This window comes from Gemmatirosa kalamazoonensis (genome assembly GCF_000522985.1).
GTDB classification, from domain to species: domain Bacteria; phylum Gemmatimonadota; class Gemmatimonadetes; order Gemmatimonadales; family Gemmatimonadaceae; genus Gemmatirosa; species Gemmatirosa kalamazoonensis.
This window is the reverse complement of the sequence record NZ_CP007128.1, coordinates 1,315,607-1,373,277: the sequence shown is the minus strand read 5'-3', so window position 1 is coordinate 1,373,277 and position 57,671 is coordinate 1,315,607. Positions and strand designations below refer to the sequence as shown.

The 57,671-nt window shown below is 72.8% G+C and carries 50 protein-coding genes and 1 pseudogene (2 of these 51 running past the window's edge); 7 read left to right on the top strand and 44 right to left on the bottom strand.

The window, feature by feature from the left end:
- Positions 1-1,086, bottom strand: a pseudogene (locus tag J421_RS34750) (CHAT domain-containing protein) (it extends 488 nt beyond the left edge of the window).
- A 1,522-nt stretch (positions 1,087-2,608) separates the two neighbouring features.
- Between J421_RS34750 and J421_RS06040 the strand changes: the two are divergent.
- The 4 genes from J421_RS06040 (at position 2,609) to J421_RS06030 (ending at position 7,235) form a co-directional block, all read left to right on the top strand.
- Positions 2,609-4,666, top strand: a complete 2,058-nt coding sequence (locus J421_RS06040; protein WP_025410273.1) for a hypothetical protein — start codon at positions 2,609-2,611, stop codon at positions 4,664-4,666.
- Between the two features lie 117 nt (positions 4,667-4,783).
- Positions 4,784-6,109, top strand: a complete 1,326-nt coding sequence (locus J421_RS32000; RefSeq protein ID WP_025410272.1) for a hypothetical protein — start codon at positions 4,784-4,786, stop codon at positions 6,107-6,109.
- Positions 6,109-6,663 carry a hypothetical protein gene (locus J421_RS06035; RefSeq protein ID WP_148306175.1) on the top strand — a complete coding sequence of 185 codons (555 nt, stop codon included), beginning with the start codon at positions 6,109-6,111 and terminating at the stop codon, positions 6,661-6,663. Before J421_RS32000 ends, J421_RS06035 begins: the two co-directional genes overlap by 1 nt.
- Positions 6,664-6,674: 11 nt before the next feature.
- Positions 6,675-7,235, top strand: a complete 561-nt coding sequence (locus J421_RS06030) for a hypothetical protein (RefSeq protein ID WP_104022320.1) — start codon at positions 6,675-6,677, stop codon at positions 7,233-7,235.
- 24 nt (positions 7,236-7,259) lie between these two features.
- On the opposite strand, the gene J421_RS06025 is transcribed toward J421_RS06030, so the two are convergent.
- From J421_RS06025 to J421_RS32615, 7 genes are all read right to left on the bottom strand, one after another.
- Complete coding sequence (locus J421_RS06025) at positions 7,260-7,835, bottom strand: hypothetical protein (protein ID WP_025410269.1); 576 nt, start codon at positions 7,833-7,835, stop codon at positions 7,260-7,262.
- A gap of 269 nt (positions 7,836-8,104) precedes the next feature.
- A complete protein-coding gene (locus tag J421_RS06020) occupies positions 8,105-8,503 on the bottom strand; it encodes a hypothetical protein (RefSeq protein WP_025410268.1) in 399 nt (132 codons plus the stop codon).
- Entirely contained in the window at positions 8,500-9,912 is a 1,413-nt protein-coding gene (locus J421_RS06015; protein WP_025410267.1) for a TldD/PmbA family protein, read from the bottom strand. The genes J421_RS06020 and J421_RS06015 overlap by 4 nt, the downstream gene beginning before the upstream one ends.
- Entirely contained in the window at positions 9,909-11,489 is a 1,581-nt protein-coding gene (locus J421_RS06010) for a TldD/PmbA family protein (RefSeq protein ID WP_025410266.1), read from the bottom strand. Before J421_RS06010 ends, J421_RS06015 begins: the two co-directional genes overlap by 4 nt.
- A 68-nt stretch (positions 11,490-11,557) precedes the next feature.
- Complete coding sequence (locus tag J421_RS06005) at positions 11,558-12,760, bottom strand: hypothetical protein (RefSeq protein WP_025410265.1); 1,203 nt, start codon at positions 12,758-12,760, stop codon at positions 11,558-11,560.
- Between the two features lie 81 nt (positions 12,761-12,841).
- Positions 12,842-13,375: a class I SAM-dependent methyltransferase gene (locus J421_RS06000; RefSeq protein WP_025410264.1), complete on the bottom strand. Its 534-nt coding sequence runs from the start codon at positions 13,373-13,375 to the stop codon at positions 12,842-12,844.
- A gap of 169 nt (positions 13,376-13,544) precedes the next feature.
- Positions 13,545-14,168, bottom strand: coding sequence for a TetR/AcrR family transcriptional regulator (locus tag J421_RS32615; RefSeq protein WP_025410263.1), 624 nt, complete (start codon positions 14,166-14,168; stop codon positions 13,545-13,547).
- Positions 14,169-14,295: 127 nt separating this feature from the next.
- Between J421_RS32615 and J421_RS05990 the strand changes: the two genes are divergently transcribed.
- Positions 14,296-15,927: a DHA2 family efflux MFS transporter permease subunit gene (locus tag J421_RS05990; RefSeq protein WP_025410262.1), complete on the top strand. Its 1,632-nt coding sequence runs from the start codon at positions 14,296-14,298 to the stop codon at positions 15,925-15,927.
- 167 nt (positions 15,928-16,094) lie between these two features.
- Here the strand turns inward: J421_RS05990 and J421_RS05985 are convergent, their stop codons facing one another.
- The 16 genes from J421_RS05985 to J421_RS05910 all read right to left on the bottom strand — a co-directional run bounded on the left by J421_RS05985 (position 16,095) and on the right by J421_RS05910 (position 35,929).
- Complete coding sequence (locus tag J421_RS05985; RefSeq protein WP_025410261.1) at positions 16,095-17,249, bottom strand: glycoside hydrolase family 88 protein; 1,155 nt, start codon at positions 17,247-17,249, stop codon at positions 16,095-16,097.
- A gap of 86 nt (positions 17,250-17,335) precedes the next feature.
- The gene (locus J421_RS05980) at positions 17,336-18,580 is read right to left on the bottom strand and encodes an alginate lyase family protein (protein WP_025410260.1); all 1,245 of its coding nucleotides are present in this window, start codon (positions 18,578-18,580) and stop codon (positions 17,336-17,338) included.
- Positions 18,581-18,678: 98 nt separating this feature from the next.
- The gene (uxuA, locus tag J421_RS05975; protein WP_025410259.1) at positions 18,679-19,716 is read right to left on the bottom strand and encodes a mannonate dehydratase; all 1,038 of its coding nucleotides are present in this window, start codon (positions 19,714-19,716) and stop codon (positions 18,679-18,681) included.
- Between the two features lie 148 nt (positions 19,717-19,864).
- Positions 19,865-21,223: an MFS transporter gene (locus J421_RS05970; protein WP_025410258.1), complete on the bottom strand. Its 1,359-nt coding sequence runs from the start codon at positions 21,221-21,223 to the stop codon at positions 19,865-19,867.
- Positions 21,220-21,567: a cupin domain-containing protein gene (locus J421_RS05965; RefSeq protein WP_025410257.1), complete on the bottom strand. Its 348-nt coding sequence runs from the start codon at positions 21,565-21,567 to the stop codon at positions 21,220-21,222. Before J421_RS05965 ends, J421_RS05970 begins: the two co-directional genes overlap by 4 nt.
- Entirely contained in the window at positions 21,564-22,322 is a 759-nt protein-coding gene (locus J421_RS05960) for an SDR family NAD(P)-dependent oxidoreductase (protein WP_025410256.1), read from the bottom strand. Before J421_RS05960 ends, J421_RS05965 begins: the two co-directional genes overlap by 4 nt.
- 43 nt (positions 22,323-22,365) lie before the next feature.
- Positions 22,366-24,558: a heparinase II/III domain-containing protein gene (locus J421_RS05955; RefSeq protein ID WP_104022315.1), complete on the bottom strand. Its 2,193-nt coding sequence runs from the start codon at positions 24,556-24,558 to the stop codon at positions 22,366-22,368.
- A 116-nt stretch (positions 24,559-24,674) separates the two neighbouring features.
- Positions 24,675-25,907: an alginate lyase family protein gene (locus J421_RS05950; protein ID WP_025410254.1), complete on the bottom strand. Its 1,233-nt coding sequence runs from the start codon at positions 25,905-25,907 to the stop codon at positions 24,675-24,677.
- A gap of 100 nt (positions 25,908-26,007) precedes the next feature.
- A complete protein-coding gene (locus J421_RS05945) occupies positions 26,008-27,624 on the bottom strand; it encodes a RagB/SusD family nutrient uptake outer membrane protein (RefSeq protein ID WP_025410253.1) in 1,617 nt (538 codons plus the stop codon).
- 8 nt (positions 27,625-27,632) lie between these two features.
- Positions 27,633-30,857 carry a SusC/RagA family TonB-linked outer membrane protein gene (locus J421_RS05940; RefSeq protein ID WP_025410252.1) on the bottom strand — a complete coding sequence of 1,075 codons (3,225 nt, stop codon included), beginning with the start codon at positions 30,855-30,857 and terminating at the stop codon, positions 27,633-27,635.
- A 65-nt stretch (positions 30,858-30,922) separates the two neighbouring features.
- The gene (locus tag J421_RS05935; RefSeq protein WP_025410251.1) at positions 30,923-32,134 is read right to left on the bottom strand and encodes a GntR family transcriptional regulator; all 1,212 of its coding nucleotides are present in this window, start codon (positions 32,132-32,134) and stop codon (positions 30,923-30,925) included.
- 209 nt (positions 32,135-32,343) lie between these two features.
- A complete protein-coding gene (locus tag J421_RS05930) occupies positions 32,344-33,696 on the bottom strand; it encodes a cytochrome P450 (protein ID WP_025410250.1) in 1,353 nt (450 codons plus the stop codon).
- 272 nt (positions 33,697-33,968) lie between these two features.
- Positions 33,969-34,331 (bottom strand): hypothetical protein, encoded by a 363-nt coding sequence (locus J421_RS05925; protein ID WP_025410249.1) that lies wholly within the window; start codon positions 34,329-34,331, stop codon positions 33,969-33,971.
- Positions 34,332-34,368: 37 nt separating this feature from the next.
- Positions 34,369-34,953, bottom strand: coding sequence for a TetR/AcrR family transcriptional regulator (locus J421_RS05920; protein WP_025410248.1), 585 nt, complete (start codon positions 34,951-34,953; stop codon positions 34,369-34,371).
- Between the two features lie 114 nt (positions 34,954-35,067).
- Positions 35,068-35,352 carry a hypothetical protein gene (locus tag J421_RS05915; RefSeq protein ID WP_148306174.1) on the bottom strand — a complete coding sequence of 95 codons (285 nt, stop codon included), beginning with the start codon at positions 35,350-35,352 and terminating at the stop codon, positions 35,068-35,070.
- 235 nt (positions 35,353-35,587) lie between these two features.
- On the bottom strand, positions 35,588-35,929 hold the full coding sequence (locus tag J421_RS05910; RefSeq protein ID WP_148306173.1) for a hypothetical protein: 342 nt from the start codon (positions 35,927-35,929) through the stop codon (positions 35,588-35,590).
- A gap of 19 nt (positions 35,930-35,948) precedes the next feature.
- On the opposite strand from J421_RS05910, the gene J421_RS05905 reads away from it, so the two are divergent.
- A complete protein-coding gene (locus J421_RS05905; protein ID WP_025410245.1) occupies positions 35,949-36,932 on the top strand; it encodes a YheT family hydrolase in 984 nt (327 codons plus the stop codon).
- Between the two features lie 340 nt (positions 36,933-37,272).
- On the opposite strand, the gene J421_RS05900 is transcribed toward J421_RS05905, so the two are convergent.
- The 20 genes from J421_RS05900 to mnmG all read right to left on the bottom strand — a co-directional run bounded on the left by J421_RS05900 (position 37,273) and on the right by mnmG (position 56,699).
- Complete coding sequence (locus J421_RS05900; RefSeq protein WP_025410244.1) at positions 37,273-37,995, bottom strand: alpha/beta fold hydrolase; 723 nt, start codon at positions 37,993-37,995, stop codon at positions 37,273-37,275.
- Positions 37,980-38,216 (bottom strand): hypothetical protein, encoded by a 237-nt coding sequence (locus J421_RS05895; protein ID WP_025410243.1) that lies wholly within the window; start codon positions 38,214-38,216, stop codon positions 37,980-37,982. The genes J421_RS05900 and J421_RS05895 overlap by 16 nt, the downstream gene beginning before the upstream one ends.
- On the bottom strand, positions 38,213-39,454 hold the full coding sequence (locus tag J421_RS05890; RefSeq protein ID WP_025410242.1) for a carboxypeptidase-like regulatory domain-containing protein: 1,242 nt from the start codon (positions 39,452-39,454) through the stop codon (positions 38,213-38,215). Before J421_RS05890 ends, J421_RS05895 begins: the two co-directional genes overlap by 4 nt.
- Before the next feature lie 327 nt (positions 39,455-39,781).
- Entirely contained in the window at positions 39,782-40,711 is a 930-nt protein-coding gene (locus J421_RS05885) for an ABC transporter permease (RefSeq protein WP_025410241.1), read from the bottom strand.
- A 4-nt stretch (positions 40,712-40,715) separates the two neighbouring features.
- The gene (locus J421_RS05880) at positions 40,716-41,741 is read right to left on the bottom strand and encodes an ABC transporter permease (RefSeq protein WP_025410240.1); all 1,026 of its coding nucleotides are present in this window, start codon (positions 41,739-41,741) and stop codon (positions 40,716-40,718) included.
- Positions 41,742-41,794: 53 nt separating this feature from the next.
- Positions 41,795-42,295, bottom strand: a complete 501-nt coding sequence (locus J421_RS05875; RefSeq protein WP_025410239.1) for a hypothetical protein — start codon at positions 42,293-42,295, stop codon at positions 41,795-41,797.
- A gap of 32 nt (positions 42,296-42,327) precedes the next feature.
- The gene (locus J421_RS05870; RefSeq protein WP_025410238.1) at positions 42,328-44,784 is read right to left on the bottom strand and encodes a hypothetical protein; all 2,457 of its coding nucleotides are present in this window, start codon (positions 44,782-44,784) and stop codon (positions 42,328-42,330) included.
- Between the two features lie 42 nt (positions 44,785-44,826).
- Positions 44,827-46,311: an ABC transporter ATP-binding protein gene (locus tag J421_RS05865; protein WP_025410237.1), complete on the bottom strand. Its 1,485-nt coding sequence runs from the start codon at positions 46,309-46,311 to the stop codon at positions 44,827-44,829.
- Positions 46,308-46,664, bottom strand: a complete 357-nt coding sequence (locus tag J421_RS32610; RefSeq protein WP_025410236.1) for a hypothetical protein — start codon at positions 46,662-46,664, stop codon at positions 46,308-46,310. Before J421_RS32610 ends, J421_RS05865 begins: the two co-directional genes overlap by 4 nt.
- A 35-nt stretch (positions 46,665-46,699) precedes the next feature.
- Positions 46,700-47,923 (bottom strand): hypothetical protein, encoded by a 1,224-nt coding sequence (locus tag J421_RS05855; RefSeq protein WP_025410235.1) that lies wholly within the window; start codon positions 47,921-47,923, stop codon positions 46,700-46,702.
- Positions 47,924-47,931: 8 nt separating this feature from the next.
- A complete protein-coding gene (locus J421_RS05850; RefSeq protein WP_025410234.1) occupies positions 47,932-48,489 on the bottom strand; it encodes an RNA polymerase sigma factor in 558 nt (185 codons plus the stop codon).
- A 77-nt stretch (positions 48,490-48,566) separates the two neighbouring features.
- Positions 48,567-49,169 (bottom strand): hypothetical protein, encoded by a 603-nt coding sequence (locus J421_RS05845; RefSeq protein ID WP_025410233.1) that lies wholly within the window; start codon positions 49,167-49,169, stop codon positions 48,567-48,569.
- Positions 49,170-49,189: 20 nt separating this feature from the next.
- On the bottom strand, positions 49,190-49,693 hold the full coding sequence (locus J421_RS05840; protein ID WP_025410232.1) for a hypothetical protein: 504 nt from the start codon (positions 49,691-49,693) through the stop codon (positions 49,190-49,192).
- On the bottom strand, positions 49,690-50,475 hold the full coding sequence (locus tag J421_RS05835) for a Nif3-like dinuclear metal center hexameric protein (protein ID WP_025410231.1): 786 nt from the start codon (positions 50,473-50,475) through the stop codon (positions 49,690-49,692). The genes J421_RS05840 and J421_RS05835 overlap by 4 nt, the downstream gene beginning before the upstream one ends.
- Positions 50,472-51,458, bottom strand: a complete 987-nt coding sequence (locus J421_RS05830; protein WP_025410230.1) for a BMP family lipoprotein — start codon at positions 51,456-51,458, stop codon at positions 50,472-50,474. The genes J421_RS05835 and J421_RS05830 overlap by 4 nt, the downstream gene beginning before the upstream one ends.
- Before the next feature lie 97 nt (positions 51,459-51,555).
- Complete coding sequence (locus J421_RS05825; RefSeq protein WP_025410229.1) at positions 51,556-52,476, bottom strand: ParB/RepB/Spo0J family partition protein; 921 nt, start codon at positions 52,474-52,476, stop codon at positions 51,556-51,558.
- Positions 52,466-52,894, bottom strand: a complete 429-nt coding sequence (locus J421_RS05820) for a hypothetical protein (RefSeq protein ID WP_148306172.1) — start codon at positions 52,892-52,894, stop codon at positions 52,466-52,468. The genes J421_RS05825 and J421_RS05820 overlap by 11 nt, the downstream gene beginning before the upstream one ends.
- Positions 52,891-53,694, bottom strand: coding sequence for a ParA family protein (locus tag J421_RS05815; RefSeq protein WP_025410227.1), 804 nt, complete (start codon positions 53,692-53,694; stop codon positions 52,891-52,893). The genes J421_RS05820 and J421_RS05815 overlap by 4 nt, the downstream gene beginning before the upstream one ends.
- 243 nt (positions 53,695-53,937) lie before the next feature.
- The gene (locus J421_RS05810; protein WP_158508665.1) at positions 53,938-54,660 is read right to left on the bottom strand and encodes an SIMPL domain-containing protein; all 723 of its coding nucleotides are present in this window, start codon (positions 54,658-54,660) and stop codon (positions 53,938-53,940) included.
- A 116-nt stretch (positions 54,661-54,776) separates the two neighbouring features.
- Positions 54,777-56,699, bottom strand: coding sequence for a tRNA uridine-5-carboxymethylaminomethyl(34) synthesis enzyme MnmG (gene mnmG, locus J421_RS05805; protein ID WP_104022307.1), 1,923 nt, complete (start codon positions 56,697-56,699; stop codon positions 54,777-54,779).
- A gap of 141 nt (positions 56,700-56,840) precedes the next feature.
- Between mnmG and J421_RS05800 the strand changes: the two genes are divergently transcribed.
- Positions 56,841-57,671, top strand: partial view of an alpha/beta hydrolase gene (locus J421_RS05800; protein WP_158508664.1) — the 5' portion only. Its footprint extends 693 nt past the window's final position; the window shows 831 of its 1,524 coding nt (coding positions 1-831); its start codon is at positions 56,841-56,843; its stop codon lies off the right edge, out of view.

Here is a 57,671-nt window from a genome sequence, read left to right as displayed (position 1 = left end):
CGGCGCGAGCAGCAGCGCGCTCCGCAGCAGCGACCACTCGTCCATCTGCGCGTGCGTCGCGAAGTGCAGCACGCCGACGTCGGCGAGCGCGGTGTGCCGCAGCCGCGCCTCGCTTGCCTCCGCGCCGACGAGCACCTCCGCCGACGGCGCGAAGCGCCCGATGCGCCGCGCCTCCTCCGCCGCCGCCGGCAGCCGCGGGGGCGTCGAGTCGGCCGCCGCGGCGACGCCGGTGGCGCGGTCGAGCCGCACGCCCACCGGATCGCCGAACGCGACGAGCCGCGGCAGCGGCGTGCGCGGTGCGTGCGTCCACCACGTCGCCGCCACCGACGCCGACGGCGCGAGCGTGACGTCGTACCGGTCGACGAGCGCGCGGCCGTCGCGCCCGCGCAGGAGGTCGAACGGCGCGCGGTGCAGCGGCCCGTCGGGCACGAGCACGAGGTGCCTAACGTCGTTGGGCACCCGCGCCAGCGCGCGGTCGAGGAACGCCGCGCCGAGCCGCCGCCCGAGCTCCGTGGGGTCGTCCCCCGCCGCGACAAGCCCCGCGAAGCGGTCCAGCTCCGCGAGATGGTCGTCGACCGCGTCCGCGTCGGCCGCCACGACGCCGTCGCGCGCGAGCACGAACACCGTCGTCGGCTCGTTGCCGCTCCCGGTGAGGAACACGAGCACCGCCGTCGATTCGGGGAGCACGCGCCGCACCTCCGCCTCCGTGCGCACCGCGGGCGCGTCGACGCCGCCGTCGCCGCGCGACGACAGCGACGCGCGCCGCGCGAGCTCCTCGAGCAGCACGCGCGCGCGCCGCCACTCCGACACGCGGAACGCCGCCTCCACGCGACCACCGCGCGCGATCGCGTTCACCGCCGTCGCGAAACCGAGGTCGCGGTCCCAGTCGAGCTTGTGCACCTGCACCACCGCGGCGCGCAGATCGCGCGCGGGAAGCGACGCGCGCCACCGCTCGAGCACCGACTCCGACGAGACGAGCGCGGTGACCGCGCCGTCGATGTCGCCCGCCTTCGCGCGCACCTCGGCGAGGCGCGTGAGCACGTCGGAGCGCTCGGGGAGCGCGGCCGGCGGCAGGATCGTGTCCATCGCGCGGAGCCGCGCCTGCGCTTCCACGAGCCGCCCCGCCTGCAGCGCGAGCAACGCGCGGCCGTACGTGTCCTCCTCCCGCCACGCCGTCATGCCGAGCGCGCCCGCCAGCCGCCGCGCCTCGTCGAGCTGCCGTCCCGCCTCCGCCGTGTCCCCCTCGAACAGCCCGACGTACGCGAGCCGCCCGTGCGCGTGCACGGCGAGCGATGCCGACACCGCGGGCGCGTCGCGCGCGACCTGCTCGTACGCCGCGCGCGCCGCCGTCGTCGCCCGGGCGAGCAGCGCGAGGTCTCCCTGGTGCATGCGCGCCTGCACGGCGCCCCAGCGGTCGCCCGTGCGCGCGAAGAGGTCCGACGCGGTGCGCGCGTAGACCCCCGCCGCGCCGAGGTCGCCGAGCGTCGTCGCCAGCTCGGCGAGCCCCATGGACGCCCACGACGCGGCCGCCGCCGTCCCCGCGCGCGCGCCTAACGCGAGCGCCTCGGTGAGCGCCGCGCGCCCTGCGCCGAGGTCCCCCTTCAACGAGTACAGCACGTACCCCTGCCACTGCCGCGCGATGGCGAGCCCGCCGAGGTTGCGCGACGCGCGCTGCAGCGCCGCCACCTCGTCGAACGTCGCGAGCGCGGAGTCGATCAGCGTGCGCCGCTCGTAGTCCTGCGCCAGCGCCGTCAGGCACGCCGCGGCGGCGCGCGGGTTCGCGCCGCGTCGCGCGGCGTCGGCGGTCGGGCGCGCGAGCCGCGCCACCGCGGGATCGGCCTTCCGCACGCGCGCCACGAGCACGTTGCACTCGGCGAGCGCGCGCAGCCACGCGTCCCCCGCCGGCACGGCGCGCAGCGCGGCGTCGTACACGCGGAGCGCGGAGTCCACGCCCGCCGTGCGGCTCGTCACCGCGCCTAACGCGACGAGCGCCTGCGCCTCGCCCGCCCGCGCGCCCGCCCCCTTCAGCGCGGCCGCCGCGCGCCGCAGCAGCGGCTCGGCGTCGGTGAGCCGCGCCTGCTGCGCGCGCAGCGTGCCGAGGCCGAGCAGCGCGTACGCGCCGGCGGTGGCGCCCGCGCCGGCGTCGCGCGCGAGCGCCTCGTACGCGCGCTCGGCGTCGGCGTCGCGGTACGTGAGGCGGTCCATCGTCGCGAGCGCGAGCCGCGGGGCGACGTCGCCCGCGTCGGCCTGCCGGCGCCGCGTCCACGCCGCGCGCTCCGAAGAGTCGCGCCGCCCCCCCGACTCCACCGCCGCCTGCGCGCGCCGCACGAGCGCTTCCGCGGCCTCGGCCGAGAGCGCGACTCGGGGCGGCTGTCCCGCCCACGCGTGCAGTGCGACGAGCAGTGCGACGATCATCGGGGCTCCGTCGTCGGGGCTCCGCGCTGGACGTCGGAATCTGTGGTCGAATGTACGCCCCAGCCGCGGACTGCCAAGCGTGGCGGGCCGAGTGAGAACCGGGCCCGCCGCCATGCGTTCTGACGCGGTGACGCGACGCCACCCTTCCCCGCGCCTCCCGCGTGCGCTCGCGAGTGCGTGCGCGTGCGCGACCATGCTCGGCATCCGCGTGCTCGGCGCGCAGACGGGCGCCGACGGCGCCGACTCCGCGCCGGCGCTCACCGCGGGATGGGACGTCGCTCGCTTCCAGCCGCGCGACGCGACGCTCGCGCTCGCCCTGAGCCGCCCGCTCCGCGCCGACGACGGCCGCCTCGTCGTCGTCGTCGGACGCGCCGATCTCTCGGCGCTGCTCGAGACGGTCGGCACGCGGGTGCGACTGCCGCTGCGCGGCGAGCGGCTCCCGGCCGGCGACGTCGAGGTGCGCGCGTACCTCGCGCCGCGCGACGCCCGCGCCGCGTGGGTGGAGCTCGGGCGCTTCCCTCTCAAGCTGCTGGACCGCGCCGGGTTCGAGACGCTCGCCGTGCGTCCGAAGCTCGACGTCCAGAGCGACGGGCAGCTCGACGCGCATCTCCCGCCCGACACGCCACCGACGACCCGCGCCGGCATGTACCAGGACGTGTCCCTGAACGGCGGCGTCGAGGGGACGCTGCGCCGCGGCGGCGCGGAAGCGGGGATCCAGGCGCTGCTCGTCGGCGCGTCGCGCGACCAGTCGCGGCTGCGGGCCGCGCAGCTCGGCCCGCGCGCGCCGATGCTCGACCTCGCGTCGTACGACGTGCGGCTCGCCCGCGGCGGTACGACGTTCCACGCCGGGCACCTCGCCGTCGGCTCGGCGCGGCAGCTCGTGAACCAGTTCCGCAGTCGCGGCCTGTCGCTCGACCTGTCGCGCGGCCGCGTGCAGCTCGGCCTCGCCGGCGTGGCCGGCTCGGAGCTCGTGGGGTGGGACGATCCGTTAGGCATGGCGCGGCCGTCGCACCGCGTCGTCACCGCGTCGGTCGGCGTCGAGGCGCTGAAGCGACCCGGCCTGCTGCGCCTGGAGCTCGCCGCGCTCGACGGCTCGCTGCAGCCGAAGCCGGGCTTCCTGCAGGGGAGCGTGACCGACCGCGAGCAGAGCCGCGGGGCGAGCGCGCAGATCTCCGCCGCCGACCCCACGGGACGCGTGCACCTCGCGGCGGGGCTCACGCGCAGCCGCTTCGCGAACCCGCACGACCCGACGCTCGGCGCCGACTCGATCGCGCTCGTGCCGGTGCGGCCGGAGACGCGCGACGCGCGCTTCGGCGAGCTGCGCGTCGAGGCGCTGCGCGGCGGCAAGCTGTTAGGCATCCCCACCACGCTGTCGCTCGCCGCGCGGCACGAGCGCGTGGACCCGCAGTACCGGAGCGTCGCCGCGCAGCTCCACGCCGACCGCGCGATCGACGCGCTGGAGCTCACGGGCGCCGTCGACGCGCTGCAGATCCAGGCGACCGCCGACCGCGCGCGCGACAACCTCGATCGCGTGCCGTCGCTGCTCACGACGCGCACGCGGACGCGCAACGTGAACGCGTCGCTTCCCGTCGCGCGGCTCGTGCGCGCGGCGAACGGCTGGTGGTGGCCGACGCTCACCGCGGCGGTGCAGTCGCTGCGGCAGGCGGGCGACGGCATCCCGCCGGACGGCGGCTTCCGCGGCGCGTTCCAGGTGCCCGACCAGCGCACGCGCGCCGTGACGGTCGCCGCGGCGTGGCAGCGCGGCGCCGGCACGCTCACGCTCCGCGCCGACCGCTCGTCGATCGACAACCGCCAGCCGGACCGCGAGCGCGCCGACGTCGTGACGACGGTGCGCGGGGCGACGGTGGGCCTCACCGCGTCGCCGCGTCTCACGCTCGGCCTCGACCTCGCGACGAACCTCGTGCGCGACGCCTCGACGGGCCGCCGCGCGCGCGATCGGCGCGTCGCGCTGCAGGGCGACTGGCGGCCGTTAGGCCACACGTCGCTCAACGGCACGTTCGGCCTCGCGTCGAGCGACGATCCGACCGCCTCGCGGCGCGGCCGCAACACGGACGCGCGCCTCGAGCTGTCCCAGGGCTTCGACGTGTACGCGCGGCGCGACGGCGCGTCGCAGGTGCGCGCGTTCGTGCGCTACGCGCGGAGCGGCGCCGCGCTCCGCCTCGCCGAGTCGCTGCAGCCGTCGGTGCGACAGTGGACGGTGAGCGGCGGGCTGTCGCTGCGGGTGTTCTGACAGGATGACACGGGAGAGATGACCATGCGACGCGATGGACAGGAGCTGTCGCTCTTCGGTTTGGACAGGATGGACAGGATGGACAGGATGAGACCAACACCGAGGAAAGCGCCGTTGGTGTTGTTCTCATCCTGTTCATCCTGTCCATCCTGTCGAACCACCGAGCAGAAGATCCTGTCCATCGCGTTCCTCCTGTCGCTGCTGTGCGTCCTGTCCCCGGCGCACGCGCAGATCGCCGTCAGCCCCACCGGCGTGAACGTCGCGAGCCAGGGGGCGACGACGGTGTTCCTCACGTTCGGTGGGCTGTCCGCGGACCAGGTGCCGGCGGAGGCGTTCTGGTGCGGGGAGCTGATCGACGCGCGTCCGGACGTCGGGCTGCGCTGCGATCCGTCGACGCTGTTCGGCCAGCTGCCGCTGCGGTTCGATCTCGCGCGCACGAGCGGCACCGGTGCCCTGACGGACGTGATGACGATCCCGCCGTCGGTGGCGCGGCGCGCGTGGCAGGCCGCACAGGCGGGGCGGCCGGCGGCGTTCTTCTACGTGCGCCGCTTCGTGGATCGCCGCGGCGGCCCCGACGTATTCGTCGCCGTGACGTGCCGTCTCACCGCCGGCGGCGCCGGCGTGCCGCTCGCGCTCACCGACGTGCGCCTCGCGTTCGACAGCGACGCGCCCGTCGTCGCGGTGGCGGGTGGGCCCGACGGCAGCGCGCCGCCGCTCTTCGCCGACGTGCTGTACACCGGCACCGGACGGCTGCAGGGACGGTGGGAGGTCGTGCGGCCGGGCGACGACCCGCCGTCGGAGTCGGACCTGCTGCCGGAGGCGTCGCTTCCGCTCGAGCAGCGCGGCACGCAGCGGCGGTGGGCGCCGCTCGCGCGGTTCGACGTGTTCCTGCCGCCTAACGGTCGCGTGCGCGTGCCCGGTCCCGACCCCGCATCGCTGCCGCGCGATGCCGACGGCACGTACCTCGTGCTGTTCCGCGTCGAGGCGTCCGCCGACCCGGATGCGCGCTCGGATCTCGCCGCGGTACGCGCCGGCAGCGGCGTCGTGACGAGCGGCGCCGTCGCGGGGTTCGCGCTGCCGACGCTGCGCTACGTCGTGGGCAGCGGCGCCGTGGCGGCGAGCGATGCGGGCGGCCGTGCGCTCCTGCTGCTCCAACCCGCGCTCGGCGCGGCGGCGCAGGCGGGCACGCTGCCGGCGTTCGCGTGGACGCCCGTGCCGCTCGCGCGCCGCTACCGCCTGGAGGTCGAGCGCGCCGACGGCACGGCGGTGTTCGAGGCGCTCGTCGCCGGCGACGTCGCCGCGTACCGCGCGCCGCCGGTGCTCGTCGAGCGCGCGGGCACGGGCGCGCTCCGCTGGCGGGTGCGCGCCGAGGATGCGTTAGGCCGCGAGGTGGCGCGCAGCGGGTGGCGCGCCCTCACTCTCACCACACCGGAGTCACACTGATGCGTACCCTCGCCGCGCGATTTGCTCCCCTTGTTCTGCTCGTCGCGATGCGCGCCGCCGACCTGCCGCCGCAGAATCTGCCGGTGATGGGCGGCACCGGTGGCAGCTCGTTCAGCCGCGACTGCGGCGCCGGACGTGTGCTCACCGGGTTCCGCTACCGCTCGGGGCTCGTCATCGACGCCATCGGCATCTCGTGCCGCCCCGTGCTCGCGAACGGCACGCTCGGTCCCGAGACCACCGTCGGGACGATCACCGGCGGCAGCGGGGGCACGACGGAGTTCAAGAGCTGCCGCCAGGGAACGGTGATCGTGGGGCTGCACATGTACTGGGGCTCGTACGCCATCCAGCTGCGCGGCTACTGCAACCCGTGGGACGCGACGACGCGGAAGTTCACGAACGCGGATCAGCAGGGCTTCGACATGGGAACGCTCAGCATCCCCTACTCGCGCGCCGACATGGAGTTCTGCGAGGCGAAGAGCCAGCCCGCCTCCGGCATCCGTGGGCGCTCCGGCGCGTTCGTCGACGCGCTCGGCGTCGTGTGCGACGAGCCGTGAGGACCGCGACCATGCGCGCCACATTCCACGCCCTGACGCTCGCCGTGCTGCCGCTCGCGCTGCTGCGGGCCGACGACCCGCCGCAGCTCCTGCCCGTGTACGGCGGCGCGGGCGGCACCAGCTTCTCGCACGACTGCGGCGCGCGGCACGTGCTCACGGGGCTGCGCTACCGCACCGGCCTCGTGGTCGACGCCGTCGGCATCCTGTGCCGCCCGGTGAACGCGGACGGGTCGTTAGGCCCGGAGTCGACGGTGGGCACCATCAGCGGCGGCACCGGCGGCACGACGGGGACCGTCTCGTGCCCGGCCGGCAAGGTCATCGTCCTGGCAGACCTGTCCTACGGCTCGTACGTCAGCTACATGGCGCTGGAGTGCGCGCCGTGGAGCGCGAGCCTCCGCAAGTTCACGCTGACGGCCAGCACGGGCACGGGCCTCTACGTCGGCGCGGTGCTCACCCCGCACACCGGGGAAGGGCGCGAGCAATGCGAGTCGAGCCGCCAGCCCGCGAGCGGCATCCGCGGCCGCGCCGCCGCGTTCGTCGACGCGTTGGGCCTGGTGTGCGACGAGCCGTGAGGGAGGCGCCTAACGGCGCGTCGCTCACGGCTTGCCGCAGATGACGCCCACGGCGTCGATGAACGATCCGTGGCGTCCGTAGAGGCCCACGGCCGGCTTGTCGCCGTCGTGGCACTGCGACTCGGACGCGGAGATGAGCAGGCCGATGCGCACGTTGATCGTGTAGTTGACGGCGCCGGTGTAGGCGCGTGCGGCGGGGCTCCACTGGAAGCAGCGGAAGAACAGCGAGCCGAGGCTCACGCCCGCCGTGGCGCCGTTCTGTCCGGCGACGACTCCGCCGTGGCAGTCGTCTCTCCCCGCGGTGCCGCCGTTCCCTCCCGCCATCGAGCCGACGTCGGTCCGCGGCCCCAGCGTGCCGTCGCTGCGCACCGTCGAGCACTGGATGCCGATGCCGTCGACGACCGCGCCGGTGCGCCACCGCACGCCGGTGAGCACCGAGCCCGCAGGGCAGTTCCGCGTGAACGAGTGCCCGCCGCCCGTGCCGATGAGCGGCAGGTTCTCCGCGAACGACAGGGCGCGTGCGGCGAGCGGGGTGGGCGCGAGCAGCGCGCCACCGGCGACGACGGCGGCGCCCAACGACAGAGCGACGAGCGAACGCATGAACCGGTCTCCTGAGCGGGATGCTCAGGAACGCACGATGCGGTCGGTTCGTCTCACGCCTGAACCGCTTTGCGGTGTGAATGAACCGCAGAGGACGCGGAGGGCCGCGGAGAACATCGATGGGGCGAGGGAATAGACGAGTGCCCTGGGGATCCAAGTGCGATTGAAGAGATCTCGAGATCCTCTTCATCGCCGTTGGATCCCCAGAGCACTCGCCTGTCATCTCGAACCTGTCGATTGTTCTCCGGTTCGGTTCGAAGCGCACCGGCCTAACGTCGCTCTTCCCGCGCCCGCTCGCGCCGCGCCGCCTCGTACCCGGCGAGCGGGTCGCCGGCGCCGAGCTCCCCGGGCCGCGCCTGCCCGGGACGTGGACGCATCACGAGCCACGCGATGAAGATCAGCAGCGGCGGCACGACGAGCCACAGGAGCACCGTCGTCCCCGATGCGCGCCAGTCGATGAGCGTGCGCCCCTGCGACACGATGTGCGCGACGAACCCCTGGTCGCCGAGCGACACCTGCGCCTTCGAGCTCCCCTCTGGCAGGTCGCGGATGCGGTACATGACGAGCGCCGGCCGTGCGAACGCGACCGCGGCGAGCAGCACCCAGTACGCCACCCACGCGGCGAGCAGCTGCGGCGCGCCCCAGCGCCGCGGCGACCACCACGTCACACGGCCTCCGAGATCGACGCGAAGTTGAAGTCCGCGACCTTGAGCGACGGCATCACCTGCCCCGGGCCGATCCGCTCCGCGCGCCCGATCTCCAGCACGCGGTTGAGCATCAGCAGCGGGCTCTCGTTCCAGCGGAAGTTCTTGATGCTGCGCGTGATCTTGCCGTTCTCCACGAGGAACGTGCCGTCGCGGGTGATGCCCGTGTAGCTCGCCGTGCGCGCGTCGAGCGGGCGGATGTAGAAGTTGTGCGTCACGAGCACCGCACGGTCGGTGCCGGCGATGATCTCGTCGAGCGACTTCGTGCCGCCGAGCATCTTGAGCCCCGCGCCGCCCCCACCGCCCCCACCGCCTCCGCCGCCGAAGCCGCCTCCGCCGCCGCCCGCGGCGCTCTCCGGCAGCCCGCGCTTCTGCGCCCAGAAGCGCGAGTAGGCGAGCGTCGCGAGCTTGCCGTTCTCGATCCACACGCGGCGGCCTAACGGCAGCCCCTCGGCGTCGAACGGGGCGCCCAGCAGCTCGGGATCCGTGGGGTCGGAGAAGAGCGTCACGCGCGGGTCCGCGATCTGCTCGCCGAGTCGGGTCGCGCCCGGCTCGGCACCGCGCCTGGAGAACGGGCTCCGTCCCTCCTCGGCGGTGCGCGCGTTGAACAGGCCTAACAGCAGCGGCACGAGGTCGCCCACCGCCTGCGGCTCGAGGATCACCGTGTACCGCCCCGGCTCGATGGCCACCGGGTTGCGCGACGCGACCGCCTTCTGCGCGGCGCGCGCGCCTAACGCCGCGGGATCCACGTCGGCCCACCCGCGGCCGCCACCCGACGCCCAGCCGGAGCCGGTGCCGTCGGGCGTGCGCACGGTGTTCGACAGGTTGACGTCGGTGCTCTGGTGGAACGCGAACAGCCCGCGGGACGTCGCGATCGCGCTCGCGCGCATCGCGTTCGCCTCGAGGTAGCCGGCGACGAACAGGTCCGGGCCCGACCGGCGGGCCGCGTTCACCGCGGCCGCCACCGCGTCGGCGCGCGCCGCGGCGTCGAGCGACGCGGTGCGCGCATCGAACGCCTGGATCGCGCGGTACTGCTGCGGGCCGAGCTCCGGCATCAGCTCCGGATCCTCGGGCGACAGCTTCGCGAGCCGCTCCGCGAGCTCCACGGTGCGCTTGAGGCTCGCGTCGTCGAGCACGTTCGTGGTGGACGACGCGCGGCGTTTGCCGAACGTGCTCACCACCGTCACGGTGCGGTCGTCGCCGCTCCCCGAGGTCGTGATCTCGCCGGCGGCGAACCGCGTCTGCCCGGTCCAGCCATGTCGCAGCACGACGCGCGTCTCGTCCGCGGTCGCGAAGCCGAGCACCTTCTTGGTCAGCGCCTCGGCGTCATCGCGCGGATCCGCGGCGAGCAGGCGGTAGGGCCGCATGCTCATGCCGCACCTCCCGTGGCGATGACGTTGATGTTCTTGAAGCGGGCCGCCGGGCAGCCGTGGCTCACCTGGTTCGACTGTCCCGGCTCGCCCTTCCCGTCGTTGAACGTGCCGCCGAGGAAGTACGTCGACCGGCCGCCGAGCATGTCGAGCGCGTTCCAGAACGTCGTCGTCGTGGCCTGGTAGGCGCAGTCCTTCACCATGCCCACCACCTTGCCGCCGCGGATCTCCCACGCCGCCTGGCCGCCGAACTGGAAGTTGTAGCGCTGGTGGTCGATGGAGTACGTCGCGCGGTTCGTGAACATCACGCCGCGGTCGGTCGCCGACACGATGTCGTCGAGCGAGACGTCCTTCGTGTTGGGCAGCAGCGACACGTTCGGCATGCGCTGGAACGGCACGTCGCTCCACGACTGCGCGAACGCGCACCCGTGCGACCGCTTCACGCCGGTGAGCGCGGAGATCCACGCCGCCTGCTCGCGCGTCGTCTGGTAATCCTTCACGATCCCCTTGTCGATCAGCGTCCACTCCTCGGCGGGCACGCCCTCGTCGTCCCACATCACGCGGGCGAGCGCGCCCTCCTGGGTGCGGTCGGCGCGGATGGTCATGAGCTCCGACCCGAAGCGCAGCTTGCCTAACACCTTCTCCGGCGGCGCGACGAAGCTCGTGCCCGCGTAGTTCGCCTCGTAGCCGAGCGCGCGGTCCAGCTCGAGCGCGTGGCCGACGCTCTCGTGGATCGTGAGCCACAGGTTGCGCGGGTCGAGCACGACGTCGTAGCGCCCCGGCTCGAGCGACCGCGCGGTGAGCTTCTCCGCCGCGCGCGCCGCCCACCGCTCCGCCGCGTTCGCCATGTCGAGCGACGTCACGTACTCCCAGCCGCTGCCGCGCGGCGCGAGCTCCTCGTTGTACGTCTCGAAGCCGCCGCTGCCGATCGCCGTCGCCGTGAACGTCGGCGCGACGCGGTAGAACGTCTGCGTGACGAGCGTGCCGTCGGTGGTGGCGAGCGTCTTCTCCTCGCGCAGCGCGCTCACGCTGGTGCTCGCGAAGCGGACGCCCTTCACCTTCAGCGCCGCCTCGTTCGCGGCGAGCAGCAGCGCGACCTTGTCCTCGATCGGCACGTCGATCGGGTCCACCTTCACCGGCGTCTTCCACGCGCCCTTCGCCGGCGTCACCGGCGCGAGCACGACGGGGCGCCGCTGCACGCGCTTCGCCGCGCGCGCCGTCGTCACCGATTCGGCGGCGGTCTTCCGCAGGCTCTCCTTCGACACGTCCGCGGTGGAGGCGAACCCCCACGCGCCGTCGACGAGCGTGCGGATGCCGCAGCCGAACGACTCGGAGTCGCTCACGCCGGTGACCTGTCGCTCGCGCGTGCTCACCGACTGACGGCGGTAGCGGCCGAAGCGCACGTCGGCGTAGCTCGCGCCGGCGTCCTTCGCCGCCTGCAGCGCGTACAGCGCGAGCTCCTCGACGGCGGGGTCGGTGTACGGCGCGGTGCGCGGCGGCTCGGCGAGCAGGCGCGGCGCGACGCCGGCCGTGAGCGCGGCGGCGCCGAGGGTCTTCAGGAAGTCGCGACGGTCGGTCATCGGGGCGTTGGTGGTGGTGTTCGGCTACGCGGGCGGTCACCCCAGCGTTGCGCGACGACCGACGACCGTCACGCGAGCCGCAGCTGCCACCCCGTGCGCGGCACGTCGGCCTGCGTCGCCTGACAGAGCGCGTCCCACACGGTGACGCAGTGACACGGCAGGAACCGGCTGCCGCAGGACATCACGCTGTCGTTCGCCCGCCCGAACGGCGGCACCGGTACGTTCGCCTGGCCGCACAGCTGCACGAACGCCTGCTGGTTGCGCTCGATCGCATCCGACTTCGCGGCCTCCTTCGCGGAGACGCTCATGTCGTCGAGGCGGATCATCGGCTCGACGCCGTGCCCCATGCGCCCCAGGCCGACGAGCTCCGCGGCGGAGCTGGAGCAGAGCGCGTTGTACTCGTCGGGGAGGCCGAGCATGTGCCCGAACTCGTGCACGATGGTCGCCTGGCTCATCTTCGGGTCGGCCAGCGCGCCGACGCTCGCGTACTTGTCGACGTCCTTCTCGTTGAACGCGACGATGACGCCCATCAGCGCGGCGACGCCGGTCGGCGCCTTCGACTTCGAGTGGAGCGACCAGTCGCACTTGAGGCCGAACCGCTCGAGCGTGTCGCGCACGCGTTCGGCGTTCTTCTTCGCGTCGTCCGAGCCGAAGCCCGTGACGTCCACGCGCACGTTCTTCGCCTTCGCGCCGAACGCGGTGATCGCGTTCTCGGCCAGCCGCTTGAGGATCTCCAGCGACGTCATCGTGAACTGCGCCCCCTGACCGGGGCCGGTGCTCGGCACGCCGCCGGGGATGATGGTCGGCACCTTGAGGTCGCGCTTGACGCTGTTGCGCTGCATGTCCGCGTTCGCGGTGAGGCTCGTCGCCTCCATGCCGAACTTCGCGGTGCCGTCGGGCCGGACGGCGGTGTTCGACGCGCCGCGCGTCGGCATGCACTTGATCCGGAAGTGCGGATGCCCGGCGTCCTCGGTGAACGCGAAGACGGGGGTCACGCTCACGTTGTCCCACCCCGGCACTGTGCACGCGATCGCGAACTGGCCGTTCCAGAAATCCGCCACGCGCTGGCTGAACTCGGACTTGAAGGAGGTCTTCGCGCCGGCCGCCCAGGTGTAGTTCGCCGTGTCGATGAACTCGAGCGCGTACCGCACCGTCGTCGTCAACCGTCCGGTCGCCGGATTGAAGTCGAGGTCGAACGCGCCGAGCCCGGTCGGCGGGTGGTGATCGCGGAGCTGGAAGCGCTTCTGCATGAACTGGAGAGGCGCGGGCATGGTCGTGACCTCCGAGACAGGCACGTGTGGAGCGGTGGCGCATTCGTGAGCGCCCCATTTAGTCACCGCGCCGCGGCCGCGTCAACCGCCCTCGCGCGGCACCGGCTCGGCCCACGCGGCGTACATCGAGCCGCCGTACGCCGAGCGTCGGGCGCCGACGCGCACGGGAGCCGTCAGCGCGCCCGACACGAGCTCCCCGAGGCGCTCCATCCCCACCGGATACGGCACCCACCGGCTCGGCGCGCGCCCCTCGTACTCCACGACGACGAGCCGACCGTTAGGCGCGAGGGCGGCGGCGACGCGCGCGAGCAGCGCGCGCTGGTCGCGCACGAAGTGCAGCGCGTTCGCGAGCAGGATCCCGTCGAGCGGCGGCAGTGCGAGCGCGCGCCACGCCTCCTCGTCGGCGAAGTCGGCGACGTGCGTGGAGATTCCGGGCACGCGGAGCGCGGCCATCGCGCCCGCGTCGCGATCGACCGCGTGCACGGTCGTGCCGGGGCCGAGCAGTCGCACGAGCGCGCGGGTGAACGTGCCGCCGCCGGCGCCGAGGTCCGCCCACGTGCCGCCCGGCATGTGAATCGCCGGGGCGATGAGCGCGACCGCGTCGTGGACGTTCACGTAGGCGATGTAAGGGCCGAGGTGTGTAACGACCACTGGGGATCCGACGGCGATGGAAAGGATCTTCGGGTAGGCAGAAGGCGGTCGGCTCGAGACGCCTTTCCCGATCGACGGAGGAGATCGCGTCGATCGCCGTCGGATCCCCATGGCCGTGCTCTCGCCTTGTCCCTCAGATCGCCTCGTACGAGCCGAGGTACCCCACGATCGCCCGTTTCAGCTCGCGCATCATGGTCGACGCGGGCGGGCTGGCGACGCGCTCGGTGCGCGTGAGCACGCCGTCGACCACGGCGAGCATCGTTGCGGCGCGCGCGGCGCGGGCCGCGGGCGACGCCTCGGGGGTGCGCGCGCGCACGATGCGCTCGGCCGTCTGCAGCAGGAGTGCCTCGAGCTCGGGATGGCGCCGCGCGCCGCGGCCGGGGCGGCGCAGCACGTGGAGCACGTCGGGGTGCCGCTCGATGTACGTGAGCAGCGGATCGAGGAAGCCGTCCACCGCGACGTCGAGCGGCAGCGCGGCCCAGTCGACCGGCGCGGCGCTCAGCGCCTCGAGCTCGCCGCGCAGCGTGCGCGCGTGCCGGTCGGCGAGCGCGCCGAGCACGGCCTCGAGGTCGGGGAAGAAGTGGTACATGGACCCGATCGCCGTGCGGGCGCGCCGCGCGACGCCGTGCACGGTGAGGCCGGCGACGCCGCGCTCGGCCACGATCGTGGCGGCGGCATCGAGGATGGCGTCGACGCGGCGCTGACCGCGCTCCTGGAGCGGCGGCCGCGCGGGCCGTTGGCGGGGAACGGGAGTCACGTTGACAACTAGAATACAACGTCTAGTTTCAGGATCGCAACTAGACGATTCCGTCTAGTTCGAGATCCGCGTCCCATGGCCCCGATCCATCCCAGCATCATCACCCGCGGGCTCGCGGCGGCGCCGCGTGGCTGAGGCGGTCCGCGTTCAGGAGCTGCCGGCGGAGGAAGACGTCACCGCGGTCGTCGCGCCCATCGCGGCGGCGCCGCACGCCCGCCGCGGCGAGGAGCACAAGTACCTCATCGCGTTCGCCGTCGTGCTCGCGGCGCTCATGCAGGTCATCGACAGCTCCATCGTGAACGTCGCGCTCCCCGACATGATGGGGAACCTCGGCGCCTCGCTCGACGAGATCGCGTGGGTGTCGACGGGCTACATCCTGGCGAGCGTGATCGTCATCCCGCTCACCGGCTTCCTCGGCGACCTGCTCGGGCGCAAGCGCTACTTCGTCGGGTCGATCGTCACGTTCACGATCGCGAGCTTCCTGTGCGGCGCGTCGGGCTCGTTGGGCGCGCTCATCTTCTGGCGCATCGTGCAGGGGATCGGCGGCGGCGCGCTCATGACGGTGTCGCAGGCCGTGCTGTTCGAGGCGTTCCCGCCCGAGGAAGCGGGGATGGCGATGGCGCTGTTCGGCCTCGGCGTCATGGTGGGCCCGACGATCGGCCCCACGCTCGGTGGCTGGCTCACCGACAACTACGGCTGGCCGTGGATCTTCTACATCAACATTCCGGTCGGCGCGCTCGCCGCGATCATGATCGCGACGTACGTGCACGACCCGGCGCACCAGCAGCGGCCGAAAGCGATCGACTACATCGGCATCGCGCTCCTCATCGCGAGCGTCGGCTCGCTGCAGTACGTGCTGGAGCACGGCGAGCGGGAGGACTGGTTCGCGTCGCGGCTCATCACGTCGCTCGCCGTGATCGGCGTGGTCGGCGGCGCGGCGCTGCTGTGGCGCGAGCTCACGACCGACCATCCGGCGATCGACTTCCGCGTGCTCCGGCACCGCCAGATGTGGGTCGGCACGGTGCTCGGCGTGGTGATGGGGATCGGGCTCTACGCGATGGCGTTCACGCTGCCGGTCTTCCTGCAGGGGAACCTGCGCATGACGGCGGAGCAGACGGGGATCGTGCTGCTCCCCGGCGCGCTCGCGACCGCGCTGTCGATGGCGATCGTGGGACGCCTCACGAACCGCGTCGACCCGCGCATCCTCATCACGGCGGGGGCGCTCATCTTCGCGCTCGCGGCGTGGAAGCTCTCGAAGATCACCGGCGAGAGCGGCGCGCACGACTTCTTCTGGCCGCTCATCCTCCGCGGCGTGGGGCTCGGCCTCATGTTCGTGCCGCTGACGACGATCACGCTGGCCGAGCTGTCGCCGCAGGAGCTGCCACAGGGCGCGGGGCTCTACAACTTCTTCCGCCAGCTCGGCGGCTCGTTCGGCATCGCGGGCATCTCGACGCTCGTCATCCGCTTCACCGCCCAGAACCGCGCCACGCTCGCCGAGCACGTGTCGCTCTACGATCCCGCGACGGCCGCGCGGGTGGAGATGCTGACGCGTGGCATGATGGCCCGCGGCGCCGATCTCTGGACGGCGCAGAAGCGCGCCCTGGCCCTGCTCGACCGCCAGGTCACGGGCCAGGCGAGCGTGATCGCGTACGGCGAGATCTACGTCCTGAGCGCGCTCATCATCCTCGTGCTCATTCCGCTGCTGCTGCTCGTGCGGCAGACGCGGGGCGCCGGCGGCGGGCACGCGATCATGGAGTGAGTCGCGGCCTGCACGACTCCACGTACGAGTTTCCATAGGACTGAAGAAGGACTGAAGGAGGACTGAAGAAGGACCAACACTTCTTGTTGGTGTTCTCCTTCTTCAGTCCTCCTTCAGTCCTTCTTCAGTCCAACGCACACTCGTACGTGGAGGCCAGAGCGGCGCGATCATCGCCCGCCCGTGCGCGATCGCTCGTACCTGACGAGCGCCTCGAGGAAGTAGTAGTCCGCGTAGATCATCCCCACGTCCACCTCGCTCTTCCCCGGCTTCGACCCCACCGAGTGCGCGAGGATCGCCGCGTTCCCCGTCCCCGCGGTGAGGTAGCGCGTGGCGAGCGAGCCTAACGTCTTCTCGGCCGCCGCGCGGTAGCGGGGCTCGTGCGCGAGGTCGGCGAGCTCGAACAGCGCCGAGCACGCGACCGCCGCGGCGGAGGCGTCGCGCTCCTCGTTCGGCAGCCCCGGCGCGCGGAAGTCCCAGTACGGCACGTAGTCGTCGGGCAGCCGCGCGAGGTACCAGTCCGCGACCCGGCGCGCGGTGGCGAGGAACTCGGGCTTCCTCGTCGCGCGGTACGAGGCGGTGAAGCCGTAGATCGCCCACGCCTGGCCGCGCGCCCACGCCGACGTGTCGGCGTCGCCCTGCCACGTCACGCGGCCGAGGAACTTCCCCGTCCGCGGATCGAACAGCGTGACGTGCGCGGTGCTGGCGTCGTCGCGCACGTGCGCGCGCATCGACGTCTCGGCGTGGCGCGTCGCGATGTCCGCCCAGCGCGGATCGCCGCCCGGCTGCTTCCCGGCCCAGAACAGCATCTCCAGGTTCATCAGGTTGTCGATGATGACCGGATAGCGGCCGGGCCACGCGCTGCGCGGGTCGCTCGGGTTGTCGACGTCCCAGCTCTTGATCGCGCCGACGGTGGGATTGAACCGCGTCGTGACGTTGCGCGTGCCCTCGAGGATGACGTCGCGGTAGTGCGGGTTGCCGGTGAGGCGGTAGCCGTTGCCGAAGCTCGGGAAGAGCAGGAAGCCGATGTCGTGCGTGTTGGTGCGGGTCTTCGCCGACTCCACGCCGGCCGTCCACCGCTCGGCCCGCGCGCGGAACGCCGGATCACCGGAGAGCTCGTACGCGTACCAGAGCGCGCCCGGAAAGAACCCGCTCGTCCACTGCGTCACCGGCATCTGCACCCACGCCCCGTCGCGGCCGACCGTGTGGCGTGGGAACCCCTTGCTCATGTCGAGCGAGTCCGCCGCCGCCGCGAGCTTCGTCTCCGCGTACCGGATCGCCCGCGACGCCACCGAGTCGAGCGCGGTGGACGACGCGATCGGCACGGGGACCGATGCTGCGTTAGGCGCGTGATGGCAGGCAGCACCGAGGATCGTCACGCAGCACGCAGCCACGCATCCACGCAGCCGCCTCACGGCACATCGGGATACAGGAGCCTCGACCGGTCCGTCTCCACCACGTCCTTCGGCAGCTTGCCGATCGCCGCGGCGATGACCGGGTCGCCGAACACCTGCACGGCGCGGCGCAGCGGGAGCAGGAACTCGCTCGGATCCACCGGGGTGACGTCGGCCTTCGGCATCTTCACCGCCGTGTCCGCGAACTGCGCGACCCACCGCGTCGACTGCAGCAGCGACGCGCCGCTCGGCGCCTGCCACCGCCACAGGTCCACGCCCACGTGGCGCCCCGCTTCCGCCAGCCGCTCGAACGGCTCGAGGTTGAACAGCGTGTAGTGCAGCGGCCGCGTGCGCGCGCTCTCCTGCGGGTGCTCGCCGCTCGGCAGCACCTGCTCGGCGAAGCGCTGCGCGGCGCTCTTCGCGATCGTGCGCTGCGCGAGCGCCGTGTCGCCCACGAACAGCGCGACCGCGGTGAGCTGCGCGTCGTACCACGTGCCGTGGTTGTTCTTCGCGTCGCGCTCGTCGGTGCCGTTCTTGCTCGTCTGCAGCCACTGCAGGAACTCGCGGCTCCACGCCACCATGCCGCGCTGGTCCTGCTCCGTCCACGAGTTCGTCGTCGTCTCGATCAGACCGATCGCGTCGAGCACGCGCGGCAGGTCGTGCGTGTCGATGATGCCGATGCCGCGTCCCTCCACGATGCCCGGGATGCCCTGCGCGTAGTTCAGGTTCGGGTTCATCCGCGTGCGCCGGTCGAGGAACCACGTGCGCAGCAGCACGGCGGCGCGGTCGGCGTATCCGGCGTTGCCGGTGAACCACGACGCGAGGGCGAGCGTCTCCACCGCGTCGACCATCTTGCCGAACGCGTCGTGATCGGTGTCCGCGCGGCTCTCCGGGTTCACGAGGCCGTCGCGCTGCACGTACGGCAGGCCGTTCGGCTTCGTCGAGTCGGGCCACCAGTACGGCGCGAGGCTCACGTAGTCGTGCTTGTCGCCGCTCGGCGCCGTGCGCTTCTTGTCCATCACCGACCACGGGCCGGCACGCAGCAGCCCGCGCGCCTGCAGCTCGAGCGCATTGTACGCCGCCTTGAGCCGCTTGTCGCCGTTCCGCGCCCGCGATCGCGCGTCGACGAGGTTCTCGCCGCGCAGCAGGAACACCCGCGGGTCGTCGCTGTCGCGCAGCCGCGGCGCGAGCCCGACGAACTGCGCGCGCGCCGCCGCGGGAAGCGCCGGCACGGCCGCCGCGCCGAGCAGCAGCAGCGCCACGGCGAATCGAACCGCGGAGGACGCAGAGAGCGCAGAGGACTGCACTTCTCGCGCGATCCGGGTTTGCTCTGCGTTCCTCTGCGTCCTCTGCGGTTCACTCATTGTTGTAGCCCTTCCCATAGGCCCTGGAGGTACATCGCGCCGAGCGCGCGGTCGTGGAGTCCGTACCCCGGACGCCCCACTTCGCCCCAGATCATGCGGCCGTGGTCGGGACGCATCGGGCCCGTGTAGCCGGTCTCGCGCAGCGCCTGCAGCACGCCGCGCATGTCCACCGAGCCGAACTCGGTGGGGTGCGGGCTCTCGTGGAACTGGCGCGTCCCCGTCACGAGCACGTTGCGGCAGTGCATGAAGTTGATCTTCCCTCGGCTGCCTAACGATCGCACCATCGTCGGCAGGTCGTTCGCCGGGTCGGCGCCGAGCGATCCGGTGCAGAACGTGACGCCGTTCGCCGGCGAGTCGACGATCGACACGAGGCGGTCGAGCGCCGCCGCGTTCTTCACGATGCGCGGCAGGCCGAAGATCGACCACGGTGGATCGTCGGGATGGATCGCCATCTTCACGTTCGACTCCGCCGCCACCGGCACCACGCGCTCCAGGAAGTACGCGAGGTGCTCCCACAGCCGCTCGGCGTCCACGCGCTTGTACGCGTCGAGCAGCGCCGCGAGCTGCTCGGCGGAGTACGCGGTGGCCCAGCCCGGGAGGTCGCCGGTGCCGCGGCTCAGATCGATGCGCGACAGCTCGGCGTCGTCGTACGACAGGCACGTCGAGCCGTCGGGGAGGCGCATCGCGAGGTCGGTGCGCGTCCAGTCGAAGATCGGCATGAAGTTGTAGCACAGCACGGGGACGCCGATCTCGCCCATGTGCCGCACGCTCGCGCAGTAGTTGTCGATCAGCCGGTCGCGCGTCGGCCGCCCGAGCTTGATGTCTTCGTGCACCGGGATGCTCTCCACGACGGCGAGCCGCATCCCCGCGGCGTCGATCGTGTCGGCGAGATGCGCGAGCGACTCCGCCGGCCACGTCTCCCCCACCGGCACGTCGTACAGCGCGCTCACGATCCCGCGCACCCCCGGGATCTGCCGCACGTAGTCGAGTCGGACGGGGTCGGTGGGGCCGTACCACCGGAAGGTCATCTGCATGCGAGCGATCCTGGTGCGGTGTGGTGTGGCATCCCGGGACTCCTGACCGGAGATGACTCCCGGTGGGTGTGGACGCGCGATCCGCGTCCAAAGCTAGAGGAGGGCCGTTCCTCGCGGAGCCCAGAACCGGCGCGCCGCGCCGAGACCGTCAGATCGCGTGTTCCCGCACCCGCTCGATCCGCCGCATGATGAGAAGAAACAGCACCGCCGCCAGCGGCGCCATCGCCCCGACCATCACGTACACCGGCCCGTACGAGAACCGATCCACCACCCAGCCGACGAGCAGCGTGAAGAGCATGCTCGCGATCCCCGCCGCCGTGCCGCCGATGCCGAACACGGAGCCGACGTCCTGCTTCGGGAACGTGTCCGACGGGATCGTGTGGATGTTCACGATCCAGCTCTGGAACGCGAACGCCACGAGGCTGATCCCGGCGATCGCCATCGCGTCGGTGTGCGTGTAGAGGATCGTCACCACGCCTAACGGGATCAGCAGCGCGCTCGGGAGCAGCACCGCCTTCCGCGCCGCGTCCACGCTCCACCCGCGGCGGATCAGCAGGCTCGACGCCGCGCCCCCCGACAGGTTGCCGACGTCGGCGAACAGGAACGGGATCCATGCCAGGAGCCCGATCTGCGCCAGCCCGAACCCGCGCTCCGACTTCAGGTAGTTCGGCAGCCACGAGATCAGGAACCACCAGATCGGGTCGGTGAAGAAGCGCGCCGCGATGACCGCCCACACCTGCCGGTGGCGGAACAGCGACAGCCACGGCCGCCGCGCGCCCGTCGGCGCGTCGCCGCTCTCCACCTGGCCGGCGGCGATGTACGCGCGCTCCTGCGCCGACAGCCGCGGGTGCTCGCTCGGCGTGCGGAAGAAGAAGAACCACAGCGTCATCAGCACGAGCGACAGCGACCCGCCGATGAAGAACGCGTAGCGCCACCCGTAGTGCAGCGCGACGTACGCGATCACCGGCGGCGCCACCACGGCGCCGATCGTCGAGCCGCCGTTGAAGATCGACATCGCGAACGCGCGCTCGCGGATCGGGAACCACTCCGCCACCGCCTTCGCCGCGCCCGGCCAGTTCCCGGCCTCGCCGATGCCGAGCACGAAGCGGAACGCCGAGAGCTGCGCCACGTTCCGCGCCGCCGCGTGCAGCATCGACGCGACCGTCCACACGCTGACGAACAGCAGGAACCCCGCGCGCGTGCCGATCCGGTCGAGCACCTTGCCCGAGAGCGCCTGCGAGATCGTGTAGCCGAGGAGGAACGTCGTCACGACGCGCGAGTACGACGCGTTCGACATCCCGAACTGCTCGCGGATGGTCGGCGCGAGCACGCTCAGCGTCTGCCGATCGATGTAGTTGATGATGGTCACCAGGCAGATCATGCCGATGATCCACCATCGCAGGCCGCGAATCGGGACTCGGGACTCGGGACTCGGGACTCGGGGGGGGAGCAGTTCCCGAGTCCCGAGTCCCGAGTCCCGAGTCCCGACTCGATCCCGCTTACTCATGCGAGGAAGTCCGCGCGCGCCGGCGTGAACACGTCCACGAGCGTCCCCGCCTCGAGCGCGCGCACGCCGTGCGGCACGTCCGCCCGCGCGAAGAAGCAGTCGCCCGCGCCCAACGTCTCGGACTCGTCGCCCACCGTCACCTCGAACGCGCCGGCGGCGACGTACGTCACCTGCCGGTGCGGGTGATGGTGCACCGCGCCGATCGCGCCGGCCTCGAACTCCACGCGCACCATCATGAGATCCGGCCCGTAGCCGAGGATCTGCCGCTGCACGCCCGGCGCCATCTGCTGCCACGCCGTCTCCGCGCTCCGCACGAAGGCGCCCGTCTCCGTGGTCCGCGTCATACGAAGTACAGCCCGCCGTTGATCTCGACCGACTCGCCGCTGAGGTACGCCGACATGTCGGAGGCGAGGAACAGCACCGCGTTCGCGACGTCCTCCGGCGTGCCCTGCCGGCCGACGAGCGTCTTCGCCGCCGTCGCCTCGCGCGCCGCCTGCGGCGTGTGCAGGTCGTGGAACGTCGTGTCGATCATCCCCGGCGATACGCAGTTGACGCGGATCTTCTTCGGCGCGAGCTCCTTCGCGAGGCCGCGCGTCATCGTCAGCACGGCGCCCTTCGACGACGAGTACGCGAGCGCGCCGCCGCCGCCGCCGTCGCGCGCCGCGAGCGACGCCATGTTCACGATCGCGCCGCCCTCGCGCATGTGCGGCACCACGGCCTGCGTCACGAGGAACGTGCTCTTCGTGTTCAGCGCGAACACCGCGTCCCAGAACGCGCCGGTCATGTCCTCGAGCTTCGTGCGCTTCACGATGCCGCCGGCGTTGTTCACGAGGATGTCGATGCGGCCGCCGAACGCCGCCGTCGTCTCCTCGACGAGCCGGCGCACGTCCGCCTCCTTCGTGACGTCCGCCTGCACCGCCACGGCCTTGCCGCCCGCCGCCGTCACCTCGGCCACGAGCGCCGTCGCGCGGTCGCCGCTCGCCTGGTAGTTCACCACCACCGACGCGCCGCTCTTCGCCAGCGCCCGCACGACCGCCGCGCCGATGTCGCGCGCGCCGCCGGTCACGATCGCCACCTTGCCGCTCAGATCCGCGTTCATCTCGAGTTCCGTTGGTCTGCTTTGAAGTTCACGCGATTCGCTCTCACCGCTGCACGCCCTGCACCGCGTAGTTGCCGGTCCAGCTGTACGTCTGCCCGCCGAACGTGAGCGCGTGCCGCGCCGTCGCCGACGCCGGCCCGTTCGTGACCATCACCGTCCACCGCAGCCCGTTCTTCCCCGCCACTTCCACCACGCTCCCCTCGGCCGAGCTGCCGAGCACGCGAACGGACTCGATCGTGCCGCGCGCGTTCGTCGAGCGCTCTTCCAGCTCGCTGAAGTAGCCGTGCGGCTCGATCACCGACGCGAACAGCATGTCGCTCGCCCGGCGGCGCACGATCATCAGCGGCTCGACGATGAGGTTGAAGTTCGGGTCGCTCGCGCCCGTGCGCGCGAAGATCACGTCCGTGCCCGGCGCGCCCGCGGTGGTGATCGAGTAGTAGCGGTTGCCGTCCAGCCACGTCATGCGCACCGTGCTGTCCGTGCGCGCCGACGCCTCGTTCCACAGGTGCTCGTAGCCGAACTTCGCGCCGAGCGGCTCCAGCGACGCGGCGCGCGCGTACGTCGTGTTCGTCGCGATGAGCTGCCCGCGGAAGTGTAGCGGGTAGTCGTAGCTGTGCGGCGCGGCGCTCGTCAGGCGGAAGAGGTCCACCACGACCGGGTACGGCAGCCGCGCGTCGCGCACGAGCAGCATCGTGCGCTGCTCGGCCACGCCGGCGTAGTGCTTGTCGGTGCGCGCGCTCATCGCCTGCACGGCGGGGTTCGACGCGTCGAAGAAGTGGCGCTCCGGCCACACCGCTTCGTCCTTGTCCTCGTTCGCGTCGTTCTGCGTGCGCTGGTCGACCGTGACGGTGTTGTGCGCGATCGTCTGCATCGCGTACGTGTCGTTCTCCGGCAGGTACCGGCCGCCGAGCTTCGGCTCGATGTTGATCCACCGCGCGAAGCCGTAGTCCGGCACCACCTCGCGCCCGTCGTCGAAGAACGTGAAGTGCAGCTTGTCGAAGTGCCCGTGCCCCTGCCCGTGCACGCCGTACTTCATGAGCAGCATGGTTGCGTGCTGCCCTGCGCCGCTGCGCAGGATCCCGAGACCGCCGCGCTTCCCGTCCGGTCCGTCGGTGAACTCCACCGATCCGAAGCTCATCTTCGGCGTCGCGGTGCGCGCGGCGAGGTCGCGTGCCACCTTCAGCCCCGCGCCGTTCAGGATCACGTCGTTCTGGATCGCCGCCGCGCCGAGCAGGTTGGCGTTGGGCCCGTACCGGTCGTACGCGAGGTCCACCGCGAGCACGACCTCGGGCGATGCGATCGACATCGTGCGCGACGCGTCGTTGATCGGCGCGAACACGCCGTTCGGGTACGCCGTCTGGACCGCGGAGTAGAGCCCCTTCTTCAGGATGCTGTCGCGGTACGCGTACAGCCGCGCCGACGGCTGCCGCCGCTGCACCGCCTCGGCGAAGTAGTAGAACGGCATGAGCGCGTACCGGATGTAGTACGGCCCCTCCATGTAGTAGCCGTCGGGCGAGAACAGCAGGTCGAGCTGCCGCACGAAGCCGCCGCTCCCGTCGCGCGTCGTCCCCTTCAGCGCGTCGTTCACGTACGTCGTGTCGCCGATCACGAGGCCGAGCATCCCGACCGACGCCGTCGCCCACGTGCCGTGGTTGTGGATGCGGTCGAACTCGTGCGGGTGCTCGCGCGACAGCCAGCTCGCCATCGGCCGGAACACGTTCGTCTCGAACCGCGCGCGCTCCGCCGGCGACAGGAAGTCGTACACGCAGTCGTACGCGATCGTCGTCGCGACGAGCCAGTTCGCCTCGTTCAGCGCCTGGTGGAACAGCTTCCCCGCGCTCTGGTTCTTGTTCAGCGGGTGCGCGCCGAGCGTCGGGTACAGCACCGCGTACTTCTCGAGCATGTCGCGCACGAAGCGCGCATAGCGGACGTCGCCCGTGATCTGGTAGAGCAGACCGGCCGTCTGCATCTCCCGGTAGTTCTGCTTGTGCCGCTCGTGCTCGTAGCCCCCCGCCTCGCCCGGCGGCGGCACGTCGATCGGCTTCGCGAACGCCGAATCCATCGTCGCCCGCGCCTCGCGCAGCGACCGGTCGAGCAGCGGGTACTTCCCCTCCGCCGCGCGGATGGCCGCGGCTTCCTGCTTCGTGATGAAGATGCTCGGGTGCGGCTGCGCGCCGGCCAAGGAGGCCGCACCACAGAGGACGCCGAGCAGCGCGAGACGACGTACGAACTTCATTGAGATGACACCAAGGAAGGGTTTCCTCTGCGTCCTCTGCGTCCTCTGCGGTTCATGCTCGTGAACGGCATCGACCGCAGAGGACGCAGAGGACGCAGAGGACTACTCTGCGGTTCTCAGCGGCCGTCCTTGCGCACGGTGTTGCTCGCGTCGGGCCAGAGCAGCGCGCTGCGGTCGGTCTTCACGAGATCCGCCGGGAGCGCGCGGATCGTCGCAGCGTACACCGGCGCGCCGAGCATCGCGTTCGCGCGGCGGAACGAGACGAGCAGGAGGTCCTGGTCCACGTCGTCGATCTGCTGTCCCGGCCACGACTTCGGGTCCGGCGCGTACTGCGCGAGACGGTCGATCGCGCGCTTCAGGCTCCCGCCCTCCGGCGCCTGGTAGCGCCACAGGTCCGTGCCTAACGACCGGCCGACCGTCGCGAGCCGCGACAGCGCCTCCACGTTGAAGCCGCTGTAGTGGAAGCTCCGCGTCCGCTCCAGCTCCGTCGGCTGCTCGCCCTGCGGCGTGATCTGCCAGCCGATGCGCGGCTTGGCCTCCGTCACGAGCTGCCGCGCGATCGCGCTGTCGGCAGCGTCGCCCACGAACAGCGCGAGCGACGCGACCTGCGCGGCGTACCACGAGCCGTGGTTGTTCTTCGCCGCGTGCTCGTGCTTCCCGTTCGGGCTCGTCCACAGCCACGTCACGTACTGCCGCATCCAGTCGCGCATCCCGCGCGCGTCCGCGGCGCTCCAGCTCTTGGAGCCGTCGAGCAGCCGCGCCGCGTCGGTCGCCTCCACGAACCAGCGCGTGTCGATGATGCCGCTGCCGCGCTCCTCCGGGTTCCCGCGCACCGCCTGCGCGTAGCGGAGGTGCGGCGTCATGCGCGTTGCCGGGTCGAGGAACCACGCGCGGAGCTGCCGCGCCGCGCCGGCGGCGTACGTCTCGTCGCCGGTGAAGTACCACGCGAGCGCGAGCGTCATCGCGTTGCCGCCCATCTGCGCCACGCGCGGCTGGTCGAGATCGCGCTTGCTCTCCGGGTTCGTCTCCCCGTCGCGTCGGATGTACGGCAGCCCGTCCGGCTTGCTCGGATCGGGCCACCAGTACGGCGACAGCGAGTAGTAGTCGTGCACGTCGCCGCTCGGCGGCAGCAGCGTGTGCTTGTCGGTGACGACCGCCGGCTTCGCGGCGAGCGCCTTCGCCGCGTCGGCGAGCAGCTTGTCGTACGCCGGCCGCAGCACCGCGTCGCCGGCCTGCACGCGCGCCTTCGCCGTCGCGAGCGAGGCCGGGTCGTACGTGACCTGCGCGTGCGCCCGCCGCCCGACCAGCGCCGCGGAGCAGACGGCGAGAAGCGTGAGAGTGGTCTTCATGCTGTGTGGAGTCGCACGCGGAGACGCGGAGGACGCGGAGACCCGCCGGAACATCGTGCAGTTCTCCGCGCGCTCCGCGCCTCCGCGTGAGACGGGAAGGTCACTTGCAGATCCCGTCCGCCCATCCGGGGTTCTGCGTGAGCGCCGAGTTCAGCTCGCACGCCCGCGCCGGGATCGGGTACAGCTGCCACTTGTCGTCGACGGTGAGCGACGTGCTCGTGGCGGGCTTCTCCACGGAGCTCGTGAACGGCGACTTGTTCAGCGTCGACGCCTGGCGGAGGTTCGCCTCCACGCGGCCCTTCGCGAACGCCCAGTCGCGGCGCATGTCGAACACGCCGTGGAACTCCAGCGCCAGCTCGTAGCGCCGCTCCACGTACAGCGAGTCCTTGAACGCCTGCTTCGAGAGACCGGCCGTGAGGTTCGGCACCTTCGCGCGGGCGCGCACCTGGTTCACGTAGCCGTACGCCTCGGCGTTCGGCCCGCTCACCTCGTTCGCCGCCTCGGCCGCCGAGAGCAGCACGTCCGCGTAGCGCAGCACCACGTAGTCCGGCGCCTCCGCGCCGCCCGACGGCGCGCCGAGGTCCACGTACTTGCGCGGCGTCGGGCCCGTGGAGCCGTAGTTCGCCGCCGTCGTGATGTTCGTCGTCGCGTAGGACCACGTCACCGTCTGACCGTTCGGCTTCGTGAAGCTCGTCATCCACGTGCCGGCCTTGCGGATGTCGGCCGCGTTGTACGAGTCGTAGAACGGCCGCTCCGCCTGGAACTGGTTCTGCACGCTCGAGTAGAGCGCCGGCGTCGTCACCGGCACGAACCACTGCGTCAGCCGCCCGCCGTAGCCGCTCACGCGCACGTTCTGGATCGACCAGATGATCTCCGACGAGCGCTCGTTGCTGCCGTCGAACAGGCTCGCGTAGTTCGGGTCCAGCGTGTAGCCCATCGTCTGGACCTGCTTGAACGTGTCGAGCGCCTTCTGGTAGTTCGCCGTGATGCCGAACTGCCCCGCGCTCTGCAGGTACGCCTTGCCGAGCAGCGTGAGCGCGGCACCCTTCGTCGCGCGGCCGAAGTCCGACGCCGGCCAGCTCGCCGGCAGCGCCGCCGCCGCCTCGGTGAGGTCCTTCGCGATCTGCGCGTACGTCTCCGCCACCGTGGCGCGCGCGAGCACGTCGCCGTCGATGCCGACCGTCTCCGTGAGCTTCAGCGGCACGCCGCCGAACAGCCCCGCGAGCCAGTAGTAGTGCAGCGCGCGCAGGAACTTCGCCTCGCCGACGATCTGCGCCTTGCGCGTCTCGTCCATCGTGATCGCCGGCACGTGGTCGATCACCGAGTTCGCGCGGTTGATCCCCGAGTACGCCGCCTGCCACACGCCCTCGAGGTACGGGTGCGTCGACGTGAACTGCGGGTGGAAGTTGCCGATCATCGAGCGCTCGTTCGAGGCGCTGAGGCGGCTCGTCGTCACCTCGGTCGGATACTCCGTGAGCATCACGAAGTTGCGGCCGACGTACGAGTCGTTGCCCGCGTCCGGCACCGTGACGAACGTCGCGTAGGCGGCGTTCACCGCGGCGATCGCGTCGCCGGCGTTCTGGTAGAAGTTCACCGGCGACACGAAGTCGACCGGCTTCTCGGTGAGGAAGTCGTCCTTGCACGCCACCGCGCTCACCGCGAGGACGGCAGTCGCGACGGCCTTCGCGGCCGTCGAAATCTTGATGCGCGTGTACATCGCCGTGGTCAGTAGTTGAGCGTGAGGCCGAACGTCACCGTGCGCGCGAGCGGATACGCGCCGATGTCGATGCCGCGGTTCGTCGCGCCGACCGACTGGCCGCTCACGTCGGGGTCGAAGCCCGAGTAGTCCGTGATCGTGAACAGGTTCGTGCCCGTCACGTAGACGCTCGCGCCCGACAGGTTGCCGCGGCGCAGCAGACGGCTCGGCAGCCCGTACGAGAGCGTCAGCGTGCGCAGACGCAGGAACGAGCCGTCCTCGAGCAGGTTGTCGGTGAAGTTGTTCGTGCCGACCTGGTTCGGGTTCTCACCGATCTTCGGGTACTTCGCGTCGGTGTGCGTCGGCGTCCACGCGTCGTAGTAGCGGTCGGCGAGGATGTTGACGCGCGGCGAGCTCTCGGTGCGGATGCGGTTCACGTTCAGCACCTTGCCGCCGTACGAGCCCTGGAGCAGCCCGGTGAGCTGGAAGCCCCGGAACGCGAACGTGTTCGTCAGGCCCAGCGTGAACTTCGGCGTCGGATCGCCGATGTCCGTGCGGTCGTTCAGCGTGATCACGCTGTCGCCGTCGAGATCCGCGATCAGCATGCTCCCCGGCTGGAACTTCGCGTTGTTGAAGTTCTTCCAGTAGATCGTGTTCGCCTGCGCCGAGTCCTTGATCACGCCGAGGCTCTTGAAGCCGTAGAACCGGCCGATCGGCTTGCCGACCTCGATGAACGTGCCCGGCAGGTTGTAGTCCGTCGTGATGAGATCCGCGTCGATGCGCGCCGCGCCGCCGAGGTCCACCACGCGGTTCTTGTTCGTCGCGTAGTTGAAGTTCGCGCGCCAGTCGAAGCCGCCCTTCTTCTTGCCCGCGTCGACGAGGTGCAGGTCGAGCCCGAGCTCGAAGCCCTTGTTGTCCACCACGCCGCGGTTCGCGAGCGCCTGCTCGAAGCCCGTCTCGAACGGCAGGTTGATGAACAGCAGCAGGTTGCTCGTGCGCTTCGCGTAGTAGTCCGCGGTCACCGACACGCGGTTGAACAGCCCGAGGTCGAGGCCGACGTCCGTCTGCCGCGTCGTCTCCCAGGTGAGGTCCGGGTTCGCGATGCTCGACGGGAAGTAGCCCGACGTCGGCGTGCCGCCGAAGCTGTAGCCCTGGTTGTCCAGGCGCGCGAGCGAGTTGTACGGGCGGATCGACGGGTTGCCCGCGAGACCGTACGACACGCGGAGCTTCAGCTCGTCCACCGCGCTCACGTGCTTCATGAACGGCTCGTCCGACACGCGCCAGCCGATCGCCGCCGACGGGAAGCCGCCCCACTTCTTGTTCGCCGCGAAGCGGCTCGAGCCGTCCGCGCGGTACGTGAACGTGAACAGGTAGCGGTCCATCAGCGTGTAGTTCACGCGGCTCAGCCACGACTCGAGCGTCTGCGTCGTGTGCGCGCTCCCCACGCCCGGGCCGCCCTCGCGCGTGCCCGCGCCGATGTCGAAGTAGCTCGTGATGTCGTTCGCGAAGTTCGAGTTCGACATGTTCGAGCGGTCGACGTCGGTCTTCTGACGGCTGTAGCCGCCGAGCACCGTGAGGTCGTGCACGCCCATCTCCTTCTGGTAGGTGAGCGTGTTCTCGTTCACCCACGACGACGTCGTGCTCGTGCCGCGCAGCGCCTCGCCGTTCGCCTGCTGGCCGCGCAGCGTCGTGCGCGGGTAGTACGTGTTGCGCCAGCGGTCCGCGTAGTCGGCGCCGAGGCTCACGCGCAGCGTGAGATCCTTCAGCAGCTTCGCCTGGCCGAACAGGTTGCCGAGCAGCCGCGAGTCGCTGAGCGAGTCCTTCACCTCGCGCGCGAGCGACACCGGGTTCGGCGTCTGCGGCGCGTCGAGCAGCGCGTTGTACGCGTTGAGATCGGTGTTGATGTACGAGTACGTCCCGTCCGCGCGGTACACCGGCAGGATCGGCACGTACTGCAGCGCGCCCGACACCGCGCCGGCGTTCGCGTTCTGCTGACCGCTCGTCGGCGTCGCCTTGCTGCGCGTCTGGCTCGCCGTGAACGAGCCGCCGAGCTGCACGCGCGACCCGATCGCCTGGTCGATGTTCAGGCGCGACGAGAGCCGCCGCAGCCCCGAGCCGAGCACGATGCCGTCCTGGTCGAAGTAGCCGCCCGAGACGTTGTAGCGCGTGATGTTCGTCCCCTGCGTCGCGCCGCGCACGCCGAGCTGGAAGTTGCGCATCGCGCCCGTGCGGAAGATCTGGTCCTGCCAGTCGGTGTTGATCCCGCTGGCGAGGAGCCGCGTCTTCACGGAGTCGGGGAACGGCGTGAAGGCCTGGCTCGACGCCTGGCCGAACGCGTTGGCGTAGTCCATGTAGCCGGCCGCGTCGAGCAGGTCGTACTTCTTCGAGATCGTCGACGCGCCCGTGTAGTAGTCGAGCGTGAACTGCGGCTTGAGCCCCTTCCCCTGCTTCGTCGTGATGATCACGACGCCGTTCGCGCCGCGCGCGCCGTAGATCGCGGTGCTCGACGCGTCCTTCAGGATCGAGATCGACTCGATGTCGCTCGGGTTGAGCGTGGAGAGCGGGTTCGGCGGCGTGGTGCGCGTGCGCCCGCCGTTGCCCGGGCTCGATCCCTCGATGTCGTTCTCGATCGGGAAGCCGTCGATGACGTACAGCGGCTCGCCGCTGCCGGTGATCGACGACATGCCGCGGATGCGGATCGTCATCGCCCCACCGGGCTCGTTCGACGCCGTCGTCACCTGCACGCCGGGCGCGGTGCCCTGCAGCACCTGATCGATCGACGCCACCGGCGCCTTCTCGAGCGCCTCGGTCGTCACCGTCGAGACGGCGCCGGCCACGTCGCGGCGATTCTGCGTGCCGTAGCCGATGCTCACGACCTCGCTGAGCTGCACGGCCTGCGCGGTGAGCTGGAAGCTCGCCGTCGCCGCGCCGTTCGCGATCGTCACCGTCTGCGTCGCCGGCGCGAAGCCGATGCGCTGCGCGCGGAGCTGCACGGTGCCGCTGTTGGGCAGCCCACGCACCGTGAACCGGCCGGCGGCGTCGGTCGACGCGCCGTTCTGTGTGCCGACGACGAGGACGTTCACGCCGGGAACCGGAGTCCCCGTCGCGGCGTCGACGACGGTGCCGGTGACGCGCCCCGTGGCCGGCTGGGCCGGCTGCTGCGCGCCCTGCCCGTACACGGCCACGGGCCGCGTGAGCGTGGCGACGGGGATGAACAGCGAGGCGGCCAAGCCGAGGCCTTTCGCCCACTTCATCTGGACTCTCCGGGAAGGACGGGTAGTGCGGTTGGAAGACAAGGGGCCTAACGGTGTTGGGCGGGTCACGATCGTCGCTGAGCGGCGAGCGCGCGCCGGGCTTCGGCGCGCGCGCCCCCCGCGTCGGGATTGGGATCCGCGGCGCTCGGCGACGCGCCGCACGAGCGGCGCACGACGAGCTCCGGGTCGAGCAGCTGGTGCGCCGGCGGACGCTGGCCGGCGAGGCGGGCGAGCAGCGTGTCCACGGCCAGCGCGCCGATGCGGTCCGCGGGCTGACGCACCGTCGTCAGCGGCACGCGCGCGCGCCCGGCGAGCTCGATGTCGTCGAGCCCCACGAGCGCGATGTCGTCGGGCACGCGGACGCCGTGGTCGAGCAGTGCGTCCTCGAAGCCGAGCGCGCCGAGGTCGTTGAACGCGAACATCGCGTCGGGGCGGCGCGTCAGGCGCGCGACGTGCTCGCCGATCGCGTACCCCGACTCGTAGTCGTTCCACTCCCCTTCGAGCGGGTACTGGTACTGGAAGGCCGGGTCGACCGAGAGCCCGCGCTCCTGCAGCACCTCGCGGTAGCCGCGGCCGCGCAGCTCGCCCGCCGCGCTGCCGAACTTGTCGCAGATGTACCCGATGCGGCGCCTGCCTAACGCGTACAGGTGCTCGGCGGCGAGCCGCCCGACGCGCGCGTAGTCGGTGCCGACGAACGGCACGTCCTCCCCCTCGGTGTACGACACCATGACGTAGGGGAAGTCGGCGTCGTGCAGCGACCGCAGCGTGTCGCTGAGACGGTACGTGCGGCTCATGGAGACGACGATGAGCCCCTGCACGCCGAGCCCGAGGAGGCGGCGGATCTGCTCCTCCTCGCGGTCGAGCCGGTTCGAGCTGGACGCGAGCAGCAGCCCGTAGCCGACGGCGTCGGCGCGCTGCTGCGCGGCGTGGGCGACGAGAGAGAAGAACGGCGAGCTGAGGTCGCGAAGCACGAAGCCGAGCATCCGGCCGGCGCCCGCGGTGCCGTTCTTCGGCGCGGGGGCCCCCGGGAGATCGGTGGGCGCGGGGCGCACCGCGACGAACGTCCCCCGTCCGACCCGGCTGTGCAGGACGCCCTCGGCCACGAGCCCGGAGAGCGCCTTGTTGATCGTGATGACCGAGACGCCGTACGTGGCGGCCAGCTCGCGGTGGGGCTGGAGCTGGGTGCCGACCGGGATCGCGCCGGAGACGATCTGCCGGCGGATGTCGGCGGCGACCTGCTGGTAGAGCGGGGTCGAGGCTCCGGGGTCGATGCTCACGTCGGCTGCGCTGGTGGACTTCCGATCGTGCGGCGGGTCGTGCGGCGGGTGGTGCGGCGAGCGCTCGGCGATTTGTACAATGACTGTACGAAGTGCGAATCCGCGGGTCCGCCCGGGTCGACGAGCGAACGGCAGTCTGCCCGACGTGATTGATATTGTCAATAGGGGCAATCATGCCACACCGGCCCCCTCGCGCCCCCCGCCCGCCGCTATTCGACGACCGAGAACCGCAGCCGAAACGGGCTCAGCGTTGCTGGCAGCGGCCGACCCGCGTTCAGCCGCACCGGCGGCCGCACCGCCAGTCGGCGACCCGCCAGCAGCACCGCGAGGGCCGCGCTCGCCAGCAGCAGCACCACTTGACGCCCCGGACAGATCCCCGGCCCGCCGCTGAACGGGATCAGCGGCCACTCCGCGGGCGCCGGACCGTCGCCGAGCCAGACCTCGGGCGCGAGCCGGTCGGCGAACGGCAGCCGCGCGTCGTCCCGATGGAAGAACGGCGTGAAGATCAGCACCCCGGCCCCCGCCGGCATCGCTCCGCCCTCCCACGTCGTCGGGCCCGTGCTCTGACGCAGCACCATCGGCGTCGTCGGCCATAGCCGCACCGACTCCAGCACGCACGCCCGCAGATACGGCAGCTCTGGCGCGCCCGCCGACGCCGCGCCACCGAGCTCCTCGCGGGCCCGCGCCTCGTGGGCGGGATGCGTCGCGAGCAGCGCCAGCGCGCGGAACGTCGCCATCCCCGCGGCGTCGAACGCGAACAGCCACTGCGGCACCTGCCCCGCCGGGTCGGTCCCCGGCAGTGTCGGCACCCGCGCTGCGACGCTCGCCAGGCTCCCCGGCTCGGCCCGCGCCACGTGCGCCGCGAGCCGCGCCAGGAACCGGTCGCGCAGCGGGCGCCGCTTCGGCCGCAGCGGCCCCCAGTTCGCGTCGCCGCGCAGATCCGCCAGCAGGTCGGTCAGCTCCTCGTCGTCGCGCGCTCCGTCGCCGAGCGTCACTCGGCGCACGACGCGGAACCAGGCGGCCGCGAAGCCCGCCCAGTCGAGCGTTCCGTCGCGCCCGACGGTCTCCAGCAGCCGCCCCATCTCCTCGCGCACGACGCCGACGAACCCCTCCGCGAGCGCGTGGCGCGGCCGCTCGCTCTCCAGCACGGTGTCGTTGAACCGCCGCCGCTCGACGCGCTCGGCGCCGTGCGAGATCAGCACGCCGTGCGGCTCGAAGTGCGACAGCGCCGCGCGCTTCTCGCTGCTCGCCGCGGCGAACGGCTCCGGCGTCGCGGCGAGCACGCGCCGCACGTGCTCCGGCGCGAGCACCACCGCCTGCACGCGCCCCGGCAGCCGCAGCAGCACCGGCCCGGCGCCGTACCGGTCGCGCAGCCGCTGCAGCCGCCGCACCGCCCGCCGGTCGAGGTCGAGCCGCTCCGCGATCGCGATGGCCCTCGGCCGCCTGATGATGACCCCCTTCGCCAGCGTCGGCAGCACCACGTCCGCGAGCACGCCGAGCGTATCGGCCAGCGACGCCGTGGGGAGCGGCGTGTCCTTGGGCGTGGCGCTCTGCGAGATCATCGTCTTCGCCGAGCGGCAGGAGGCATACCGCCGTGCCGTTCGGCTCTCGCGCGGACCACGCGGTGAATACCATCGAACCGCAGAGGGCCACAGAGGACTGCCTCTTCGAACAGCAAAAGATCTGGGGATGAAAGGATCCTGATGGATCCTGGGATCCTTTCATCCCCAGGTATTTGCTGTTGGTGTTCTCTGCGGCCCTCTGCGTCCTCTGCGGTTCATTCACACAGCGGAGGCGCCACTCCGCGTTCTCCGCGCCTCCCGTGAGAGGCCGTTCAGCGCGCCGTCGCGAGCTTCGGCCGCCCGAGCATGCCGAGGAGTCCACCGATCGCGCCGGTGACCGCGGAGCTCACGGTGCCGAGCGCGAGCAGCGACGTCGGCACGTCGCCGAGCAGGTGCGAGACGAGGATGCCGAGGAACGCGCAGATCGCCCCGGCGAGCAGTCCACCGACCGCCGCGTCGCCGCGTGTGGCCCCCGGCGCGAGCCGCGCGTACAGCACGCCGGCGACGAGCGAGAGGCCCATCCCGCCGACCGCGAACAGCGCCTTGACCGCGGGGCTCGAGTGTCCGGCGACGACCATGGCGACCTGCAGGACGGTGCCGACCGTGGAGGCGATGGCGAGGGCGCGCGTGTTCATGGCGGTGGGGGCTGGAGGGAGGAGCAGCGGGAGGGGATCAGACCGCGGCTTCGAGTCGTGCGACGTGGTCGCGGAGCATGCGGACCGCGTCGTCGAACGGCGCCGCCGAGCGGTGTGTGCGGGCGAGCATCACCCCGCCTTCCATGGTCGTGAGCGCGAAGACGGCGAGCGCGCGGCGGTCGACGTCCGCGGGAAGCCGATCGCCGGCGTCGACGAAGCACCGCTCGACGGCCGCGACCCACGCGTCGAAGTTCGCCGCGAGCCGCTCGCGCACCGGCGGGTCGGGCTCGTGGATCTCGAGCGCGAGGCTCCCGATCGGGCAGCCGTAGCTGCAGTCGGTGGCGACGAGCGCGCCGCGGTAGCGCGCGAGGAGCGCGAAGACGCGGTCGATCGGGTCGTCGACGCCGGTCCACGCCGGGTCCAGCAGCATCGGCCCGATGCCGGCGTGGTAGGCGTCGAGCACGGCGAGGAGGACGTCCTGCTTGCCGGGGAAGAAGTGGTACAGGCTCCCCGCGTTGACGTCGGCCGAGTGGAGGATGTCGGCGACGCTCGTCGAGCCAAAGCCCTTTGTGGCGAAAAGGACTCTGGCGGCGGCGAGGATGCGGTCGCGCGTGTCGGGCACGGCGCCAAGGTGTTGAACGATCGTTCAACCCGCAAGGGCGCCCGTGACGAGCCGCACCGGTCGGCCTCCTGCCGGGTGCCTAACGCATCGCGATCGCGTTAGGCACCTCCCCGCTCACGGCTCCCGCGCCGGCAGCACCGACAGGATCCGCTCGTCCGACGACAGCGTCACCTGCACCCGATCCCCCGGCGAGAGCGTCACCAGCCCGCTGCTCGGCGTGCGCGACCGCGCCAGGATCCGCGCCACGATGTTCGCCTGGTTGTCGCCCCCCACCGCGCCCTGCCGCACGTGCAGCGTGTCCGTGCGCCCCGGCATCACCGTGCCGATGCGCGTCTGCGCGCCGCTGCTCGACACGGCGTAGACGTCGGCCTGGTCGAGCGACTGGTTCGTGAAGATCACGTACGCGGGCTCCGGGCCGCCGCGATGCAGAGGCCCACAGGCGCCGGCGACACACAGCGCCAGCACGGGAACGAGACGACGGGAGCGCGATGGACGCAGCATACGACCTCCGCAACGTGAGCGGTCGAAGACGAGTGAATGGCGCGGGGGGGGCCGCCGCATGCGCATAGAGATACCAGCGGACCGCGCGCACGTTCCGCGCGGTGCGCAGACCGCGTACCGGCCGGCGCTCATCTCAGTACAGCTTGCCCACCGCCCGCGCGCCGAACCACGCCGCCACCAGCCCCACCGCCGCGACGACGACGGCGCCGGCGAGATGCGTCCCCCCGCCGTGCCCGCGCTCCACGTCGAGCGCGTAGCGCAGCATCCCGTGGTTCAGCGACGCGAAGCAGAGAAAGAGCCCGACGAGCAGCAGCGGGCTCACGAGCGCCGTATCGCGCAGCCGCCAGGTCGCGTCGCCGCGCGCGCGCATCGCGCGTCCCACCGCGCCGTGCAGCACGCCGAGCACGACGAGCGTCTCGGCCAGCGTCACTACGAGCGGTATCAGCAGGTATGAGCCGAGCGAGGGCGAGGGCATGGCGCAGTATACTGTGGGCATGGCGCACGCCCCGCACCCGTTCCGCGCCCCGTGGTGGGCCCGCAACCCCCACGTGCAGACGATGTGGGGGAAGTTCGTCCGCCGTGCGCGCCCGGTGCCGACGCGTCTCGAGCGGTGGGACACGCCCGACGGCGACTTCGTGGACCTCGTGCGCCTCGACGCCGCCGCGCCCGACCGCCCGCGCCTGCTGTTGCTGCACGGCCTCGAGGGAGGCGAGCGCTCGCACTACGCGCAGGGCCTCTTCGGCGAGGCGCGGCGCCGCGGGTGGGCGATGGACCTCCTGCTCCATCGTACGTGCGGGCCCGAGATGAACCGCACGCGCCGCTTCTACCACTCCGGCGAGACGTCGGACGTCGCGTTCGTCGTCGACCGGCTCGCACGCGAGACGCCGGCGCGGCCGTTAGGCATCTGCGGCGTGTCCCTCGGCGGCAACGTGCTACTGAAGTACCTCGGCGAGCGCGGGCCCGAGGTGCCCGGCGCGGTGTTCGCGGCGATCGCGGTGTCGGTGCCGTACGACCTCGCGCGCGGCGCCCGGCACATCGGCCGCGGGTTCGCGCGCGTCTACGAGCGCAACTTCCTCCGCTCGCTGCGCGGCAAGGTGGTCGCGAAGCGCGAGCGCTTCCCGGACCTCGCCGACGACGCGACGCTCCGACGCGCGCGCTCCATCTGGGACTTCGACGACGTCGTCACCGCGCCGGTGCACGGCTTCCGCGACGCCGCCGACTACTACGCGCGATCGAGCGCGCTCGGCTTCCTCGCCGGTGTGCACGTGCCGACGCTGCTCCTGAGCGCCGCCGACGATCCGTTCCTCCCCGCCGCGGTGCTCGACGAGGTGCGCGCCGCCGCCGCCGACAACCCCGCGCTGTACGTCGAGTTCACCGCGCACGGTGGCCACGTCGGTTTCGTCGGCGGCCGCGCGCCGTGGCGCGTCGAGTACTACGCGGAGCGGCGCACGTTCGAGTTTCTCGGAGAACGCCTTTGAACGCCTTTGAACGCCTTTGAACACCTTTGAACCGCAGAGGACGCGGAGGGCCGCAGAGGACTGCCTCTTCCTGCCCTTCTTGATTTGAACCACAGAGGACACGGAGGACACGGAGGAAACCTACAAGTGAAATGGTTCTCCTCCGTGTCCTCCGTGTCTTCTGTGGTCAATCGCAGTTGACGTTCTCTTCGACAGGTTCGAGGTGACAGGCGAGTACTCTGGGGATCCAACGGCGATGAGGAGGATCTCGAGATCTTTTCAATCGCACTTGGATCCCCAGGGCACTCGTCTATCCCCTCGCCCTATCAATGTTCTCCGCGGCCCTCTGCGTCCTCTGCGGTTAGATACCGACAAGCCCCCCGAGCACCAGCTCCGCGAGCAGGGCCGTGTCCACCTGCTCGATCGGATGCGGCGTGGCAGGCAGCACCGCGAGCTCGCCGTGCACCAGCGCGCGCCACGCGCCCGCCGTCTCCTCCACGGTCACCGTCGCGTCGCGGTCGCCCACCATCACGCGCACCGGGCAGCGCAGCCCGCCCAACACGCCGTCGGTGAGCGGCGCGTCGTCGCCGAGCGCGGTCAGCAGCGTCGCGGTGCGCGCGAGCACCGCTTCCCATCCGCCGGCGCCGGCGTGTCGTGCCGCGAGCGCGCCGGCGAAGCGCGGCACCTTCGCGCGGATCGTCGCGGGGTCGAGACGCCGGGCCTCACGGGCGGCGGTCTCCGCGTCCCAGCGGAACTTCGTGCCTAACGTCACGACGCGCGCCACGCGGTCGGGGTATGCCGCGGCGACGAGCAGCGCCACGTAGCCGCCCATGCTGTAGCCGAACAGCGTCCCCGGCCCCGTGCCCAGCGCGTCGAGCGCGTCGATCACGTTCTCCGCGAAGTGCGCCATCGCGAATGACCGGTCGCGCGGTGCGGTGCGCCCGTGGCCTTCGAGCTCCACGACCGATACGCGCGCGCCTCGCGCCTCCAACCGCTCCGCCAGCGGCGCGAGCTGCTCGGCGGCGCCGAGCGCGCCGTGGATCAGGAGGACGCGGCGTGCCGCGGGCGTCAGCGCTTCGTCCACACGAGCAGCACGCCGCAGTCTCTCGCGCGGGTCGTCGTGAACTCCGCCGGCACGCCGGTGCCGTTGCGATACAGCTCGAAGCCGAGCACCTCCTCCGGGCGTACGAGCGCGTCGAGGTCCTCGGCGGCGTCCATGACGAGCATCCCGTCGATGTAGACGTCCGGCTTGCACAGCGTGCCGCCCATGCCGCCGTGGATGAACAGCCGCTTCGAGCCGCTCATGGCGTTGATCGCGCCATAACGGCGCGGCAGGATCTCCACACCCGGCATGCGACGCAGCGCGTCGGTCGCGTCCACCGGGGCCGACTTCGCCATGTCGTCCGCGGACAGGAAGTGCCCCGCGGCGCTCCGCCGCTGTCGCTCGAAGAACGCCAGGCGCGCGCGCGCGACGAGCGCGTGGGCGCGCCCATCACGCGCACCGTCTCGAGCGTCGTGACGCGGCTGCCGAGCACGATCTCCGCGTCGCTCGCGCGTCGGCTCGACAGCTCCACCGGCACGCGCCGCGCGTCGAAGCCTAACGCGCGCGCCTCGACCGAGAATGTCCCCGACGGCAGCCCTTCGAGCACGAAGCGGCCGTCGTCGCCCGCATCGGCGCGCCGGTCGGTGCCGAGCAGCAGCACCCGCGCGCCCGACGCCGGACGGCCATCGGGGCGCCGCACGACGCCGCGCAGCGTCGCGTGCCCGCGCAGCCGCTCGGCGCCCGGATCCGGCGCCGAATCGTTAGGCGCCGCGGCGACCGTCGCGGCGGCGGAATCGGCGAGCCGGAAATCGCGACGCAGCACGCGCCCCGCCGGTACGCGCAGCTCCACCAGCCCTGCGCGTCGCCCCGGCGCCTCCGCGCCGCCGACGATCGGGTCGTCCGCCGGCACCCCGCAGATCGCGTAGTAGCCGCCGGGCCGCACGGCGGCGGGGATGCGACGCCGCTCGAGATGCACGCGCGCGCCGTCGCCGAGCGCGAGCTCCTGCCACGTCACGACGACGCGCGCCGAGTCGAGCGGCGCGTCGGTCTCCGCGTCGCGCACCTGGCCCACGATGGCGCCCGTGCTGTCGTCGGCGCGCGCCGTGCTCCCGCAGATCGCCGCGCGCAGCCGCGTGCCGCCGGGAATCGCGAGGTCGAGCCGCCGCGCCGTGTCCGCCGGGATGTCCACGACGTGCATCGACGGGTCGAGGCCGAGCAGGTCGAGCGCGGGATGCACGAACCCCGCGAGATACCGTCCCGGGCTCACGCCCGTGATGCGGTAGCGTCCGAGCGAGTCCGCTTCCGCGCTGAGCACGCGCGTCGGATCGCGCTCGGCGGCGAGCTGCACGAGCGCCCCGGCGAGCGGCGCGCCGCTCACGCTGTCGTACACCGTGCCCGTCACGGCGACCGTCTGCGCGCGCACGACGTGCGCGATCGTGAACGCGATCGCGCCCACCGAGAAGCGCGCCCGGCGCGTGAAGGAGAGGACTGTCCGTGGCATGAGTGATCCCAACCTACGAGCACCGCTGCACTCGGCAATGCCGCGTGTGACGTACCGGAATCGAACCGCGGCGGACGCAGAGGGCCGCAGAGGACCGTCCTCTTCGATCGAACCACAGGTTCGGGGTGCTGGGCGAGTACGACTGCGGATCCGACGGCGATGAAGAGGATCTCGAGATCTTTGCAATCGCACTTGGATCCCCGGAGTACTCGCCTGCCACCTCGCCCCATCGGTGTGCGCTGCGGCCCTCTGCGTCCGCTGCGGCTCACTCACGCAGCCAGGGCAGTTCTCCGCGTTCTCCGCGCCTCCGCGCGAGACGCCCGTCTCTCACCCCTCTCGCGCGATCTGCCCGAGCGCGGCCGGCGCGGCCCCGGCACCGCGACGCGCGCCCGCCGTCGCGAGCACCACGAGCGTGAGCGCGTACGGCAGCGCGAGGAAGAGCTGATACGGCAGCGCCCAGCCCATCGCCTGGAACAGGTACTGGAGCGCGCTCGCCGCACCGAACAGCAGCGCACCCGCGGCGACGCCTAACGGATGCCATCGCCCCAGCACCACGATCGCCACCGCGATGAAGCCGCGCCCCGCGCTCATCCCTTCCGCGAACGTTCCCGCCTGCGCGAGCACGAGCGTCGCGCCGGCCACGCCGCCCATCGCGCCGCCGAACAGCACGGCGCCGAATCGCACGCGCCGCACCCGGATCCCCGCCGCCTCCGCCGCCTCCGGTCGCTCGCCCACGGCGCGCAGCGCGAGTCCCGCGTGCGTGCGGTACATCCACCACCACACCGCGGGCACGAGCGCGTACAGCGCGTACGTCGCGGGCGGCTGCGCGAACAACGCGCGTCCCACCACCGGCAGCGCGGCGAGCCCCGGCACCGCGCGCGGCGGCGTGGTCGGCGTCGACAGCGCCGCGCCGACGTCGCCGTACAGCATGCGATACAGGGCGCCCGTCAGGCCGAGTCCCAACAGCGTCACCGCGGTGCCGGTGATGATCTGGTCGCTGCCGCGCGCCACGGCGAACACGGCGAACACCGCGGCGATCGCGGCGCCGGCGAGCGCCGCGGCCGCGAACCCTGCCAGCGTCCCCGCCGCGCCGGCGCCGACGAGCGCCGCCAACGCCCCGGCGATGATCGCGCCCTCCACGCCGATGTTGATGAGCCCCGCGCGCTCCACCACCGCCTCGCCTAACGCGGCGTACGCGAGCGGCGTCGCGGTGCGCACGGTCGCCTCGAGGAAGCCGCCGAGGGCCGAGTCGGGCACCGCGTCAGTCCCTCCGCCCCGTGGCCCGCGACGTCGCGAGCAGCGCGAGCAGGATCATCGCCGCCTCCACCACCGACGCGAGCACCGACGGCACACCCGCGTCGCGCTGCATCGCCGCGGCGCCCGCCTCCAGCGCACCGAACAGGATCCCGGTCCCCACCACGCCTAACGGATGCAGCCGCGCGAGCAGCGCCACCGCGATCGCCGTGTAGCCGTAGCCCGGCGACAGGCTCTCGTACAGCGCGTAGGTCACCCCCGTCACCTCCACCGCGCCGGCGAGCCCCGCCAGCGCGCCGCTGACGAGGAACGCGCCCGCCTCCACGCGTCCCACGCGCACGCCGCCGCTCGTCGCCGCGGCGAACGGGTTGAGCCCCACCGCGCGCAGCCGGAACCCCGCCGCCGTCGTGCGCAGCATCCACCACAGCGCCACCGCGCACGCGAGCGCGAGCGCGAACCCGACGTGCAGTCGCGACCCCTGCACGAGCAGCGGCAGCCGTGCCCCCGACGCGAGCGACGACGACTGCGGGTAGATGCGCGTCGGCTCCTGCAGCGGACCGCGCACGAGCCACCCCACCGCGTTCAGCGCGACGAAGTTCAGCATGAGCGTGCTGATCACCTCGAGCACGCCGAAGCGTCGGCGCAGCACGGCGGCGATCCCCGCCCACGCCGCGCCGGCCGCCGCGCCCGCGAGCAGCTCCGTCGGCACGGCCAGGCCGCCTAACGAGGCCGCCCACCGCACCCCCACCGCGGCGGCCGCCGTCCCGCCGGCCAGCAGCTGCCCCTCGGCGCCGATGTTCAACACGCCGGCCCCGAACGCGACCGCGACCGCGAGTCCCGACAGCACGAGCGGCGTCGCGCGCACGAGCGTCGCCGAGACGATCGCGTACGACGTGCCTAACGAGCCACGCCACAGCGCGTCGAACGCGGCGCGCGCGTCGTAGCCGCCGGCGGCCAGCAGGAGAGCGAGCACGCCCGCCGCGGTGAGCGCGGCCGCGAGAGCGAACGCCGCGCGCCGGAGCGCGTTGGACATGGCGTCGGGCGCCCTGGCAGGCGCGGGGTCGAGCACCGCGTCGCGCGTCGGCGTCAGTCGCTCCCGCGCAGATCCACCGCCGGCGCCACCGAGGCCGCGCCGGCGCCCGCGCCCGCGCCGCGCGAGCGGAACACGCGGTACTCCACCACGCCGCTGTCGCACACCAGCCGCGCCTCCGAGTACGGCACGCCGAAGTACGTGTACGCCCGCACCCGCGCCTCCAGCCCGCCGCACCGGCGCGCCGCGGCGCTCGTCGGATGCGAGTCGGGCACGCGGCGCACGCTCACCACGCGCAGCGTGCGCACCACGCCGTGCCGCTCGATCGGGCCGTTCCACAGCCGCGACGCGCTCACCTTCGCGTTGCGCGCGTACGGCCGCAGGTCGCTCGGCAGCGCGCCCACGCCGTCGTCGATGATCCACCGCGGCACCGCCGCGCCGAGCGTCAGCACCAGCACCTTCCAGCCGACGCTGATCGCGCCCAGCGTCAGCAGCAGCCGGCGGCGGGACCGGCCGCGCGGCGTGGGCGCGGAAGTGGGCGGCGTGGTGGGCGGCACGGGGCGAGTAAGCTAGTCGTCGGAGCGTGGGATCACCGGCACGCGCGGAGCGCTTCGTCGCCGAGCACGGCGACGTCGCCGTCCACCAGCGGGTGACGGGCCGCGTCGTCCCACACGATCGCTCGCAGCAGCGCGTCGCGCGTCCGTGCCACCGCGCTGTCGCCGAGCGCGGGGTTCCACGGACCGCCGAGCGTGGAGCGCGCCTCCCACGACCACCGCGCCGGCGCCGCCCACTGGCGGCCGCGCGAGCGCAGCATCCCGCGGGCGCGCGACTCCGCCGCCGCGCCCAGCAGCGCCGACCGCCACGTCCCCGCCGTCGCCTTCGCGGCCGGCTCCGTCACGCACGACAGCGGCATCGTGAGCCCGAACGAGCGGATCGCGCGCTCCGTCCCCCACCACGGCATCGTGCTCCAGGTCGAGCGCACGAGCGACAGCGCCGACGGCGCGCCCGTCATTCCCCAGCGCGCGAGGAACCGGTCGCGCGACACCGGCGGCACGACCGTCATGTCGCCGAGCAGCCGCACGAGCGCGTCGGCCACGCCGTCGCCCGCCTCCGGCGGCACCACGCCGGCGTACCCCGCCAGCGCCTCGTCCTGCACCGCCGACAGGGCGCCGTTCGAGCGGCCCGCCGCGGCGAGCGCCGTCGCCACGTACCAGTCCACGCCGCGGGCGAACAGCTCCGCCGGGCGCTCCGGGCTTCCGCCGCTCCCCGCCGGCGCGTTGCGCGGGCGCGCTGCCGTGAGCCCGCGCACCGCCACCGCCAGGGTGCCGCCATTGCCCTGGGTGCGCACCAGCCGGTCGGTGCTGTACGTGCCACGCACCGCGAGTCGCGTTCGCGCCGTCTGCCAGTCGAGGTCGTGCGCGAGCTCGTGCGCGATCGTTCCCGCGCCGCTCGCCGCCGGCAGGTACAGCGTGCGCGACGACGGGTCGTGGAGCGCGAGCGCGCTGTCCCGCTTCGCGCTCTCGCCCACCCGCACCGCCAGCCCGTCGAACTCCGCCCACGGCAGAACTGTGCGCAGGTCCTCGAGCGCCGCCGCGAGCTGGGCGAGATGATACGGCCGCCACGCCGCCGGCACCGACGCGTCGAACGTCACCGTGCGCAGCCCGAACCGCGCCACGAGCGCCTCCGGCGTCGCCGTCGCCGCGTTCGTCCCGCGCGGATCGGCGATCGGAAGCAGCGTGTCCTGGGCGAACGGGCGCATCGACACTGCGGCGGCCAGCGCGACCCCGGCGACGTCGGGGGGCGTGCCCACCGGCGTCTGGGCGGCGAGCCCGAGCTCGGCCACCAGCGTCTCCTCCGAGCGCACGCGATCCGCGAACCGCCGCCGCACCCCCGCCAGCGCGGCCCCCCGCGCCGCCACCGAGTCGCCGTCCGCCACGCGGCGAGTCGCGTCGCGCTCGAGCTGCCGCCGATACGCCGCCGCGGCCACCGCCACCGGCGCCTCCGGCGGACCGCCACGTACGCTCGGCAGCTCCGCGAGCCGGCGCGCGGTGCGCGGCGGCAGGAGCGTGGGTGCCGACTCCGCGATCGTCGTCGACTCGCGTCCAACGCCACTGGAGTCGGGGACGACGCGCTCGGCGGCGTCGGTCTCTCGGCGCAGCTCGTCGCGCAGCGCGACGCCGGCGCGCACCGCGGCCGCTTCGTCCGGACGCAGCGCGGCGCTCAGCAGCGGCGCCTCGACCGCGAACCGCCGATCGGCCCGCCACCGCACGAGGAGAGCGAGCGCGTCGGGCGTGTCCTCGTGGTCGGCCGCGGAAGCGCGGAGCAGGCGGAGCGCGTCCTCGCGCGCCAGCCGCCGGTCGCGCACCTGCGCCGCCACGCGCGTCGCCACGGTCGCCGCCGATCCCGAGAGCGTGCCCTCCGCCACGGCCAGCGAGTAGCCGATCCGCACCGCGGCCTCGCCCGTCCGCGCGTCGTCCTCGCCGAACACCACGCTGTCGATGAGTGCGCGGTGGCGCGACACCGGAATCGGCCCGATCCCCGTCGCTGCCCGGAACGCCGTCGCGTCGGTCGCGTAGACCAGCCCGCTGTCCTGGGCCGTGCGCGCGAGCACCGCCCACGCCACCGTGCGGCCGAGCGCCGCCGGGAGCCGCGGGTCGCGCAGCGCGAACTCCGCGAGCCGGAATGGGCTGCCCGTGCCGAGCGCCGCCCGTGCGAGGTAGCCGAGCGCCAGTACCCCGTCATCATCGAGCGACGGCGTAGTGGTGTGGGACAGCTCGTCGAGCCAGGCCAGCCGCTCGAGCGAGTCCGCGGCGGCGGTGGCCCGCGCCATCGCGCTCCGGTCGTTCGCCGCCACCCCGCCGCGCCGGTCGCGGGAGTAGCCCGCCGTCGCGGCGAGCCCGCCGAGCAGGATCGCCATCCCGGCGCCGATGAGCGGACGGTGCGCCGACAGCCATCGCGCGACCGCGCGCGGGAGCTTCCGCACCCGCCGCCCGGTCGTGCGCCGTCCCATCGTGTCGCCAGCCTGCTCCACGGTGCGCCTCGTCACCTGCGTTCGACTCTTCCCGCGCGTCGCGGGTTTCGTACGGGGCTATACCCGGTCCGCTCGGTCGAGTTGCGGATCGGCGTCGAGTCCCAGCATCGCGCGGCCTACCGCCTCACGATCCGCGGGCACGTCGGTCACGCGGCCACCGTACATCGCCACGACACGATCGGCCAGCGCGAGCACCTCGTCCAGATCCGTCGAGTGAACCACCACGGCCGCGCCCGCATCGCGCGCCGCGCGGAGCCGCTCGTGCACCGCCGCCGTCGCCCGCACGTCGAGCCCTCGCGTGGGGTTCTCGGCCACGAGCAGCGGCGGCGGCGTCGCGTCCGCGGCGAGCTCGCGCGCCACGACGAGCTTCTGCTGATTGCCGCCCGACAGTGAGCGCGCCGACGCCCGGGGGCCGGGCGCGCGGACGTCGAACCGGGCCAGCAGATCGGCCGTACGCCGGCCGAGCGCGCGCCACGGCACCAGGCCGCGTCGCGCGCCGGCGCCGTGCAGCGCCACGTTCTCCGTGAGCGACGCGTCGAGCAGCAACGCGTCACGATGCCGGTCCTCGGGGATGAAGCCGGCTCGCTCCGGACGCTCCAGCGTCCCCGCCGAGGCAGCGGTCCGCCCGGCGAGTGCGCGCAGTAGCTCGTGCTGCCCCGCCCCCTCCACCGCCGCGAGGCCGAGGATCTCGCCGGCGCGCACCTCGAGCGTCGCGCCGCGAACCCGCTCCACGCCGCGCGCGTCCACCACCCGGAGCCCCACCGCGCGCGCCACCACCGCGCCGGGCGCCGCCGCGCCGCGCGGCGCGGGCGGCGGCGGGGGCTCGCCGAGCACGAGCTCGGCCAGGCGCGCTTCCGTGGCGTCGGCGGTGCCTAACGCGCCGGCCGTGCGGCCGCGGCGCAGCACCGTCACGTCGTCCGCGAACGCGAGCGCGTCGCGCAGACGGTGCGTCACGAGCACCACCGTGTGGCCGTCGTCCACGAACGTGCGCAGCCAGCCGAGCAGCTCGCGCGACTCGGCGGGCGTGAGCACCGCCGTCGGCTCGTCGAGGATCAGGGTGCGCGCGTCGCGGGCGAGCGCCTTCACGATCTCCAGCCGCTGCTGCGCCGCCACGCCTAACGATCCGGCGACCGCCGCGGGATCGAGCGCGAGCCCCGTGCGTTCCGCCACCGCGCGCACGCGGGCCGCCGCGGCGGCCGCGTCGTATCGCCCGCGCCCGCCGAGTGCGACGTTCTCGGCCACCGTCATCGCGGGCACGATCGTGAAGTGCTGATGCACCATGCCGACGCCGGCCGCGATCGCGTCGGCGGGCGACGTGAGGCGGCGCGGCGTGCCCTCGACGAGGATCTCCCCCGCGTCCGGACGCAGCATCCCGAACGCGACGCGCATGAGCGTCGTCTTGCCGGCGCCGTTCTCGCCGAGCACGGCGTGCAGCGTGCCCGCACGCACGACGAGCGACGCGCCGTCGAGCGCCGTCGCCGTGCCGAACCGCTTCGTCACGCCGCGCAGCTCGAGCGCCGTGCGGCCCGTCGCCGAGGTCACCCGCCGTTAGGCATGTCGCCGGATGCGCCGTTCCCGTCCACGAGCTCGGAGAACGCGCTCGGCAGATCCCCCGCCGCCACGATGTCGGCGACGACGGCGGCGATCGTCGCGCGCGACGTGTCGTCGGCGAGCACGAGGTCCGATGCCCACAGGTACCGCCCGCCGAGGTTCTCCCCCGACTCGGCGCAGTTGCGGCGCAGCGACTCCACGTGCGCGAACGCGCAGAACGTCGCGATCCACCGACTGCCGTCGCCTAACGTGACGACGACGTCCGTCACCGCGTCCGACGGCTCCCACTCTCCCTCGGGCCACTCCTCGGCCTCGATCCACAGCTCGAACGACGGCTCGGGCATGCTCGGTTCCCGGTGATGAAGGTGCCGGGAAGATATCACTCGCGCACGAGCACCATCTCCCGCACGCCGCGCACGCCGCGCTGCGACCGCGGCGTCACGTCCCGCGACCGCACGCCGACGCCGTCGCGCTTCCGCACCCAGTAGTCGATCAGGCGGTTGCCCGTCGTGACCACCAGTCGCCAGCAGTCGAACGTGCCGGCGGGGACCGTGACGCGCTCCTCGGCCACCACGCGCAGCTCGATCGGATACAGCACGTCGTCGGCGCGCACCGCCCACCCGGTCGACGTCACGCGTCCCGTCCACCCGCGCGACAGCTCCACCGCGCCGAGGAACACCGGTGTGAACGGATCGGTCAGCACCGGCCGCGCGTCGTCGGGCAGCCGTCGCGCGATCGGGCGGCTCACCCGGCGCCCGTCGTTGTCCTCGCCGTCCATCCGCCCTAGCAGGCTGTCGCCGACGAACCGCTGCGTCATGCCGAGCTTCGGGTAGTTCGCATTGTACGGCGCCAACCGCTCCACGCGCGCGAGCGGGCGCAGGTCGTCGCGCGCCGCCCACGCCGTGTCCGTCTCCACCTTCGTCGGCGGGCCGTCCGGATCGTCCGCGAACTCCTCGTGCCGCCACACCGCGCGCCACGCCGGCACACCGGCTACGCGCGCGGTGTCCACGCGCAGCACCGCGCGCCCGGTCGTGCGGCGGCCGCTCAGCTCCATCCAGTCGATCGCGAAGACGAGCGTGCGCGGACGGAGCCGCACCGCATGGGTCGGCGTCGCCGGCGGGAGCGCCACGCGCGGCGGCCGCACCTGCGCGTCCGCGACGCCGACGAACATCCCGCCGCTGCCCGCGCCGAGCCACTGGTCCGCATCGCGGTGCTCGGCGCGCCGGTGCGTCGGCCACCACGTCACGGCGACGGCGGCCGCGGCGGCCGCGGCGAGGACCGCGGCGCGGGGCATCCCACGCCGGCGCGGCTCCGGCCACGCGTTCGGCAGGATCGCGCGGTCGCCCCGCGCGCGGTCGGCGAGCACGCGCGCGAGCAGCTCGGGAGACGGCTCGGGCTCCGGCAGCCGGCGCAGCGCGTCGCGCAGCCCACGCCGGAACGCGACCGTCGCGCGGCACTCGGCACACCGCACCAGATGCGCGGCGACGTGGGCGCGGTGGGCCCGCGCGTCCTCCATCGCCTCGCTCGGATCCGGCTCGGCGTATCGCTCGAGCGCGCGCGGGCTCGGGTGTCGGGTGACGATCGAACGAAGCGTGGCCAGCATGGCGAGCCTCACGGGGTTCCGGCGCCGAGCGCTTGGCGCAGCGCCGCCACGGCGCGGTGCAGCCGCACCTCCGACGCGCCGCGCGTGATGTCGAGCAGCGCCGCGACCTCGGCGTGCGAGTAGCCCTCGATCTCCTTCAGCACGAGCACCGCGCGCAGCGCGTCCGGCAGCGCGTCGATCGCGCCCTGCAGCGCCAGCGCGTCGATCGCGTCGAGCGTGTCGAGCGCGCCGGTCGCGTCATGCACGGACGGCGGGGGCGTCAGCGTCACCTCGCGCGCTCGGCGGCGCGACCGCAGCCGGTTCAGCGCCATCCGCGCGGTCACGCGCTTGAGCCACGACTCCAGACTGCCGCGCTCCTCGTAGCGGCGCAGCGCCTCGGGGAGGCCGAGGAAGACGTCGTGCACCACGTCCTCGGCGTCCGCCGTGGAGCCGAGCAGCCGGCGCGCGAGCGCGAGCAGGGCGCGCGCGTGTCGCGCGTAGAGCTCTCCGAGCGCGTCCGGGTCCCCGGTCCGCGCACGTGTGGTCAGGTCGAGCACGATCGGAGCGGCCGGCGACGGAGGAAGCATGAACGCGTCCAGGGATGTCGTGCCCCAAACACCTCCCGTCGCGCGAACCTTACATCATCGGTCGCACGACCGTCGCGCTACTGGCCGCCGGTGCGCACGCGGAGCGCCGGCTGCAGCTGAAGCCCGGCCACCCGCACCGGTCCGCCCGTCGGCACCGTCACCCACCTCGGTCCCGCGGGCAGCACCAGGCCGGCGACGCCGCCTATCCCGCCGCCCAGCGCGATGCCGGCGAACGTGAAGACGAACTCCGCGAGCCCGCCGTCGTCGCACGACGAATTGACGCAGTCGGTGGCCGCGCCCGCGAACAGCCGTCCGACCGTGCCCCCCGCCGCGGCGCCGACGAGCAGGCCGACGACGGTGTGTACGGCGCGCGAGCCGCGCGACCCGTGCGCCACCTCGAGCGACGTCACGCTGCCCGGCGGATACACGAGCGACGGGCACCCGGCCCACCGGCTCGTGTTCGCGAGCACCAGCGTGTCCGCCTGCCACGCCGACACGCGGGCCTCGCACTGGATGGCCCGCCCGCGCGTGTCGCGCGTCGCCACGCGCAGTCGCACGCAGTCCGTCGCGGCGACCGCGGTCGCCGCGACCGCGGTCGTCGTGTCCTGGGCGCGCGCCCACGCCGGAGCGCCTAACGCGAACGCCAGCGCGGTGCCCGCGCGTCGCCACGACCGACTCACGTCGCCACCTCCAGTGCTGCCTAACGTTTCGCGCGCCGGCTCGCGTCGTACGCGGCCGTCGCGCCGACGCTGGGCAGCGCGACGATCAGCGCGCTCGCCAGCACGCAGCCGACGTGACACGCCTTGGCCGGCGCGTCGTTCGGGCGTCGCACGGCCCGCGCCACGAGCATGCTCGCCGCGCCGCCGAGCACCGCGCCACCCACGGCGGCCGGGTACGAGCCGACGCCCGGCCCGCGCGCGCCGACGAGGCTCACGGCGCCCGCCGTGCCTAACGCCGTTCCCACGTATGCCCCCACGTCCGCCGCGCGCGACGCGGCGTCGTCGGACGCGCCGAGCCAGCGCGCGACCTGCCGCGTGGCGAGCCCTCCGCCCACGTAGCCCACCGGCAGCGCGACCGTCCCGGCGGCCACCTGCGCCGCCACGCGGCCCGCGCCGATCGACGGCACGCCACTCTGCGCGCTCAGCGCGCCGGGCAGCAGTGCCAGCGCGGCGCCTAACGCGAGCGAGCCGCGGCGCACGCTCACAGTCCCGTGGGCTCGCCGACGAACGTCCACGGGAGCCCGAACCGCGACTCGAGCCACGCACCGACCGCGCGCACGCCGAGCGTCTCCGTCGCGTAGTGCCCCGCGTAGATCACCGTCACGTCGCGCTCCGCCGCGTCCACCGCGGTGTGGTGCGGCCCCTCGCCGACGACGAGCGTGTCGAGCCCGCGCTCGCCGGCCTCGCGTAGCGTGTCGCTCGACGCGCCGGCGCCGGTGCAGATCCCCCATCGCCGGGTCCTGCGCCCCGGCGCGATCGGCGTGTGGCGCAGCGCGCCGCCCCACCGGGCCGCGAACGCCGACGCTCGTGCCGCGATCTCCGCCGTCTCCATGTCCGCCTCCCCACTCACGCCGACGTCGATCGTCTTGTACCGCGCGAACCCGCCGTCGGGCACGAGGCCGAGCTCCCGCGCGAGCAGCGCGTTGTTGCCGAGTGTGGGATGCATGTCGAGCGGCAGGTGCGACGCGTATACCGCGACGTCCCGCGCGAGCAGGGTGCGGAGCCGCTCGTACGCCGGCCCCACGATCGGCTGCGCGCCGCCCCAGAACATCCCGTGGTGCACGACGAGCAGATCCGCGCCCGCCGCCGCCGCGCCCTCGGCCGCCGCGCGAGAGAAGTCCACCGCCGTCGCCACTCGGCGCACGACGCCCGCGTTCGCGAGCTGCAGGCCGTTCACCGCGCCGCCGTAGTCCGGCACGTCGCGCGTGCGCAGCTCCGCGTCGAGCGCGTCCACGACGTCTCGCAGCGAGGCGTCGACCGGACTCACTTGCCCTCCGCGCTGAACGCGCCCGACATCATGAGGCGGCGCACGGAGTCGACTCTCGCCTGCACCGCCGCGGGCACGCGCGACGCGAGGGTGGGGTTCGGCACCCACGTCACGACGTCCTCGCGCATGCCTAACGTGATGACGCGTGGGCGGAACGAGCCGTCCTTCACCTCCCGCGCCACGAGCAGCAGCGCGTGCGGCAGGTCGATCACCACGCTGCCTAACGTGACGTCGGGCGCCACCGCGTTCTGGTTCGAGTTCGACCCGACGACGTAGACGCCCCCGCCGGCGCGCTCCTTCGCCGCCTGGAACACTCCGAGCCCCGCGGCGTCCGCGTTCTGAAAGATCACGTCCGCGCCGCGCCCGATCTGCGCGAGCGCCTGCTCCTTCCCCGCGCTCACGTCGTCCCAGTTGCCGATGAACGACGACAGCACCGCGACCTTCGGGTTCACCGTCTTCGCCGCCGCCGTGAACGCCGCGAAGCTGGCCTTCACCGGCGGGAGCTCGGTGCCGCCGATCATGCCGATCGTGTTCGACTTCGTCATCGCGCCGGCCACGAGCCCGGCGAGATAGCTCGCGTCCTCGAACCCGAACGTCAGCCCGGCCACGTTCGCGGCCGTCGAGTTCCCCGACGTCGTCACGTACACCGTCTTCGGGTACGACGGCGCCACACGCAGCGCGGCCTCCTGGAACTCGAAGCCGTGGCCGATGACGAGCTGGTAGCCCTGCGCCCCGTACTGCCGGAAGTTCTCCTCGAACTCCGCCGGCGTCTTCGTCTGGATGTGGCTGATCCGCGCGCCGAGCGAGTCGCGGATCGCTTTCAGCCCATTGTACGCCCCCGCGTTCCACGACTGGTCGGTGATCGGCCCGGGCGTCAGCAGCGCGACCCGGAACGCCGAGCTGCCGCTGTCCGCCGCCGCCGTCCCGCCGCTCGAAGACCGCTCCCCGCGACCGCACGCCGCGACACTCGCCCACACCGCCATGTGGACAACTGTGGAGAACCGGCGCGAGACTCTGGGGAAATCCACGTAAGCGCTTGCCAAGTATAGTCTTGAGTGATGTGGAAAACTTCTCGGCCGGTCAGTCCAACCGGATGCCGAGGGTGTCCAGCAGCCGGTCGAAGTCGTCGGCGTTGTAGAACGCGAGCCGGATCTCGCCGCGATCGCGGTCGCTGAGCTCCACCTTCACGTCGGTCTGCAGCTGCCGACGCAGGTGGTCCTCGATGCGCCGCACTTCCGCCGTCCGGAACGGCGACTCCGCCGGCTCGCCGCCGCCGTCGGCGCGGCGCGCTCGTTCCGGCCGCACGCTGCGCTCCGACGATTCGCGCACGCGCCGCTCCACGTCCCGCACCGAGAGGCCGTTCGTCGCCGCGTCGCGGGCGAGGTCGGTCATCGCGCGCTCGTTCGACAGCCCGAGGAGCGCGCGGGCGTGGCCGTGGGTGAGCTTCCCTTCCTGCACCATGCGCCGGACGCTGGCCGGGAGGCCGAGCAGCCGGAGCATGTTGGTGATCGTCGTGCGGTCCTTGCCGACGACCTCCGCCACCTGCTGCTGCGTCAGTCCGAACTCGGCGATCAGCCGCTGGTAGCCCTCCGCTTCCTCGATCGGGTTCAGGTCGGCGCGCTGCAGGTTCTCGACGAGCGCCAGGGTCAGCAGCGTCTGGTCGTCGATCTCTTTCACGATCGCGGGGATCTCCGTCCAGCCGAGACGGGTCGCGGCGCGGTAGCGGCGCTCGCCGGCGATCAGCTCGTAGCCGCCGCCGCCCGTCGGACGCACGGTGATCGGCTGCAGCAGCCCGTTCGCGCGCAGGCTCGACTCGAGGTCCGCCAGCTCCTCGGGTCGGAACTCCTGCCGCGGCTGATATGGATTCGGCCGGATCTGCCCGATCGGCACCGTCCGCAGCGCGCTCGGCGCTTCGACCGCCTTTGGCTCCTCCCCTCCGCGTTTGGTGGCGAGGAGTGCCTCGAGCCCGCGTCCCAGCCGCCGCGGCTTGTCAGTCGACATGGCTGGTCCTCCGGGTCGCGCTCAGCCAGCGGTACTCGACCACACCGAGCGCCGTGAATGCAATCAGCGCCACCACCGCGACAGTCGCGCGACCTCCGAACGCCATTCGGCCGAACGGACCGCTCTCGGCGGGCCCGAGCAGCGCGAGCGCGCAGACGACGCAGAGCGCCACGCGGGCAACGAGCAGCAGGATCGGTGGCGCGATCGGACGGTGATCCTCGCGCGCTCGACGAACGCGCATCCAGATCGACCGACCGAGTATCCCCCCGAACGCGGCACCGAGTACCCCAACGAACTCCGGGTCTGCTCCGCCGACCGCCGATTCGGCACCGCGAGCGACGACGGTCCCGAGGGCCGCGCCGGCGAGCATTGCGATCAGGAATCCCGAGCGGGCGAACGGTCTCGACACGGTGCTCACGACGCGGCCGCTCCGGCCGGCTCGGCGGCCTCCTGGCGCGTGCGCTCCATGAGCTCGCGGGCGACGGCCATGTACGCCTGCGCGCCGACCGACGCCACGTCGTACAGGATGATCGGCTTCCCGAAGCTCGGCGCCTCCGCGAGCCGCACGTTCCTCGGCACGATGGTGCCGAACACCTTCGCGCCGAAGTACTCGCGCGCGTCGGCCGCGACCTGACGCGAGAGGTTGAGCCGCGCGTCGTACATGGTGAGCAGCACGCCGGCGATCCCGAGCCGCGGGTTCACCCCCTGCTGCACGAGGTGCACGGTGTTCAGCAGCTGGGAGAGCCCCTCCAACGCGTAGTACTCGCACTGGAGCGGGATGAGCAGCGCGTCGGCCGCGGCGAGCATGTTCACCGTGATCAGGCCGAGCGACGGCGGACAGTCGATCAGCACGTAGTCGTATCGGTCGCGCACGGTGCCGATCGCATCGCGCATGGCCTCCACCCGGCGCTCACGATCCACGAGCTCCACCTCGGCGCCGGCCAGGTCAGGGGTCGCCGGGACCACATCCAGGTGCCGGAACTGCACCCCACGGTGCATCGCGTCGTCGAGCGACGTCTCGCCGAGGAGCACGTCGTACAGCGTGGTGCCGACGTCGTCGCGGGCGATTCCGATGCCACTCGTCGCGTTCCCCTGAGGGTCGGCGTCGACGAGGAGGGTGCGCTGCTCCGCCACGGCGAGGCTCGCCGCGAGATTGACGGCTGACGTCGTCTTCCCGACGCCCCCTTTCTGATTGGCGATGGCGAGGACGCGAGTCACGCGAGAGGTCCGGTCGGGATGGTACGGCGTTCCACGGCAGTGTTTCGGAGATCTGGGCCCATTGGCGCTCGGCGCGATGGAAGATAGTGGCGCCGCGACCGGCCGTGTGGGCCCGAATGTTTCACGTGGAACGTTTCGAACGCATCGGGCTCTACCATGGAAAAGCGGCGGGCGGAGCGTTTCACGTGAAACGTCCCGCCCGCCGTGCGCTTACGGTCACGTCCGGATACGGACGCGCCGGCTTCAGGTACCCGGCACGAACCGCCAGCGCGCGCTCACCTGCGCGTTCAGCGTCTGGGTTCCCTCACTGATCGGCGTCGCCGCCGGCGCCGCGGCCGCGCGCGCCATCTCCATCATCGGGCGCGGCGGCGGCGCGTACGAGATCCCCGAGGTGAGCTCGAGCAGCTCGCCGAGTCGCCCGCCGGCCGCCGCCGCCATCGCCTCGGCGTCGGCGCGGGCGCGCGCGACCGCGTTCTGGAGCGCGCGCCGGCGCGCGACGTCCTCCTGCGACGAGTAGAACGCGAGCGACGACACCAGGTTCGCCCCCTTCGAGAGCGCGGCATCGAGCACGGCGCCGACCTGCTCCACCTTCCAGACGTCGACCACCACCGTGTTCTGGACGTTGTAGCCCGTGATCCGGCTTCGCCGGGTCGTGTTGTCGTAGGTCTGCTCCGGGTAGACGTTGTACCCCTGGGTCGAGATGCGCTCTGCAGGGATCCCGAGCGCCATGATGGCGTTGATCACCGCCTGCTGCAGCGTCGCGTTCCGGCTCGCCGCGTCGGCGGCCGTGGGGGCCTGGGTCTGGACGCCGATCGACACGCGGGCGCGATCGGGTGTGACCTCCGTCTCCCCGACGGCGCTCACCGCGATCTCTGGAACGCGCTGCAGCGTCGGCGCGGCGGGCTGCTGCGCCCCGAGCGCGTGCGTGGCCACAGCGAGGATCAGCATGGACGAGAGAAGACGCATGGATGCTCCGAGGTTGTGTGAAGGGGAGGCGGCCATCGTCGCACGCCTCCTCCAGGGAGACGTCGTCGGGGCGGCGACTTGCACATCGGCGACGGCCCGGGCCGCGCCGGCGTCCGTCACCCCTGCTGCCCGACGAGCCCCCGCGGACCCGAGGCGCGCCGCCAGCGCTCCACCTCGATGACGAGGTTCTGGAGGTCTGCGGGCGTCACGCCCGGGATGCGCGCCGCCTGCGCGAGCGTCATCGGTCGCTGCGCGGACAGCTTCTGGCGCGCCTCGATCGTGAGCGACCGCATCGTCTCGTAGGGCAGCTCCGCCGCGAGCGCGAAGCCGCCCATGCGCTGCAGCTTCTCCGCAGCCCGACGCTCGCGCACGTAGTACCCGGCATACTTCAGCTCGAGCTCCGCGGTCACGAGGGCCTCACCGCCCTCGTCGATCGGAGCGCCCGCCGCGGCCAGGAGCTCGGCCAGACCGATCCCCGGCCGGCGCACGAGCTCCGCGACCTTCAGGGCATGCGAGAGCGGGGCCGTACCGCTTCGCTCCACGAGCGCCGCCGCCTGCTCCGGACGGATGGTCGTGCGGCGCGCGGTCTCGGTGAGCGCGTCCTCGCGCTCCATCCGGCGCGCCACCGCCGCCCGCTCCGGCGCGTCGTACAGACCGAGCCGCTCGGCCACCGGCGCCAGCCGCCGCAGCGCGTTGTCCTGACGCACCGTGAGCCGGAACTCGGAGCGCGACGTGAACAGCCGGTACGGCTCGTCGACGCCGCGCGTGACGATGTCGTCGGCCAGCACGCCCAGGTACGAGGTCTCCCGACCGAGGACCAGCGGCTCGCCCCGACCGAGCGCCGCGAGCCCCGCGTTCAGTCCCGCGAGCACCCCCTGCCCGGCCGCCTCCTCGTACCCCGTCGTGCCGTTGATCTGCCCGGCGAAGTACAGACCCGGCACCGCGCGCACCTGGAACGTCAGGCCGAGCTGCGTCGGCGGATAGTAGTCGTACTCGATCGCGTACCCGGCGCGCGTCATCCGCACCTGCTCCAGCCCACGGACCGTGCGCAGCGTCCGCAGCTGCACCTCCGCCGGCAGCGACGTGGAGAGGCCGTTCACGTACATCTCCGTCGTCTCCAGCCCCTCGGGCTCGAGGAACAGCTGGTGGCGCGCCGCCTCGGGGAACTTCACGATCTTGTCCTCGACCGACGGGCAGTAGCGCGGCCCACGCGACGCGATCGCGCCCCCGTACATCGCCGACTCGCCGATGTGGGTCGCGATGATCTCCTTCCCCGCGTCCTCGAGATGGGTGATGAAGCACGGGAGCTGCGTCAGCGGCTCGAGCCCCGGATCCTCGAAGTGCGACCACCGGTAGGCGAACGCCCCGAGCTCGCTCTCCTGCTTTTCCACCCGGGTAAAATCGACACTACGGCCGTCGATCCGGGGAGGCGTTCCGGTCTTGAAGCGCGCGACGGTGAGGCCGGCCGCCTCGAGTTGCTCGGCGAGATGGGTCGTCGGCGCCTCGCCGGCGCGACCGCCTCCGATCTGGGTCGTGGTGCCGATGTGGATGCGGCCGCGCAGGAACGTGCCGGTCGTGATCACCACGGCGCGGGCGCCGAACCGGCGCCCCTCCAGCGTCTCGACCCCCGCGGCGCGGCCGTCGTCCATGATCAGGCGCGCCACGGTTCCCTGGATCGTCAGGAGGTTCGCGTGTCGCTCGAGCAGGGTCCGCACGGCCCGGCGATACAGCCCCCGGTCGCACTGCGCGCGCGGGGCCCACACCGCGGGCCCCTTGCTCCGGTTCAGCATGCGGAACTGCAGCGTCGCCCGGTCGGTCGCGCGTCCCATGATGCCGCCCAGCGCATCGACCTCGCGCACGACCGTGCCCTTCGCCACCCCGCCGATCGCAGGGTTGCACGACATCTGACCGATGGTCTCGAGCGCGCTCGTGACGAGCGCGACGCGCGCGCCGAGCCGCGCCGCCGCCACGGCGGCCTCCGTGCCGGCGTGTCCGCCGCCCACGACGATGACGTCGAACTCCGCTTCCAGCCACGACATGCGTTGGAAGCTAACGGCGCGTGCCGGCCGATGCCGAACATCGTTCTGGAACGGCGCCCCCCGATTGGGGATATGAGCCGGTGCGCGACACACCGCATCGCCGCGACGCGCCATGGATCCCCGACGCCGCCGATCACGCGCATGACCGCCGCGCCCGCGACCCGACGCACGACGAGCCTCGCCGTCCTCGTCGCCGCCTGCCTCGCGGCGTGTAATCCCGCGCCCTCCGTCGACGCGCCACCCGCCGAGCGGCTGCGGCTGCATCCGTGCTTCCTCGTCTCGCTGTTCGAGCCGGCGCGCTGCGGCACGTTCCGCGTCCCCGAGCGGCGCGTCGGCGCGCACTCCGCGGGAACCGTTAGGCGCACGCTCGGCCTCCGCGTGGTCGTCCTGCCGGCGCGCACGCGGCCCGCCGCACGCGAGCCGCTCGTGCTGCTGCACGGCGGGCCGGGGATCGGCGCGGCGGAGCAGCCGCGATACGCCGACGCCGTGTTCGCGGAGGCTCGACGCACGCGCGACGTGGTCCTCGTCGACCAGCGCGGCACGGGGCGATCGAACCCGCTCGCCTGCGATCTGTACGACGATGGCGGCCGACTGCAGCCGTACCTCGATCCCATGTTCCCGTTAGGCGCCGTGCGGCGCTGCGCGGCGCGACTCGCGCGCCGCGCCGACCTGTCGGAGTACGGCACCGACGCCGCGGCCGACGATCTCGACGACCTCCGCGCGGCGCTCGGTGCGGAGCGGCTCGACCTGTTCGGCGTCTCGTACGGTACGCGCGCGGCGCTCGTGTACCTCCGTCGCCACCCGTCGCACGTGCGACGCGTCGTGCTGCAGGGCGTCGTGGCACCCGACGAGCCGATCCCGCTCGCCGCCGGCCGCGCGGGCGAACGCGCGCTCGACTACCTCGCCGCCGACTGCGCCGCCGACGCCGCGTGTCGCCGCGACGTGCCGAATCCCGAGGGCGACGTCGCGCGC

Bases quoted from the DNA above. Each gene is read 5' to 3' on its own strand.
- J421_RS05960 (WP_025410256.1), bottom strand. From the start codon at position 22,322: ATGAACGCGGATCTGAGCGGCAAGGTGGCGATCGTGACCGGCGGCGCG.
- J421_RS05890 (WP_025410242.1), bottom strand. From the start codon at position 39,454: ATGCCACGGACAGTCCTCTCCTTCACGCGCCGGGCGCGCTTCTCGGTG.
- J421_RS05905 (WP_025410245.1), top strand. From the start codon at position 35,949: ATGGCGCACGCCCCGCACCCGTTCCGCGCCCCGTGGTGGGCCCGCAAC.
- J421_RS06030 (WP_104022320.1), top strand. From the start codon at position 6,675: ATGCGCGCCACATTCCACGCCCTGACGCTCGCCGTGCTGCCGCTCGCG.
- J421_RS05850 (WP_025410234.1), bottom strand. From the start codon at position 48,489: ATGCTTCCTCCGTCGCCGGCCGCTCCGATCGTGCTCGACCTGACCACA.
- J421_RS06010 (WP_025410266.1), bottom strand. From the start codon at position 11,489: ATGACCGACCGTCGCGACTTCCTGAAGACCCTCGGCGCCGCCGCGCTC.
- J421_RS05855 (WP_025410235.1), bottom strand. From the start codon at position 47,923: ATGCTGGCCACGCTTCGTTCGATCGTCACCCGACACCCGAGCCCGCGC.
- J421_RS06015 (WP_025410267.1), bottom strand. From the start codon at position 9,912: ATGAGCATGCGGCCCTACCGCCTGCTCGCCGCGGATCCGCGCGATGAC.
- J421_RS05910 (WP_148306173.1), bottom strand. From the start codon at position 35,929: ATGCCCTCGCCCTCGCTCGGCTCATACCTGCTGATACCGCTCGTAGTG.
- J421_RS05950 (WP_025410254.1), bottom strand. From the start codon at position 25,907: ATGAAGACCACTCTCACGCTTCTCGCCGTCTGCTCCGCGGCGCTGGTC.
- J421_RS06035 (WP_148306175.1), top strand. From the start codon at position 6,109: ATGCGTACCCTCGCCGCGCGATTTGCTCCCCTTGTTCTGCTCGTCGCG.
- J421_RS05970 (WP_025410258.1), bottom strand. From the start codon at position 21,223: ATGAGTAAGCGGGATCGAGTCGGGACTCGGGACTCGGGACTCGGGACT.
- J421_RS05945 (WP_025410253.1), bottom strand. From the start codon at position 27,624: ATGTACACGCGCATCAAGATTTCGACGGCCGCGAAGGCCGTCGCGACT.
- uxuA (WP_025410259.1), bottom strand. From the start codon at position 19,716: ATGCAGATGACCTTCCGGTGGTACGGCCCCACCGACCCCGTCCGACTC.
- J421_RS06040 (WP_025410273.1), top strand. From the start codon at position 2,609: ATGCTCGGCATCCGCGTGCTCGGCGCGCAGACGGGCGCCGACGGCGCC.
- J421_RS05925 (WP_025410249.1), bottom strand. From the start codon at position 34,331: ATGAACACGCGCGCCCTCGCCATCGCCTCCACGGTCGGCACCGTCCTG.
- J421_RS05955 (WP_104022315.1), bottom strand. From the start codon at position 24,558: ATGAAGTTCGTACGTCGTCTCGCGCTGCTCGGCGTCCTCTGTGGTGCG.
- J421_RS05830 (WP_025410230.1), bottom strand. From the start codon at position 51,458: ATGGCGGTGTGGGCGAGTGTCGCGGCGTGCGGTCGCGGGGAGCGGTCT.
- J421_RS06025 (WP_025410269.1), bottom strand. From the start codon at position 7,835: ATGCGTTCGCTCGTCGCTCTGTCGTTGGGCGCCGCCGTCGTCGCCGGT.
- J421_RS05895 (WP_025410243.1), bottom strand. From the start codon at position 38,216: ATGAGCGGCTCGAAGCGGCTGTTCATCCACGGCGGCATGGGCGGCACG.
- J421_RS05810 (WP_158508665.1), bottom strand. From the start codon at position 54,660: ATGCGTCTTCTCTCGTCCATGCTGATCCTCGCTGTGGCCACGCACGCG.
- J421_RS05930 (WP_025410250.1), bottom strand. From the start codon at position 33,696: ATGATCTCGCAGAGCGCCACGCCCAAGGACACGCCGCTCCCCACGGCG.
- J421_RS05880 (WP_025410240.1), bottom strand. From the start codon at position 41,741: ATGTCCAACGCGCTCCGGCGCGCGGCGTTCGCTCTCGCGGCCGCGCTC.
- mnmG (WP_104022307.1), bottom strand. From the start codon at position 56,699: ATGTCGTGGCTGGAAGCGGAGTTCGACGTCATCGTCGTGGGCGGCGGA.
- J421_RS06005 (WP_025410265.1), bottom strand. From the start codon at position 12,760: ATGCCCGCGCCTCTCCAGTTCATGCAGAAGCGCTTCCAGCTCCGCGAT.
- J421_RS05825 (WP_025410229.1), bottom strand. From the start codon at position 52,476: ATGTCGACTGACAAGCCGCGGCGGCTGGGACGCGGGCTCGAGGCACTC.
- J421_RS05965 (WP_025410257.1), bottom strand. From the start codon at position 21,567: ATGACGCGGACCACGGAGACGGGCGCCTTCGTGCGGAGCGCGGAGACG.
- J421_RS32610 (WP_025410236.1), bottom strand. From the start codon at position 46,664: ATGCCCGAGCCGTCGTTCGAGCTGTGGATCGAGGCCGAGGAGTGGCCC.
- J421_RS05940 (WP_025410252.1), bottom strand. From the start codon at position 30,857: ATGAAGTGGGCGAAAGGCCTCGGCTTGGCCGCCTCGCTGTTCATCCCC.